The 56,588-nt window shown below is 57.4% G+C and carries 55 protein-coding genes, 2 tRNA genes and 1 pseudogene (1 of these 58 only partly in view); 29 read left to right on the plus strand and 29 right to left on the minus strand.

Annotation, left to right across the window (positions count from 1 at the left end):
• The first annotated feature begins 446 nt into the window (after nucleotides 1-446).
• The 18 genes from proB to EDC27_RS11220 all read left to right on the plus strand — a co-directional run bounded on the left by proB (nucleotide 447) and on the right by EDC27_RS11220 (nucleotide 18,229).
• Entirely contained in the window at nucleotides 447-1,664 is a 1,218-nt protein-coding gene (proB, locus tag EDC27_RS11130; protein ID WP_245994478.1) for a glutamate 5-kinase, read from the plus strand.
• Between the two features lie 35 nt (nucleotides 1,665-1,699).
• Complete coding sequence (locus tag EDC27_RS11135) at nucleotides 1,700-2,956, plus strand: glutamate-5-semialdehyde dehydrogenase (protein ID WP_123290693.1); 1,257 nt, start codon at nucleotides 1,700-1,702, stop codon at nucleotides 2,954-2,956.
• Between the two features lie 23 nt (nucleotides 2,957-2,979).
• Entirely contained in the window at nucleotides 2,980-3,690 is a 711-nt protein-coding gene (nadD, locus tag EDC27_RS11140) for a nicotinate-nucleotide adenylyltransferase (RefSeq protein WP_123290694.1), read from the plus strand.
• Nucleotides 3,691-3,700: 10 nt separating this feature from the next.
• Nucleotides 3,701-4,117, plus strand: a complete 417-nt coding sequence (gene rsfS, locus EDC27_RS11145) for a ribosome silencing factor (protein ID WP_211334877.1) — start codon at nucleotides 3,701-3,703, stop codon at nucleotides 4,115-4,117.
• Entirely contained in the window at nucleotides 4,114-5,523 is a 1,410-nt protein-coding gene (locus EDC27_RS11150) for a M48 family metallopeptidase (RefSeq protein ID WP_123290695.1), read from the plus strand. The genes rsfS and EDC27_RS11150 overlap by 4 nt, the downstream gene beginning before the upstream one ends.
• Nucleotides 5,524-6,372: 849 nt before the next feature.
• Complete coding sequence (gene serA, locus EDC27_RS11160; RefSeq protein ID WP_123290697.1) at nucleotides 6,373-7,956, plus strand: phosphoglycerate dehydrogenase; 1,584 nt, start codon at nucleotides 6,373-6,375, stop codon at nucleotides 7,954-7,956.
• 52 nt (nucleotides 7,957-8,008) lie between these two features.
• Nucleotides 8,009-8,461, plus strand: coding sequence for a DUF1844 domain-containing protein (locus EDC27_RS11165; protein WP_123290698.1), 453 nt, complete (start codon nucleotides 8,009-8,011; stop codon nucleotides 8,459-8,461).
• Nucleotides 8,462-9,109: 648 nt separating this feature from the next.
• On the plus strand, nucleotides 9,110-9,976 hold the full coding sequence (gene ispE, locus EDC27_RS11170; protein ID WP_170161770.1) for a 4-(cytidine 5'-diphospho)-2-C-methyl-D-erythritol kinase: 867 nt from the start codon (nucleotides 9,110-9,112) through the stop codon (nucleotides 9,974-9,976).
• A 14-nt stretch (nucleotides 9,977-9,990) separates the two neighbouring features.
• Nucleotides 9,991-10,065 (plus strand) — tRNA-Gln (locus EDC27_RS11175).
• A 107-nt stretch (nucleotides 10,066-10,172) separates the two neighbouring features.
• Nucleotides 10,173-11,108: a ribose-phosphate diphosphokinase gene (locus tag EDC27_RS11180; protein ID WP_123290700.1), complete on the plus strand. Its 936-nt coding sequence runs from the start codon at nucleotides 10,173-10,175 to the stop codon at nucleotides 11,106-11,108.
• A gap of 41 nt (nucleotides 11,109-11,149) precedes the next feature.
• Nucleotides 11,150-11,779, plus strand: a complete 630-nt coding sequence (locus tag EDC27_RS11185; RefSeq protein ID WP_123290701.1) for a 50S ribosomal protein L25/general stress protein Ctc — start codon at nucleotides 11,150-11,152, stop codon at nucleotides 11,777-11,779.
• Complete coding sequence (pth, locus tag EDC27_RS11190; RefSeq protein WP_245994482.1) at nucleotides 11,780-12,445, plus strand: aminoacyl-tRNA hydrolase; 666 nt, start codon at nucleotides 11,780-11,782, stop codon at nucleotides 12,443-12,445.
• 56 nt (nucleotides 12,446-12,501) lie between these two features.
• Nucleotides 12,502-14,496 carry a sodium-translocating pyrophosphatase gene (locus EDC27_RS11195; RefSeq protein WP_123290702.1) on the plus strand — a complete coding sequence of 665 codons (1,995 nt, stop codon included), beginning with the start codon at nucleotides 12,502-12,504 and terminating at the stop codon, nucleotides 14,494-14,496.
• Nucleotides 14,497-14,724: 228 nt separating this feature from the next.
• A complete protein-coding gene (locus EDC27_RS11200) occupies nucleotides 14,725-15,204 on the plus strand; it encodes a CarD family transcriptional regulator (RefSeq protein WP_123290703.1) in 480 nt (159 codons plus the stop codon).
• 135 nt (nucleotides 15,205-15,339) lie between these two features.
• Nucleotides 15,340-16,365: a PIN/TRAM domain-containing protein gene (locus EDC27_RS11205; RefSeq protein ID WP_245994484.1), complete on the plus strand. Its 1,026-nt coding sequence runs from the start codon at nucleotides 15,340-15,342 to the stop codon at nucleotides 16,363-16,365.
• A 7-nt stretch (nucleotides 16,366-16,372) separates the two neighbouring features.
• Entirely contained in the window at nucleotides 16,373-17,368 is a 996-nt protein-coding gene (locus tag EDC27_RS11210) for an RluA family pseudouridine synthase (RefSeq protein WP_123290705.1), read from the plus strand.
• A gap of 93 nt (nucleotides 17,369-17,461) precedes the next feature.
• Nucleotides 17,462-17,686 (plus strand): transcriptional coactivator p15/PC4 family protein, encoded by a 225-nt coding sequence (locus EDC27_RS11215; protein ID WP_123290706.1) that lies wholly within the window; start codon nucleotides 17,462-17,464, stop codon nucleotides 17,684-17,686.
• Between the two features lie 69 nt (nucleotides 17,687-17,755).
• Entirely contained in the window at nucleotides 17,756-18,229 is a 474-nt protein-coding gene (locus tag EDC27_RS11220; protein ID WP_123290707.1) for a hypothetical protein, read from the plus strand.
• A gap of 405 nt (nucleotides 18,230-18,634) precedes the next feature.
• On the opposite strand, the gene EDC27_RS11225 is transcribed toward EDC27_RS11220, so the two are convergent.
• The gene (locus EDC27_RS11225; RefSeq protein WP_123290708.1) at nucleotides 18,635-18,886 is read right to left on the minus strand and encodes a DUF433 domain-containing protein; all 252 of its coding nucleotides are present in this window, start codon (nucleotides 18,884-18,886) and stop codon (nucleotides 18,635-18,637) included.
• Nucleotides 18,887-19,161: 275 nt separating this feature from the next.
• Nucleotides 19,162-19,323, minus strand: a complete 162-nt coding sequence (locus EDC27_RS16055; protein WP_170161771.1) for an ATP-binding cassette domain-containing protein — start codon at nucleotides 19,321-19,323, stop codon at nucleotides 19,162-19,164.
• A gap of 512 nt (nucleotides 19,324-19,835) precedes the next feature.
• Here EDC27_RS16055 and EDC27_RS16930 point away from each other — a divergent pair.
• The 3 genes and pseudogenes from EDC27_RS16930 to EDC27_RS11245 all read left to right on the plus strand — a co-directional run.
• A pseudogene (locus EDC27_RS16930) lies at nucleotides 19,836-19,985 on the plus strand (4-aminobutyrate--2-oxoglutarate transaminase); the annotation flags it as partial.
• 57 nt (nucleotides 19,986-20,042) lie between these two features.
• Entirely contained in the window at nucleotides 20,043-21,797 is a 1,755-nt protein-coding gene (locus EDC27_RS11240; protein WP_123290710.1) for an aldehyde ferredoxin oxidoreductase family protein, read from the plus strand.
• Between the two features lie 147 nt (nucleotides 21,798-21,944).
• Complete coding sequence (locus tag EDC27_RS11245) at nucleotides 21,945-22,364, plus strand: universal stress protein (RefSeq protein WP_245994486.1); 420 nt, start codon at nucleotides 21,945-21,947, stop codon at nucleotides 22,362-22,364.
• A gap of 98 nt (nucleotides 22,365-22,462) precedes the next feature.
• On the opposite strand, the gene EDC27_RS11250 is transcribed toward EDC27_RS11245, so the two are convergent.
• Nucleotides 22,463-22,550: transfer RNA gene (locus tag EDC27_RS11250), tRNA-Leu, on the minus strand.
• A gap of 106 nt (nucleotides 22,551-22,656) precedes the next feature.
• On the opposite strand from EDC27_RS11250, the gene EDC27_RS11255 reads away from it, so the two are divergent.
• A complete protein-coding gene (locus tag EDC27_RS11255; RefSeq protein WP_123290955.1) occupies nucleotides 22,657-23,610 on the plus strand; it encodes a bifunctional riboflavin kinase/FAD synthetase in 954 nt (317 codons plus the stop codon).
• Here the strand turns inward: EDC27_RS11255 and hflX are convergent.
• The 18 genes from hflX to EDC27_RS11345 all read right to left on the minus strand — a co-directional run bounded on the left by hflX (nucleotide 23,607) and on the right by EDC27_RS11345 (nucleotide 39,393).
• The gene (gene hflX, locus EDC27_RS11260; RefSeq protein WP_245994492.1) at nucleotides 23,607-25,328 is read right to left on the minus strand and encodes a GTPase HflX; all 1,722 of its coding nucleotides are present in this window, start codon (nucleotides 25,326-25,328) and stop codon (nucleotides 23,607-23,609) included. The genes EDC27_RS11255 and hflX overlap by 4 nt on opposite strands.
• A 207-nt stretch (nucleotides 25,329-25,535) precedes the next feature.
• Entirely contained in the window at nucleotides 25,536-26,861 is a 1,326-nt protein-coding gene (locus tag EDC27_RS11265) for a phenylacetate--CoA ligase family protein (protein ID WP_123290711.1), read from the minus strand.
• A 59-nt stretch (nucleotides 26,862-26,920) separates the two neighbouring features.
• A complete protein-coding gene (dnaB, locus tag EDC27_RS11270) occupies nucleotides 26,921-28,270 on the minus strand; it encodes a replicative DNA helicase (RefSeq protein ID WP_123290712.1) in 1,350 nt (449 codons plus the stop codon).
• Between the two features lie 3 nt (nucleotides 28,271-28,273).
• On the minus strand, nucleotides 28,274-28,720 hold the full coding sequence (gene rplI / locus EDC27_RS11275) for a 50S ribosomal protein L9 (RefSeq protein WP_123290713.1): 447 nt from the start codon (nucleotides 28,718-28,720) through the stop codon (nucleotides 28,274-28,276).
• A 61-nt stretch (nucleotides 28,721-28,781) separates the two neighbouring features.
• A complete protein-coding gene (locus tag EDC27_RS11280) occupies nucleotides 28,782-29,774 on the minus strand; it encodes a DUF2232 domain-containing protein (RefSeq protein WP_123290714.1) in 993 nt (330 codons plus the stop codon).
• A gap of 43 nt (nucleotides 29,775-29,817) precedes the next feature.
• Nucleotides 29,818-30,069: a 30S ribosomal protein S18 gene (gene rpsR, locus EDC27_RS11285; RefSeq protein WP_123290715.1), complete on the minus strand. Its 252-nt coding sequence runs from the start codon at nucleotides 30,067-30,069 to the stop codon at nucleotides 29,818-29,820.
• Between the two features lie 60 nt (nucleotides 30,070-30,129).
• A complete protein-coding gene (gene rpsF / locus EDC27_RS11290; RefSeq protein WP_123290716.1) occupies nucleotides 30,130-30,570 on the minus strand; it encodes a 30S ribosomal protein S6 in 441 nt (146 codons plus the stop codon).
• 207 nt (nucleotides 30,571-30,777) lie between these two features.
• Nucleotides 30,778-31,128, minus strand: coding sequence for a septum formation initiator family protein (locus EDC27_RS11295; RefSeq protein ID WP_123290717.1), 351 nt, complete (start codon nucleotides 31,126-31,128; stop codon nucleotides 30,778-30,780).
• Nucleotides 31,129-31,131: 3 nt separating this feature from the next.
• A complete protein-coding gene (locus tag EDC27_RS11300) occupies nucleotides 31,132-32,766 on the minus strand; it encodes an ASKHA domain-containing protein (protein WP_123290718.1) in 1,635 nt (544 codons plus the stop codon).
• 67 nt (nucleotides 32,767-32,833) lie between these two features.
• Nucleotides 32,834-33,622 (minus strand): hypothetical protein, encoded by a 789-nt coding sequence (locus tag EDC27_RS11305; protein ID WP_123290719.1) that lies wholly within the window; start codon nucleotides 33,620-33,622, stop codon nucleotides 32,834-32,836.
• Nucleotides 33,623-33,642: 20 nt separating this feature from the next.
• Nucleotides 33,643-34,653: a DUF72 domain-containing protein gene (locus EDC27_RS11310; protein ID WP_123290720.1), complete on the minus strand. Its 1,011-nt coding sequence runs from the start codon at nucleotides 34,651-34,653 to the stop codon at nucleotides 33,643-33,645.
• A 518-nt stretch (nucleotides 34,654-35,171) separates the two neighbouring features.
• On the minus strand, nucleotides 35,172-35,459 hold the full coding sequence (locus EDC27_RS11315; protein ID WP_123290721.1) for a hypothetical protein: 288 nt from the start codon (nucleotides 35,457-35,459) through the stop codon (nucleotides 35,172-35,174).
• Between the two features lie 6 nt (nucleotides 35,460-35,465).
• Complete coding sequence (locus tag EDC27_RS11320) at nucleotides 35,466-35,711, minus strand: KH domain-containing protein (protein WP_123290957.1); 246 nt, start codon at nucleotides 35,709-35,711, stop codon at nucleotides 35,466-35,468.
• 493 nt (nucleotides 35,712-36,204) lie between these two features.
• Nucleotides 36,205-36,810 carry a phosphate signaling complex protein PhoU gene (gene phoU, locus EDC27_RS11325; protein ID WP_281273146.1) on the minus strand — a complete coding sequence of 202 codons (606 nt, stop codon included), beginning with the start codon at nucleotides 36,808-36,810 and terminating at the stop codon, nucleotides 36,205-36,207.
• A 162-nt stretch (nucleotides 36,811-36,972) separates the two neighbouring features.
• A complete protein-coding gene (locus EDC27_RS11330; RefSeq protein WP_123290722.1) occupies nucleotides 36,973-37,722 on the minus strand; it encodes a sensor histidine kinase in 750 nt (249 codons plus the stop codon).
• Nucleotides 37,697-38,485, minus strand: coding sequence for a hypothetical protein (locus tag EDC27_RS11335; RefSeq protein WP_148045745.1), 789 nt, complete (start codon nucleotides 38,483-38,485; stop codon nucleotides 37,697-37,699). The genes EDC27_RS11330 and EDC27_RS11335 overlap by 26 nt, the downstream gene beginning before the upstream one ends.
• 12 nt (nucleotides 38,486-38,497) lie before the next feature.
• On the minus strand, nucleotides 38,498-38,698 hold the full coding sequence (locus EDC27_RS11340; RefSeq protein ID WP_123290724.1) for a hypothetical protein: 201 nt from the start codon (nucleotides 38,696-38,698) through the stop codon (nucleotides 38,498-38,500).
• The gene (locus EDC27_RS11345) at nucleotides 38,695-39,393 is read right to left on the minus strand and encodes a response regulator (RefSeq protein ID WP_123290725.1); all 699 of its coding nucleotides are present in this window, start codon (nucleotides 39,391-39,393) and stop codon (nucleotides 38,695-38,697) included. The genes EDC27_RS11340 and EDC27_RS11345 overlap by 4 nt, the downstream gene beginning before the upstream one ends.
• A 406-nt stretch (nucleotides 39,394-39,799) precedes the next feature.
• On the opposite strand from EDC27_RS11345, the gene pstC reads away from it, so the two are divergent.
• From pstC to pstB, 4 genes are all read left to right on the plus strand, one after another.
• Entirely contained in the window at nucleotides 39,800-41,185 is a 1,386-nt protein-coding gene (pstC, locus tag EDC27_RS11350) for a phosphate ABC transporter permease subunit PstC (protein WP_123290726.1), read from the plus strand.
• Nucleotides 41,178-42,476, plus strand: coding sequence for a phosphate ABC transporter permease PstA (gene pstA, locus EDC27_RS11355; RefSeq protein ID WP_123290727.1), 1,299 nt, complete (start codon nucleotides 41,178-41,180; stop codon nucleotides 42,474-42,476). The genes pstC and pstA overlap by 8 nt, the downstream gene beginning before the upstream one ends.
• Before the next feature lie 174 nt (nucleotides 42,477-42,650).
• Nucleotides 42,651-43,700 carry a PstS family phosphate ABC transporter substrate-binding protein gene (locus EDC27_RS11360; protein ID WP_123290728.1) on the plus strand — a complete coding sequence of 350 codons (1,050 nt, stop codon included), beginning with the start codon at nucleotides 42,651-42,653 and terminating at the stop codon, nucleotides 43,698-43,700.
• Between the two features lie 87 nt (nucleotides 43,701-43,787).
• The gene (gene pstB, locus EDC27_RS11365) at nucleotides 43,788-44,702 is read left to right on the plus strand and encodes a phosphate ABC transporter ATP-binding protein PstB (RefSeq protein ID WP_342778650.1); all 915 of its coding nucleotides are present in this window, start codon (nucleotides 43,788-43,790) and stop codon (nucleotides 44,700-44,702) included.
• Here pstB and EDC27_RS11370 read toward each other — a convergent pair.
• From EDC27_RS11370 to EDC27_RS11405, 8 genes are all read right to left on the minus strand, one after another.
• Nucleotides 44,683-45,444, minus strand: a complete 762-nt coding sequence (locus tag EDC27_RS11370) for an ABC transporter ATP-binding protein (RefSeq protein WP_123290729.1) — start codon at nucleotides 45,442-45,444, stop codon at nucleotides 44,683-44,685. The two genes, pstB and EDC27_RS11370, sit on opposite strands and share 20 nt — an antisense overlap.
• Entirely contained in the window at nucleotides 45,441-46,190 is a 750-nt protein-coding gene (locus EDC27_RS11375; protein WP_123290730.1) for an ABC transporter ATP-binding protein, read from the minus strand. The genes EDC27_RS11370 and EDC27_RS11375 overlap by 4 nt, the downstream gene beginning before the upstream one ends.
• Nucleotides 46,187-47,137: a branched-chain amino acid ABC transporter permease gene (locus EDC27_RS11380; RefSeq protein ID WP_170161772.1), complete on the minus strand. Its 951-nt coding sequence runs from the start codon at nucleotides 47,135-47,137 to the stop codon at nucleotides 46,187-46,189. The genes EDC27_RS11375 and EDC27_RS11380 overlap by 4 nt, the downstream gene beginning before the upstream one ends.
• Entirely contained in the window at nucleotides 47,134-48,003 is an 870-nt protein-coding gene (locus EDC27_RS11385; RefSeq protein WP_123290732.1) for a branched-chain amino acid ABC transporter permease, read from the minus strand. Before EDC27_RS11385 ends, EDC27_RS11380 begins: the two co-directional genes overlap by 4 nt.
• 17 nt (nucleotides 48,004-48,020) lie before the next feature.
• Nucleotides 48,021-49,226 carry an ABC transporter substrate-binding protein gene (locus EDC27_RS11390; protein ID WP_123290733.1) on the minus strand — a complete coding sequence of 402 codons (1,206 nt, stop codon included), beginning with the start codon at nucleotides 49,224-49,226 and terminating at the stop codon, nucleotides 48,021-48,023.
• Between the two features lie 118 nt (nucleotides 49,227-49,344).
• Nucleotides 49,345-50,190 carry an MBL fold metallo-hydrolase gene (locus EDC27_RS11395; protein WP_170161773.1) on the minus strand — a complete coding sequence of 282 codons (846 nt, stop codon included), beginning with the start codon at nucleotides 50,188-50,190 and terminating at the stop codon, nucleotides 49,345-49,347.
• A 397-nt stretch (nucleotides 50,191-50,587) separates the two neighbouring features.
• A complete protein-coding gene (locus EDC27_RS11400) occupies nucleotides 50,588-52,228 on the minus strand; it encodes an acyl-CoA synthetase (RefSeq protein WP_123290735.1) in 1,641 nt (546 codons plus the stop codon).
• Nucleotides 52,229-52,592: 364 nt separating this feature from the next.
• Nucleotides 52,593-53,201, minus strand: a complete 609-nt coding sequence (locus EDC27_RS11405; protein ID WP_123290736.1) for a CBS domain-containing protein — start codon at nucleotides 53,199-53,201, stop codon at nucleotides 52,593-52,595.
• Between the two features lie 272 nt (nucleotides 53,202-53,473).
• Here EDC27_RS11405 and EDC27_RS11410 point away from each other — a divergent pair, with 272 nt between their 5' ends.
• The 3 genes from EDC27_RS11410 to EDC27_RS11420 form a co-directional block, all read left to right on the plus strand.
• Nucleotides 53,474-55,171 (plus strand): CTP synthase, encoded by a 1,698-nt coding sequence (locus tag EDC27_RS11410; RefSeq protein ID WP_123290737.1) that lies wholly within the window; start codon nucleotides 53,474-53,476, stop codon nucleotides 55,169-55,171.
• A 6-nt stretch (nucleotides 55,172-55,177) separates the two neighbouring features.
• Nucleotides 55,178-56,047, plus strand: a complete 870-nt coding sequence (kdsA, locus tag EDC27_RS11415; protein WP_245994497.1) for a 3-deoxy-8-phosphooctulonate synthase — start codon at nucleotides 55,178-55,180, stop codon at nucleotides 56,045-56,047.
• Between the two features lie 102 nt (nucleotides 56,048-56,149).
• Nucleotides 56,150-56,588, plus strand: the 5' portion of a protein-coding gene (locus EDC27_RS11420; protein WP_245994499.1) for a KdsC family phosphatase. 119 nt of this gene lie beyond the right edge of the window; 439 of the gene's 558 nt are visible here — the first part of the coding sequence; it begins with the start codon at nucleotides 56,150-56,152; the stop codon falls past the right edge of the window.

The raw sequence follows: 56,588 nt of genomic DNA on the forward strand, positions 1-56,588 counted from the left end.
CGCTTCGTTTCGTTGGGAGCTTTTGTTCTTGCAAAGGTCGAGGGATTGCTGAAAAAATTTCAAGGAGCCTTGGCCTAGTTTTGCTTTTCAGGAGCGCCACAGAGTGCGATGTTTTTTAGCCTCAAAGTGCCTTTGGCTTGTGGATCACCTTGGCCGTGGCCAGCGTCGATCCGACAAACCGAACAGCGCCTCCAGTGACCAACACGCTCAAGGCTCTAAGGCGCTTTCCATGTGGCCACTTTTGGTCTCGGCGTGCGCTGTTCCCGCAGGCTGGCGTGCGCTGCCGGCGCACGGTGACTCCAACGACGGGCTTGTTGGGCAAAGTTGAGTGGAAGCGAAACTCCTTTGAAAACGGCGCAAGAGCCGCGCGGCCTCGGCGGGTTAGGTCCCCAGAGGCATGGCCTGTGGCGTGGCGGGTTCGGGACATGTTTGAAGGAAATGACGTCATGGAGGAACAGTCCATCATGGTTTTGGAGGATGCCCACGAACACGAGGCGTCTCAAGGGGATGTTTTCGAGCAGGCACAGGAGGACATTCCGGATCGCGCATCGTGGTTTCGACGATGTCGTCGCGTGGTGGTCAAGGTCGGCAGTGCCGTCCTCACCATGCCTCGAGGCCTCGACCGCGTCATCATTCATCGCCTGACCGATCAGATTGTGGAATTGAAGCACCGAGGTCACGAAGTGATCATCGTGTCTTCTGGAGCGGTGGCGTCCGGCATGCGCAAGGTGGGCCTCAAGGAAAAACCCCGCACCATTCCTCAGAAACAGGCCACGGCGGCCATCGGCCAGACCTTTCTCATGAACGCCTGGGAAGAAGCCTTTGACAAGTTTGAACTGCTGACAGCCCAGATCCTCCTCACCAACGAAGACCTGGCTCATCGGCACCGGTACCTGAATGCCCGCAACACTCTGGAAACCCTTCTGGACTGGAACATCGTGCCCATAGTCAACGAAAACGACACGGTGGTGGTGGAAGAAATCAAGTTCGGGGACAACGACCAACTCTCGGCACTCATTGCCGGCTTGGTGGCCGCCGACCTGGTGGTGATCCTCACGGACACAGAAGGCCTCTATGAGTGTGACCCTCGAGCCCGGCCTGACGCGCGGCTCATTCGCGTGGTGCATGGGTTCAATCCCAAGCTGACGGCCTGTGCCACGCCGGAACCCGGCTCGGTGGGCACGGGAGGCATGTTGAGCAAGTTGCAGGCCGCCAAGAAATGCCTTGCGTCGGGCATTCCCATGGTCATCGGGCCGGGTCGGGAGAAGGACGTCCTGGTGCGCCTCTTTGACGGCGAACCTTTGGGAACCCTTTTTCTGCCTAAGCGCCGCTTGTATCACGGCAAAAAGATTTGGCTGGCCAACCTGCCCAAACCGGCAGGGGAATTGGTACTGGACCAGGGAGCGGTGAAGGCGCTGCAAAAGGCGGGAAAATCCCTGCTGCCCATCGGGATTCGAGAAGTGCGAGGCGCCTTTGGTGTGGGAGCTGCGGTGCGCTGCGTGGATGAAGAGGGCACGCTGGTGGGCGTGGGCTTGACCAATTACCGTTCGGATGAAATTGATCGCATTAAAGGGCATCATACCGAGGAGATCGAGGCTTTGCTTGGCTACAAGCATTCCGATGAGGTCATTCACCGAAACAATTTCGTGCTCAATGAACCGTAAGTGTTCGACGGTACTTCGAGAAAAAAGGAAGAGCCATGGGATACCGGGAAGAGATGACGGCGATGGGAAAGCGAGCCCGTGAAGCGGCGCACCAGATGGCCAAGGCGGGCACGACGTTAAAGCAAAGGTTCTTAGAAAAAACCGCAGAAAGGCTTGGTGCGGAACGGGATCGCCTCGCGCAGGCCAACGCGCTGGATATTGCCGCTGCCGAAGAAAAAGGGCTGCCCAAGGCCAAGGTGGATCGATTGCGCCTCACCGACAAGGTGCTCAAGGAAATGACGGACGGATTACGTCAGGTAGCCCAGCTTCCGGATCCGGTGGGCCAGGTCACCGGCCTGTGGACGCGGCCTAACGGCTTGCGCGTGGGCCGCATGCGCATTCCCCTGGGCGTGGTGGGCATCATTTACGAATCGCGTCCCAACGTGACGGTGGATGCGGCCGGATTGTGCATTAAGGCCGGCAATGCCGTGATTCTTCGAGGCGGATCCGAAGCCTTTCATTCCAATCGATGCTTAGCGAAGATTCTTCAAGAGACCCTTCGTGAAGTGGGGTTGCCGGAGGCGGCCGTGCAGGTGGTGGAGACCACCGATCGGGAGGCGGTGCTGGAGTTACTGCGGCTGGAAGAGTTCATCGATGTGATGATTCCTCGAGGGGGTGAGGAACTTATTCGTTTCGTGGCGGAAAACGCGCGCATGCCGGTCCTGAAGCATTACAAAGGGGTCTGCCACATCTATGTGGATGAAAGGGTGGATATGGACATGGCCGAAAAGGTGTGTCTCAACGCCAAGGTGCAGCGGCCCGGCGTGTGCAACGCCATGGAAACTCTTTTGGTGCATCGGGCGGCGGCCCCGGTCTTTTTGCCACGGATGGCCGAAGTGTTTCGTCGCCATGGTGTGGAACTGAGAGGATGCCCCGAAACCTGCCGGCTGGTGCCTGAATGTCGACCGGCAACGGACGAGGATTGGGGCATGGAATATCTGGACCTGATTTTGGCCGTCAAGGTGGTGGGGTCCATGGAAGAAGCCATCGACCATATCGCGCGCTACGGATCCAACCACACGGAAGCGATTCTCACAGAAGATTTTGATCGCGCCATGCGCTTTCTTCAGGAAGTGCAGTCCAGTCTGGTGCTGGTCAACGCGTCCACCCGCTTCAACGACGGATACCAGTTGGGGCTGGGCGCGGAAATCGGCATTTCCACGTCGCGGCTTCATGCCTTTGGCCCCATGGGCGTGGAGGAATTGACGACCACCAAGTTCATCGCCTTTGGCTCGGGGCAGCTGCGCGATTAGGGCTGAAGGGGCACGGGGAGGGCATGAGCCGGGATGTTTTAAGGCGCCTGGGTATTTTGGGCGGCACGTTCAATCCGGTGCATTTGGGCCATTTGCGCATGGCCGAAGAGGCCGTGGAAGCTCTAGCCTTGGACCTGTGCCTATTCCTACCGGCCTGGGTGCCTCCCCACAAACCCGACCCGCATCTTGTGGCCTTTGAACACCGATGGCGCATGCTGGAGCTGGCTACGGCCGGCCACCCGCGCTTTGGCCTCTCGGATGTGGAAAAACGCCTGCGCGGCACATCTTACACCGTGCGCACCCTTCGAACCCTTTACCTGGAGCTGCCGCCCGAAACCCAGCTCTTCCTTTTGGTGGGTACCGACGCTTTTTTTGAAATGCCCACTTGGTGGCGGTATGGTGAAATTTTTCGGTTAGCCACGGTGGTCGTGCTTGATAGGCCTAACCTCGCTACCGAAGACGTTCTGGCTTTTCTACATAAGCATGTGTCCACGGATTATGGCCACGAGGCGACTGATGGGCAGGAAGGCAGCCGTGCGGCGCGGACCGTTTACCGGTCCATCACGCGGTTTCCTGTGGTGTGCCTAAAAACCACTCGGCTCGATATTGCTTCGTCGCGCATTCGAACTCTGGTGGCCGAGGGAAAATCCATTCGGTTTCTGGTCCCCGACGCGGTGATGGATTATATTAGTGAAAAGAGCTTGTATCGGTCAACACGAGCAAAATGTCCGTGATGGAGGAAGAATGGCCAACACAGCTAGACAGTCCGAGAACACGCGAACCCGCATGGATCCTTTGTCCAAAGCGCTTTCGTGCGCCAAGGAGGCCGACACCCGCAAGGCTTTGGATATGGTCCTTTTGGATGTGTCAAAGATCACCACGGTTGCCGATTATTTTTTGATCTGCAGCGGTCGATCCAGCCGTCAGGTGCAGGGCATCGCCGAGGCGGTGCAAGCACGGCTGCGGCAACTGGGCGTACGCCCTCTAGGTGTGGAGGGGGAACGAGAAGGGCATTGGGTGCTTTTGGATTACGGGGATGTCATCGTGCACATTTTCTATCAGCCCATTCGAGAACTTTACGACCTGGAAAGTCTGTGGTCTGAGGGCGCCGTGGTGCCTTTGGATGAGCATCTGGTGGTCCCCAAAGGTGAACGAGAATGACACGATCTTGGCGCCGAGTCTTGTACGGGGTGTTGGTTTTGAGTCTGCTGTTTGCGGCGGGGCCGTCACGAACGTGGGCTCTGGAGCTGGACGAGGAAAAGGAACTGGGCCGCAAGATACTGCAGATGGTTCGCGACCATTTCCGCCTCATTGAAGACCCGGAGGTGGTCGGATACGTGCAAGCCGTGGGCCGGCGCGTGGTGCGCGCGTTAGGGCCCGTGCACTACGATTACGCCTTTTTTGTCATCGACGACGCCACGCCCAACGCCTTTGCCATTCCCGGAGGGTACGTCTTTGTCTTTCGAGGACTTTTGGAACTTATGGACTCCGAAGCGGAATTGGCAAGCATTCTGGCACACGAACTGGCGCACGTACAGTCCCGCCACATTCACAAGCAGCTGGAAAGAGGCCGGATTTTAAGCATCGCCGGCATTGTGGGAACTTTGGCGGGAGCGTTTTTGGGTCTGGAAAGCGATGCGGCCCGGGCTCTGGCCATGGGCACCATGGCCGGCGCGCAAACGCTACAGCTAAAGTACAGTCGAGAAGACGAAGAGGAGGCGGATCGCCTGGGGTTTGAATATCTCGTGTCGGCGGGCTATGAGCCTCGGGCCATGGTGACGGTCATGCAAAAGATGCGGCGCATGAATTGGCAGAGCGATTCCCGGGTGCCGTCCTATCTCATGACCCACCCTGCCATGGGAGAACGGGTGGGGTATTTGGAGCTGTTGGTGGAGCGCAAAGGGGCTCGGCCGTCGAGCGCAAAGGTTCGCGATGCCCTGGGAGATTATCCCTTTGTGCTCGCCATCTTGCTGAGTCGGCACGCCGAATTTGGGGAGGCACAGAGGCGTTTTCAAGGATGGCTTCAGGACCCGGCGCGCAAAGCGGCGGCTCTTTACGGGCTGGGTCGCATTCACTTATCCAAGGGCCGCCTGGACGAGGCGCTGAATCTTCTGCGCCAGGCCGCCGTTCTGAAGCCCATGAGCCATCTGGTGTTGACGGGTTTGGGCGAGACCTATCATCGACTTGGGCGCTTGGAAGAGGCGGAAAAAGCGCTGCGTTCGGCCCTTGCCCTGGACGATGAATCCCCCATGGCGCACTTGCGCTTGGGACTTGTGTATCAAGATCAGGAAAAATGGCAGGAAGCCCTGCGGCACCTTAAGAGAGCCGAGGCCTTGGCGCCGCTGAACCCTGAGCTGGATTATCAGCTGGGGGTCGTCTATGGGCGCATGCAGGATCTGGGGCCGGCCCATTATTATCTGGCCCGGCATGCCATGAGGCGCGGGGATGCCAAGCTTGTGGCGTTTCATATGCAAAAGGCCAAAATTTACCTGCCGGCATCGGACGATCGCCTTCGAGAATTGGAGCGATGGCTCAAAGAAAGTCGAAAAACTTCTCGCGGTTCCTGATTGTCCACGCATGCACCAGAGCACGGTGAGTCCCAATCTTTCGTTCACATTGACAGGCATGAGCGCCCACGGACGCGCCGGCACGCGTCCCTCCGTAAGGTCGTCGTGTGCCCTTCATGCCTACCTTGCAGGGGCAGCGTGTCGGTAAGGGGCGTCATGGTTTGATTTCGTAGGAGCGCCGCACGGCGCGATGGCTTTGAGCTTTTGGGAGTTCATTTGCCTGAATGCGTGATGGTCGCGGCCTGTGCTGCTCCTCCACACATTCCACCGCGCTCACCAATGAGCTTTGAGGGCATACTTTAGGATCTTTACGGAGACCTGTCGCCAAACGTTATCGTTGTCACTCTCGCGCAAGCGGGAATCCACACCTCGCTGCGTCCAATCGACCAAAGGAATGGACGTTGTGGGCAACGCCTTATCGTCACTCCTTCCGCGGAAGCGGGAGTCCATGCCCTGAAGTTCCTATCGAGAAATGGAGTTACCCCTGTGAGAGGCGTCTTTGAGTAAGGACCTCGTCCTTGCGGTCCTGGCCGTTGCCGCGGGCCAGAGGCCGTCCCTTCGATTCGTTGAGCCCTGCCCTTGCCCTCGAGCTCGGTTCTCCACGGTCCCCATTGCCCACTTCCATGGTCCGCGCGTCCCTCCGAAAGCTCTCCGATCTACGCCGTTGGGCTTCAGCGCAAATGAGGAAGGGCCTCCGTTCTCCGGTCGACCGGGTGGCGTGGTGCATGAGCAACCTCTTGACGATTTTGGAAAAGCAGTGCTACACAATCAATTTATACATGAGCGAAAAGGTTGCGAAAGCATCACACATCGGCCCGGGGTGCGGGTCTGGGGGTGCAGGAGGGACCCATGAAAATTCTTGTCAGCGACAATTTGTCCGAGTCGGGGATTGAAAAGCTTAAGGCCGTTCCCGGATTTGAAGTGGAAGTCAACACGAGCCTCACGCACGAAGAGCTCTGCAGTATCATCAAAGAATACGATGCGCTGGTCATTCGAAGCGCCACCAAGGTGACGCGTGAGGTCATCGAAGCGGCGGACAATTTGAAGGTCATCGGACGTGCCGGAATCGGGCTGGACAATGTGGACATTCCTGCAGCCACCAAGCGCGGCATCGTGGTCATGAACACCCCTGAAGGGAACGTGATCACCACGGCCGAACACACCATCGCCATGCTCATGGCCTTGACCCGCAACATTCCTCAAGCCAACAAGTCCATGAAGGAAGGCAAGTGGGAAAAGAAGAAGTTTCGCGGCAAAGAAGTCTTCAACAAGACCTTGGGTGTCGTGGGCATCGGGCGCATTGGCCGCGTCGTGGCGGATCGGGCCAAGGGATTGAAGATGAACGTCATCGCCTATGATCCCTACATCAACGAAGAGACCATTCGCAAACTGGGGGTGGAAGCCGTCAGCTTTGACGAACTCTTGAGCCGTGCCGACTACATCACCGTGCACACGCCCATGACCCAGGAAACCCGCAACCTCATCGATAAGGAAGCCTTCAAGAAGATGAAGCCCGGCGTGTTCCTCATCAACTGCGCTCGGGGTGGCATCGTCAACGAACAGGACCTCTACGACGCCATTCGGGAAGGGATTGTGGCCGGAGCGGCCTTGGACGTGTTTGTGGAAGAACCCCCCAAGAACAATCCCTTGCTGGAACTGGACAAGGTGATTGCCACACCGCACCTGGGCGCGTCCACGGATGAAGCCCAAGAAAACGTGGCCTTGGCCGTGGCCGACCAGGTCATCGATTACCTGCTGAACGGCACCATTCGCAATGCGGTGAACGCCCCGGCCATCGACGGAGAAATCTTGGCCACCATGAGGCCGTATTTGGAATTGTCCGAAAAACTGGGCAGTCTGGTGCAGCAGATCACCCAGGGAGCCCCCGAGCAGGTTTCCATCGAATACGTAGGTGATGTGTGCCAAGTCAATGATACCAAGCCACTCACCATCTCGGTCCTCAAGGGTATTTTGACGCCCATGTTGGGGGAGCAGGTCAATTTCGTTAACGCTCCGGTGCTTGCGAAGGAACGGGGCATTCGAGTCACGGAGAGTCTGCGCACGGAAGCCGAAGACTTCACCAACCTCATCAGCATCTACATGAAGACGTCCCAGGACGAAAACCTGGTGGCGGGAACCATTTTCGGCAAGAAGGACGTGCGGCTGGTGCGCATCAATGACTTTCGGCTGGAAGCCGCCATGGAAGGGCATTTGGTGCTCATTTACAACATCGACACGCCGGGCACCATCGGTGCCATTGGTACTTGCCTGGGACGGCACAACATCAACATTTCCATGATGGACGTGGGGCAGGTGTTGGAACGTGGTCAAAACATCATTCTGTTGCGCACAGACACGCCGGTGACGCCCGATGTGGTCAAGGAACTGCTGTCCTTGGAAAATGTCAATATCGTGCAGATTCTCGAGCTGTAACGTGAGAAACTTCATGAGCGACCATGATCGTGAGCCGTGTGACGGAGGGCCTATGGAGGAGCAGGAAAAGAAGGGCTTTGTCGTTCGAGATCGGCGAAAGATCGTGTTGGACGAAGTAGAAGGGCGAGGGAACGTGGAAGCCGCCGCGGCAGCCGAGCGGCAGGAGCCGAAAGAGCCCACGGGGGAGCCATCCGTGCAGGAGAAGGCCAAGGCCGACGCCGACCAGGCCGCTCGAAAGGCTCGATCCGGTGCCACGTACCCTCAGGTGACCTTTTCCACTTTTGTCTTTTCGTTGAGTTCTTCCGCGCTGGTGCATTTGGGGGAAGTACCCGACCCTTCGACCCAAAAGGTAGAAAAAGACCTTCCCCTGGCCAAGCAGATTATCGATACGCTGGCGATGCTCCAAGAAAAGACCAAGGGAAACCTGGACAAGGACGAAGAGCAGCTGCTGCAGACGGTGCTTTATGATCTGCGGCTGCGCTTTGTCAAACAAAGTCATTCGTAGTTTCAGTGGGGGTACGGAAACGTTCGTCCACAGGGGCCTCGGGAGTGGCGGCAAGGCCCCTGCGCATGTGAAGCGGTGAGGGCGCGGTTTCGACGACCGGGGTGTCAATGGCCGAGGTTTCTGTCAAAGCGGCCCAAAGCGTCGAAATAGTATGGTGCCGCGGGGTGCTTTTAGAGCGAAAGCCCACAAGGGCCTTCTCGAGCAAGCGGGGACGAGGCCCTACGAAAACCCTTCAAACCGTCACTCCCAAGCATGCGAGAGCCTAATGGGGCATCAGATACCGCCACGAACCTTTTTCCCGTAACTCCCGCGGACGTGGAACCTCGAGAACGTCTTGTTCAGGGATTTTCAGGTCTAGAGATGGCATTCCCGTGCCAGCGGAAGCCTATATCCACGGGACTGTCTACCCCCTCCACGGCTGCGCACGGACAACCCAACCCCCCTCGGGAAAGACGGAAGACGCGCAATGGCGCCAATTGGCCATGATCGGACAAGGGGGAAAGCAAACGTTCAAGAGAATGCCCCAAGGAAATTTTCCCTGAGAGCATAGGCCTCTGGCCTGCATCCAAAAAAGCAGGCCGGACGCCTGCGCTTACGGGCCACTCGGGCTCAAAGGCATTGTTGCACGTGCTGGCAAGGATGCAATCCATGAAGGTCTCGGTGACCGCTTGCGCAAAGATCAATCTGTGGCTGGAAGTGCTTCGAAAGCGCCCCGACGGTTACCATGACCTATCCACCCTCATGCTCCCCGTGGGCATTCAGGACCGGCTGGACATTGAGACCTGTTCGGAGGGTCTTGAGCTTCGGTGCGATCATCCCGAGGTGCCCACGGATGCGCGAAATTTGCTGTATCGGGCGGCCGAAGCTTTTTTTGAGCGATCGGGCTGGCGCATCGGACTGCGCCTTTATCTGGTGAAAGGCATTGCCGTTGGGGCCGGCCTGGGGGGAGGAAGCGCCGATGCGGCGGCCCTGCTGAGATTTCTCAATACCGTGGCTCCCGAACCGCTGCCCTCTTCCACCCTTCATGAACTGGCTCGGGGGCTAGGGGGCGATGTGCCCTTTTTTCTCCTGGGCCGACCGGCTTTGGCCACGGGCATTGGGGATCAATTGCAGCCCATTGTTGGTCTGCCCCAGTATCCCCTCCTGCTGATGAAACCTCCGTACGCCGTGTCCACTGCTTGGGCTTACGGGAGTTTGAAGTTGACAAGGGGAGGGAGTCGCATTAAGATCCAGACGTTGTTAGCTTGCCCCCTCAACCCGGCGTCATGTCTGGAAAATGACCTGGAAGATGTGGTGGCGAAAGCCTATTCGGACGTTGTCGCCATCAAGGAGTGGTTGTTGCACAATGGGGCCGTAGGGGCGCTCATGACCGGGAGCGGACCTACGGTTTTTGGCATCTTTGAAACCGTGGATCAGGCCCGGGCCGTCGCGACGCGGATTCCTGCAGCGTGGAGCCGGTACTGGTGGGCGGTGACCACCACCCTCAACGGGCCGCAGTCCTGCCGAGCACGGTGAACGCATCGTTTTTTTGGGGTGTCGCCAAGGGGTAAGGCACGGGTCTTTGGAACCCGCATTCGGAGGTTCGAATCCTCCCACCCCAGCCAACCCAGCTTGGCCAAGCGGGCGGCATGAGATGCGAGAAGCGCCCCGGCCATGAAGCCGAGGCGGCGGACTGAAGATTAGCGCTTTGGGGGGACGGGTCGGGGGGAGCATGGGCAATCGACTGAAAGTCTTTGCCGGGTCGTCCAACCCGAAACTGGCGGAAAGTGTGTGCCGCCATTTGGGCATGTCCTTGGGCAAGGCCTTGGTGACGCGGTTCTCCGACGGGGAGATTCGCGTGGAGATCGGGGAAAACGTGCGGGGCGTGGACGCCTACGTTGTGCAGTCCACGTGTCGGCCGGTCCACGATCATTTGATGGAACTTTTGCTCATGGTGGACGCCCTCAAAAGGGCATCGGCGGAACGCATCAATGCAGTTATTCCCTATTACGGGTATGGGCGTCGAGATCAAAAGGACAAGCCGAGGGTTCCCATCACCGCCAAGGTGGTGGCCAATTTGCTGAGTGCCGCCGGGGTGGACCGGGTCGTGTCCTGTTCCCTGCACGCGGGTCAGATCCAAGGCTTTTTCCGCCTGCCTGTAGACGACATTCCGGGGCATTGTTTTGGCATGGATGAGATCCAAAAGGAAGTAAGCCAGGACAGTGTGGTGGTGGCGCCCGACGCCGCTGGCGTGGCTCGAGCCCGCGTGCTGGCGGAAAAATTGAGGCTGCCTTTAGCCATTATTCATCGGGAACAGGTAACGGGTCAAAAGGAAGCTGTGGTTGTGGGGGATGTGCGTGGCCGATCTGTCTTCATTTACGATGACATGGTGGACACGGGGACCAAAGTGTGTGCGGCGGTGCGGGCCGTCATGGCCTTTGGGGCGCGGGAAGCGTCGGCTTTCTGTGTCCATGGCGTGCTGTCTTCGGGAGCCGTTGAGCGCATTGAAGCCTCGGAGCTTCGACGGCTCATGGTGACGGATACCATTCCCTTGCCAAGCCGAGCAGCGGTATCCCCGAAAATCACGACGGTCAGTGTAGCCCCCCTTTTGGCTCGAGTTATGGATCACATTCATCGAGGTGAATCGGTGAGCCGCCTCTTTGCCTAGCGGTTCGATTCTTCGATGTATTTTTCCTATGGAGGCGATCGATGGCGATGTTGGAGTTGTCAGCGAAAGTACGAACGCAAACGGGAAAAGGCCCTGCCAGGCGGCTGCGCCAACAGGAGTGGATTCCGGCCGTGTGCTACGGCCCCAAAACCTCTCCTCTTCCCTTGTCTGTTCCCTTGAACCAATTGCTCAAGTGTCTCAAGGCTATGGGAGAAGAAACGCGGCTTATTCCTCTGGTGGTGGATGACGGAGCGCAGCGCACAACCAAAAAGGTGCTCGTTCGCGAAGTGCAGGTCCATCCCTACAAGCGGCGTATCATTCACGTGGACTTTCACGAAGTGGCGCTGGATGAGCCCATGACGTTAGACGTGCCGGTGGAACTTGTGGGCACTCCCGTGGGCATTGCCGAGGGCGGTGTGCTCAACCAGGTGCGCTACAGTCTGTCTGTGCGATGCCTTCCCACGGAAATTCCCGAAAAGATCACGCTGGACGTGAGCCATTTGCGCATTGGGGAATCGCTGCACATTTCTGATATTCGTGGTAACTATCCCTTTGAGATCTTGGACGACGACAGCTATACTGTGGTGACCGTGGCAACACCAGAATCGGAAGAAGCGCCTGAGGTTTCGGAATCGCCAACTGAAGATGGAGAGGGGGTGACAGAGGCATAGGTGGTCGAAGGAAGTTTCTGCCCGAAGGCAGAGAGCCAGAGGCCTTTCGCTTCGGCACAGATTCACGTGGTGGTCGGGCTGGGCAACCCCGGGCGGCGCTATGAAGGCACCAGGCACAATGTGGGTTTTGCCGTGGTGGATGCCTTGGCGGCGGCATGGGGGGTGAGCCTTCAGGAGCGAAAGTTTGCAGCGCAGTGGGGCGAAGGCGTGGTGAAGGGGCGCAGAGTCCTTTTCATCAAGCCGACAACGTACATGAATCGAAGCGGAGAAGCCGTCGAGGCCATGCTTCATTACTTCAAGATTCCGCACACTCACATGCTGGTCATTCATGATGATTTGGACCTGCCTTTGGGGCGCTTGAAGATCGTGCGAAAAGGGAGTGCGGGCGGCCATCGAGGCGTGGCGTCCATCGTGGAGCGGGTGGGCGACGGCGATTTTCCTCGTCTGAAAATGGGCATCGGCCGGCCTCGGCACGGAGAACCGGTGGAAGAGTTTGTGCTGAGTGCCCCATACGAGGACGAGCGGGACCGGTTCGAAGGCATGATTACCCTCGGCGCGCAGGCGGGTCAAGTCGTGGTGGAACAGGGCGTGGACGCGGCCATGAATCTTTACAATCGAAGGAGTGCGGCCACTACGATGCTTGTTCGGGCGGAAACGCAGCGGTGAACTTTTTTTTGGCTTGTCAAGTTAAAATTTGCACAAGTTGAAGGAGGATGGAAGCGATGGTCACTTACACGATGTACGCACCGATCCTTGGCGTCGCTGGCTTCTTACTTGCCTTCATGATTTTTACCTGGATCAAGAAGCAGCCCAGCGGCACGGACAGGATGATAGAACTGGAAGAGATGATTCATGCCGGGGCCATGGCGTTTCTTAAGACCGAGTATTCGGTGCTGGTGATTTTTATCGCTGTGGTGGCGGGCCTTTTGTATTTCGGCCTCAATCCTCAGACTGCGTACTGCTTCTTGGGCGGTGCGGCCTGTTCGGTTATTGCGGGTTTTACGGGTATGACGGCGGCCACGCGGGCCAATTCGCGCACGTCCTGGGCGGCCAATCAATGGGGCCAGTCCAAGGCTTTGACGGTGTCGTATTTTGGTGGCGCGGTCATGGGGCTTTCGGTGGCAAGCCTTGGGCTGTTGGGCGTGGGCGTTGCCTATTATCTGTTTGCGCAAGACCCGGCGACGGCCAGCTACATCAACGGCTTTGCCATGGGTGCCAGCTCCATCGCCCTGTTCGCTCGTATGGGCGGCGGCATCTACACCAAGGCAGCTGACGTGGGCGCCGACCTGGTGGGCAAGGTGGAAGCCGGAATTCCGGAAGACGACCCGCGCAACCCGGGTGTCATCGCCGACAATGTAGGGGACAACGTGGGAGACATTGCCGGCATGGGCGCGGACATTTTTGAGTCCTATGTGGGCGCGATCATTGCCACCATCGCCATTGCGGCGACCATGCCTGAGGACATGCTTCAGGGAGCGGACCGGCTGGCTTACATGGCCATGCCTCTTCTGGTGGTCATGGGAGGCTTGATCGCCTCGTTTCTGGGTGTTTTCAGCCTCAAGGCCATGAGCGGCATGAATCCACAGAGTGCGCTGCGCTACACAACGTTTGTGGCGGCCGTTGTTTTTGTGGGTATTACCTACTACATCACCAAGTCTTTGGGAATGCCCATGGGTGTTTTTTACGCCGTGGTGAGCGGTCTTGTGGTGGGCATCATCATTGGTCTTCTGGCGGAGTACTACACGTCCATGGCGCCGGTGCGCAAGATTGCCGGCCAATCTGAAACCGGTGCGGCCACGGTGATTATTGCCGGTCTGGCCGTGGGCATGGAAAGTGTGGCTCTGCCTGTGATAGGCATCTGTGCGGCCACCTACATAGCCTATGTGATGGGCGGTATTTACGGCATCGGTATTTCGGCGGTGGGCATGCTGGCCACCGTGGGCGCCACCATGACCGTGGACGCGTATGGTCCCATTGCGGACAACGCAGGCGGCATTTCCGAAATGGCGGAACTGGGCCCGGAAACGCGCGCCATCACGGACAGCCTGGATGCTCTGGGCAACACCACGGCAGCCATCGGCAAGGGTTTTGCCATCGGTGCAGCGGCCCTGACCGCAGTGTCCTTGTTCCAGGCCTTTTCGCAGGCGGCCAAGCTTTCCACCATTGACATCACGAATCCATACGTGACCATAGGCGCCCTCATCGGGGGCATCGTGCCCTTTCTCGTGGCCGCGTTGACCATGACGGCCGTAGGCGATGCGGCCTTTGATATGGTGGAAGAAATTCGCCGTCAGTTCCGTGAAATTCCGGGCCTGATGGAAGGCAAGGGCAAACCCGATCCGGCTCGCTGTGTGGCCATCGCGACCAAGGGCGCCATTCGGCGCATGATGCTTCCTGGCCTCGTGGGTGTGACCGTTCCGGTTGTGGTGGGGTTCCTTCTCGGTGCGGAAGCCTTGGGCGGCACGCTCCTGGGCTGCACCGTCTCCGGCGTCATGCTGGCCCTGTTCATGGCCAACGGCGGCGGTGCTTGGGATAACGCCAAAAAGTACATTGAGGCGGGCCATTTCGGCGGCAAGGGTTCCGACAACCACAAAGCCGCTGTCGTGGGCGACACCGTAGGCGACCCGTTCAAGGACACCTCCGGTCCCACCATGAACATTCTCATTAAGCTTGTGTCGGTCATCTCTCTGGTCATCGCTCCCCTGCTCATTCGCTAAAAGCGTTGCCTTAGTATGACCGAAAAGGGCCCCCGCCCAGGCGGGGGCTCGCTGGCACGCCTCCTATTTCGGTCCAGCCGCTGTCCCCCATCTCGATTTGCCCTTTCCATGACCCCTTTAAGGTGTTATTATTTTAAAACTTATGGTTTCGTGGCCCACCGCGTGGGACCCTTTGGTCATACCGTTCCTTCACGGTATGAAGCGTTGTGAAGGAACAGGGAGGTCAGGATGTTTAAAGTTGGGGATCTTGCCGTATACCCGGCGCATGGCGTCGGCAAAATTGAAGCCATTGAGACCAAATCCATCGGCGGTCATTCCCAAGACTTCTACATCATGCGCATCCTGGAAAACGATATGAAGATCATGATTCCGGTCCAGAATGCGCAGATGGTGGGGCTGCGTCGGCTTATTCAAAGGGAAGAGGTCAACAGGGTCTACGACATTTTGCGTCGCCGCGAAATCTCGGTTAATTCCAGCACATGGAACCGACGATACCGAGAATACATGGAAAAAATTAAAACAGGCTCCATTTACGAACTGGCGGAAGTGCTGCGAGACCTCACCGTGCTGCAAAGCGACAAGGAACTGAGCTTTGGAGAACGCAAGATGCTGGAGACTGCTCGCGCGCTTTTGGTCACCGAAGTGGCCATGGCCATAGGGGCTCAGGAAAGCCAGATCGCCTGTGAGATTGACGAGATTTTGCGGTAGCTTGTTAGGCCGTTTGGGCCGCTGAGTGCACCGTTCAGGGCGCTGGGCGCGAAATGTTTCTCCAGGTTTTTTCTTGAGGGTCATTCGATCCCGTCATTAGGACACGACATTTTGTAAGGAAAGGGGGTGAGATGTGTGGCTTGGGCCAGTCTGATCACCAAGATTGTGCTGATTGGGGTGTGCAGTGTTGGAGGCTATCTCATTGCGGGCCAGATTGAGAGGCTGGCAGCCTACCGATGGGCTCCGTGGGTGGGTGTGGGTGTAGGGTTTTGTTTTGCGTTCTTTGCCATCTGGTTGGTCAAGACGGTTCGGCGCCTGCCCATTAAGGTCTTGGTGGGAGGCACGCTGGGCTTGGTGATAGGTTTGTTGATTGTGAAATTATTGAGTTTTGCTTTTATTGGCATTGAAAATGCCACCATTCGTGTGGCCAGTTCGGTGGTTCTGGTGTGCATCTTTGGCTATGTGGGCATGGTGGTGGGCAGCATCAAGATCGAAGAGTTGGGTTGGCCCAGCTGGCAGCTTTTTCAAAGATCTGTAGGGCGAGGGGTATCGCTTAAGATTTTGGATACGAGCGCCATCATCGACGGGCGCATCATCGACATTCTTCAAGCCGGCTTTTTAGAAGGAACCTTGGTCATTCCCGAATTTGTGCTTCAAGAACTGCAACACATTGCCGACAGCCCTGACCCGTCCCGAAAGCTTCGCGGTCGAAGGGGCTTGGATATGCTGAAGAGGCTTCAGGAAGAAGAATTGGCGGAGATTCGCATCGAACGGCACCATTTCCCTCACCTCAACGAAGTGGACGCCAAGCTGGCGGCGCTGGCCGTGCGCTTGAACGCTTCCATCGTGACCAATGACTACAATTTATCTAAAGTGGCTGAAGTGCAGGGCATCAAGGTGCTCAACATCAACCGCTTGGCCAGCGCACTGCGGCCTGTGGTGCTTCCCGGGGAGGTTTTGCGCCTGCAGATTCTCAAGGAAGGGAAGGAGGAAGGTCAGGGCATTGCCTATTTGGAAGACGGCACCATGGTGGTGGTGGAAAATGCCGCCAAGCTTCTGGGCCAGGAAGTGGAGGCCTCTGTGACGAGCATTTTGCAGACCACCGGCGGTCGAATGATCTTTACCACGTTGAAGCCGTCAGAATCGGGACGGCGCCATTAGTGGCTTTATGTCCCATGGAAGAAACAACATAAGGGCGATTTTTCACGTTCAGGCGCCGGACAAAGGACGGCGCCTGGACGTTTTTTTGAGCGCTCAGGACCCGCAACGGTCCCGGTCTCAGTATAAAAAGTGGATCGAGTCGGGCCGTGTTCTGGTTAACGGGCAGAGGGTCAAGTGCGCTTATGTGCTGCAAAAAGGCGACGAGGTCTGCGTGCAGGTCGTGGACGAGGCGGTTTCCACGGAGATCATTCCGGAGCCCATGCCCCTGGAGGTGCTTTTTGAAGACGAGGACATGATCGTTGTCAACAAGCCGGCGGGGCTGGTGGTTCACCCAGGAGCGGGCCACGCCACAGGAACCCTTGTCCATGGGCTTCTTGCGCACTGCTCGCGGTTGGCGAGCCAAGGGGCGCCGTTGCGCCCGGGCATTGTGCATCGATTGGACCAGGAGACGTCCGGCGTGGTGGTGGTAGCCAAAAGTGATGCCGCCTATCTGAATCTCATCGACCAGTTCAAAGGCCATGCGGTTCGCAAGACCTATTTGGCGTTTGTGTACGGCACCTTGCCCCAATGCTCGGGAGAAATCCGTACCCTTATCGGCCGGCATCCCACTAACCGAAAAAAGATGGCCGTGGTGGATCGGCTCGGCAAAGAAGCTGTCACGTTCTGGCAGGTGCGCCAAAGCTGGCAGGACGCCATCTCGCTGCTGGAAGTGCGCATTGTGACAGGGCGCACCCACCAGATTCGAGTGCACTGCCAAGACATGGGCCATCCTGTCGTCGGGGATGGAACCTACGGAGGTGGCCCGCGCCGCGCACGTCAAATCCCAAATCCAGCCGTGCAGGCCGCCGTGACCTTACACGCTCCTCGCACCATGTTGCATGCGTGGCGAATGGCCCTTGCCCATCCTCGCCATGGAACCCCCATGGCGTTTGAGGCGCCGGTGCCGGCCGATTTTCGAGGGCTTTGGACGGCGTTGCAAGAAGCAGTGGCGTCGCCATCTTAGTGGTGAGGGATGAGGGAAAAGTCGTTGACAAGGTGGTGAGAAAAGGATCTTTTAGGGCTGAAGAAAGCCCAAGAACAAGGAGATAGTCTGTTCATGGCAGAAAATCGACTCATTCACGCCTTTCAAAAGAACGCCTTGGAAGAAATTCGCGTCGCGCTCAATGTATTTCGAGGCAAGGAATACATCGATATTCGCATCTACTACAAAGGCGACGACGGTGAATATCGTCCGTCCAAAAAAGGTGTCACCCTTTCCCCGGAACTTCTTCCTGATCTTCAGGACGCCGTGAAGAAATTGGAGGAAGCCCTCGAGGCCTAAATGCCCGCGGACTCCAGCCCACGTCGCAGCCATTTTGTCTGGTGCACTAAAGAGGAGCGGTTCGTTCCGATGCTGCGATGTCTCACGTGCCGGCTGGGCTGCGATGTGTTGTCTTCCGAGGCCGTCGGTTGGCATGCCGCGCGATGGATGGCGGAAGGAAAAATCAAGGAGACCTACACCATGAAGCCTAAGGCTCGACCCCCGGCGCCCCAGGAACAAAGCCCGTCACGTTTCTTCATCGTGGACAATGGCGCGGTGAGGGATCTGGAACCCCAGGAATTCAGCCGAGCTCCGGTCTACGAAACGGTGGGAACCTATGCCGTGGAGCGCCGCTTCGTGAAACCGAAGGACAAGGCGGACCTCGTCTATGAAGGGAAAAAACCCCCCAAGCAGACCGTGCCCGTGCTTGTTGCGCACGACGGCACCGCCACCGTGCTCGCTTCCTGGTCCGATTTGGAATCCAACCCGGAGAGCCTCATGGACGTCAAGGAAGTGCGGGTCGCTCGAGCCGTCAAACAGGTCTTTGTCCTCAAGCCGCTTTAACGGCTCCTATCAAAATACCCCTATGGGTTTATTCTTAACCGCGACATTTGACCAAGGCTCTTTTTTCATGGGTTCGTGGGCCGTCCGCCATTCGAATCCGGCCGGGTGGCACGACAACGAAACGGCAGGAATGCCCGCTGCTTTCGTTTCGATGAACGTGAGCACAGTCTGTGGCATAACCTAGCGGGTGAGAGCCGAATATCGAATGAAGATCACACCGGAAGACTCGGCAGCGCTGGTGCACACCGTTTGGACGAAGTCCTTGTCTTCGGTCAACGGAATGCCAGATTTGCTGAGCGCGCGTTCGATGACCGCGCTGTCCGTGCTCCGGGCATGGAATTCCGGACGGCCAGCACGTCGTATCGTGCTGCCCGCAACGCACGGACGATGGCAAAATCGCATGGGTTAGCCTGCGGCCGTGATGTCCGACGGCTCCAAAAGGATGGTTTCCATGTGCGCGAGCACGTCTGCGGCGAGGACCGCAGCGGCCCGAATGTCCTCGGGTGTAAACCCAGGGTAGGCATCGCAAAGATCTGCTTCGCTCGCCCCCTCACCATGTTTGCAAAAGATCCGCTCGACGGGGATCCGTGTCTCTCGAATCACAGGCTTGCCGAGCATGATTTCCGAATTCATTTCCATTCGATGGGTGATGGTCATTCCTGTCTTCTTCGATCAAGACCTTGACTTCTGGACACGTTTTTCGTCTCCAGAGTGCTGGAAGCGCTGCATCAAGAGGGGGGCATCAGCTCATTGCTTTTTGGATGACAGAGCGCGGAAGGTGTGGGCAAGGTTCAAAAGCGCCGAGCCGAGATACCGAGAACCCATGGATTCTCATCACGATGAAACTGTTTTTCCCTGCGCCTACTGTGTCTCTGCCGTGAAAAACCATATCCGCCGGTCCATGACCAAGGCAGGCGAGTCTGAAAAAATCCTCAGAACCCCAGATAGGCTTCACGCACTTTTGGGTCCATTTCCAGGTCGCGGCTCGTTCCGTGCTGCACGATGCGGCCGCCTTCTAAAACGTAGCCATAGTGCGCGATGCGAAGCATCTGATGAACGTTTTGTTCCACGATAAGGACGGTCAAGTCTATCAAGGCGGAGAGGTCGGTCTGTAATGACCCCTAGGAATCAAGACCAAAATTTGCGTTATTGTGACCGCGCTGCTCTTGGCTTGTCTGTCCGGATTATGAATAGGCAGGCCCCTGTGGCTGCCCCTGATTGGGGCCGGCACGGAGGCCATCGGGGCCGGTACAGGGGCCTGCCCCTACCCGAGGCATCTATACCGATTGCCAGGAAATCCGGCCGTTCGACGGTGCATTCATTCAAATGGGCCATAGATCGTCGGGTTCCGATGTGTTCGCGAGTGGATTTTCGCGGTAATTCGACCAGCGTTAGCAGTTGTCCAATTGACATCGTGCTCGCATGCCTCATCCACGATGGTTTTGTGACCTTTGAGAATCTCCAGCACGATCTCCTTTTGACGACTGACCGTCCATCTTTGCCTTCGAACTAGCTTAACCACGCTTTCTTGCATTATACACCCTCTTTCGCTGACCAAATCCAACGCTTATGGCTGGTCCAGTCCAGTGCGGGGTCATTATAGGTGAGCTTGTGTTACGAAAAGAAACTGGTTTTGCTTTCCTGCGGCAATTCCGGTAACGTTATTTGAATTGTGATGCCTTTGGTCATCACCGACGAACAGTTGCAGCGAGGCTTGGCCATTCTGGAGGAATCCCTGAGGGAACTGACACAGTAGGTGAAGGTCGCGCGTTCTGAAAGACCCAAAACGGCAAGAAGAGGAGGGGAAGGGCGTATGCAGGGCTTTTTCGGCCGATATCTAGTGGTGGATGTGGCGGCGCGCCGGTCGAATGTGGTGCCGCTGGACCGCGAGAGTCTTCGCCACACTCTTGGAGGCAAAGGGCTGGCTACGCAATTGCTCCTGGAAAAAAATCCTGCGGGCGTGGATCCCTTGTCGGCGGAAAATCACCTCATTTTTGCGCTGGGCCCTGCAAGCGACACGGCCATTTACGGATCGTGCCGGCACGGTATTTTTGCCAAATCTCCTTTGACGGGATTTTACGGGGAATCCTATTCGGGAGGCCGTGCCGCCATACCCATGAGCCGCACGGGCTATGACGCCATCGTGCTTCAAGGGGCATCATCGACGCCCGTGTGGCTTGAAATTACGGACTCTACGGTGCAGTTTCACGACGCTTCGGATCTCTGGGGCAAGGACACCTTCGCGACAGAAGATGCCGTGTTGGAGCGTTGCGGCGTGGATGGTGCCGCCGCGGTCGTCATCGGACCTGCGGGAGAAAACCTGGTTCGCTACGCCGTCGTGGAGAACGATTACTGGCGATCCGCGGGGCGATGCGGCATGGGTGCTGTGCTGGGGTCCAAGAAAGTTAAGGCCGTGGTGTTCCATGGATCCAAATCGCGGCCAGTGGCGGATCCGGAGGGCATCAAGACCTACGCTCGCCGAACCGTTCAGGACCTCAAGGACCACAAAGCCACCCAGGCTTACCGCACCCATGGGACGCCCATGATGGTGGCCCTGTTGAACACCGTGGGAGCCTTTCCCACCCGGTATTGGGCCAAGGGGACCTTCGAGTCCTGGAAAAAAATCAGCGCCGAAATCCTTGTGGACCGATGGGGCGCGCGGCCCAAGGCGTGCCGCACCTGCTTCATGGGGTGCGGAAAGTATGTGGAAATTCAGGAAGGCCGGCACAAAGGCCTCAAAATCGAAGGCCCCGAGTACGAAACCATCTACGCCTTCGGGGGGTTGTGTGCCATCGACGCTCTGGATGAAATCGCTCACCTCAATGACCTGTGCGACCGCCTCGGCATGGACACCATCACGGCGGGGAACATGGCGGCCTTTGCCATCGAGGCGTCACGGCGTGGCAAGATTGAGGAGCGGCTCGAGTACGGTGACGTGGACGCCATCGCTCGGCTTTTGGAAAACATCGCCAAGCGCCAGGGCTTGGGCGATCTTCTGGCCGAGGGCGTTCGGCCGGCAGCCGCGGCTTTAGGCCTGGAAGACCTGGCCGTGCATGTCAAAGGCATGGAACCTGCCGGCTATGACCCGCGAGCGCTCAAGGGCATGGGGCTGGCCTATGCGGTGAGCGACCGAGGAGCGTGCCATTTGCGGGCCACCTTTTACAAGGCCGAATTGGCCGGCATGATCGATCCTCAGCAGATTGAAGGCAAGGCCCAATTGTTCCTGGATTTTGAAGACCGCTGCACCCTCTTTGACTGCCTCATTTTGTGCCGGTTTTATCGAGATTTCTACCAGTGGGAGGAACTTTCCAAAATCATCGCCCTGACCACCGGAGAAGAAATGGAAAAAGCGGACCTGCAACGCCTCGCCTCACGGGTGGTGGACAGCACACGGCGCTTTAATCTTCGAGAAGGCCTCACGGCGACCGACGACCGCCTGCCGAAAAGGCTTCTTCAAGAACCTTTGGAAGATGGGCGCCGCCTGACGGAAGAGGAGTTGAACCGCATGGTACAAGATTATTACCGCCTTCGAGGTTGGAGCCCTGAAGGCGTGCCTTCGGCACTTTGATCGAGAGTGCCCACCTTACGGTCAACGGGTCCGTTATGCCCATCGTCGTCAAGGGCAACAGTGTTTTTTCGGTGCGAGTAAGGACACCGCCAGCAAATGCCCGCCTAAAAGGCCGAAATGCAAGGAACCAACCAGGGTGAGGGATGCATGATGAGCGTACAAGGTCGTGAAGGTTCTAAAATTGTGGTGGGTTATGACGGGACGCGCACGGCCAAGGAAGCCGTGAACGTGGCCTTGTTCCATGCGCGGCACTTTCATGCAGAGGTCCATGTGGTTTGGTCCCTGGAAGGGGGACATGGCACCACCGCCGAGCAGGTCGATGAGGCGAGAGACGGGCTGCAGTATGTGGAAAATCTTTTTCGAGAAGCCCAGATTCCCTGCCAGACCCATTTGCTCATTCGAGGGCTTTCGGCCGGAGAAGACCTGGTGCGTTTTGCCGAAGAGCAGAAATGTCTTGAAATCATTGTGGGTGTGCGGCGCCGATCCCAGGTTGGCAAGCTTATCTTCGGATCCACGGCGCGCTACGTCATTTTGAATGCATCCTGCCCCGTGGTGAGCGTGAGGTAGTCCTATCCCGACGCCGTGGCAAGGCCAAGGTGCCCTGGGGCGGAGGTCACAAGCAAAAAGGCCGAGGTCCTGAAGGATCCCGGCCGTTTCTTTTGTGCTGGTGCCGAAGCGGGGACTCGAACCCCGACAGGCCTATTGCCCACTAGATCCTGAATCTAGCGCGTCTACCAATTCCGCCACTTCGGCTCTATATTACAAAAAGGCATTGCCTTGGAAGCGACGTTAAACTATGGTAAAAGCCTTGAGCTGTCAAGCGCATTTTGTGGTGAAACCGGAGGTTCCCAAACAAGCGATGAAGGTGATTCGAAGCGTGCAAGACATCCAAAAGCCTTTGAACAATCCTGTGATGACCATCGGCAATTTCGACGGGGTCCATCGCGGCCACCAGGTTTTGTTCCGACGCGTCGTGGATTGGGCGAAAAAGCTGGGCGGACAATCGGTGGTGATGACCTTCGATCCGCACCCTCTGCAAGTGCTGGCGCCGTCCCGAGGACCGGATTTCATCACGTCCCATAGAAAGAAACTGGAACTCATCGAGGCCGAAGGGATCGACGTGACCGTCGTGATTCCATTCAGCAAGGGCTTCGCGCAAATCTCCGCCCACGACTTCGTCAAGGATCTTCTGGTGGACCGCATCGGAATCAAGGGGATTGTCGTCGGGTACGATTACCGGTTCGGCAGAAACCGGGAGGGAGACATTCGATTGCTGCGGGACTTGGGCGGCCGATATGGTTTCCAGGTGGAGATGGTTTCCGGGATTGAGCTGGAGGGCACCCTGGTGAGCAGCACGGCCATTCGCCAGTTCATCCGCGACGGCGAAATTCGGGAAGCGGAGCGGCTTCTGGGGCGGCCTTACGAAATCATCGGGCGTGTGGTCAAAGGGCACGAGCGGGGTCGGCTGCTTGGGTTCCCTACGGCCAATGTGGACGTCCATCAGCACGTGCTGCCCAAGCCCGGCGTCTATGCCGTGGAAGCGGACATTGACGGCGAAACCTATATGGGCGCGGCCAATTTCGGTTGGAATCCCACCTTTGGTGATCCGACGCCTTCCCTGGAAGTGCATGTGCTGGATTTCGACGGCGACCTGTACGGCAAGGAAATTGCCGTCCGTTTTGTGGAGCGCATTCGTGACGAACGCCGCTTTCCCGGGCCGGAAGCGCTTGTGGCGCAGATTCAAAGGGATGTGGAAACCGTGCGAAGCCTTCTGGCCGCCAAGAACCCCATGGCCCTTGCCGCCTCCGGCTAAAGGTCTTTGCCGGCCCAGGACACGCGAAGGCGGGTGCTGAGCCGGTTGGCTTTCACATCCATTACGGTCACGGTTTCCGAGGGCGATTCGGAAACCGTGAGGTGCTCAGAAGCTTCGGCATCTTCAGGCAGAAAGAAGTTTTCCACCTTGTTTTGAAGCACTTCCAGCAAAGGCCAAAGTGTGGTGCGGTCGATGGCCGATACCGCCACGGCTTCATAACGCTGCAGCGCGCGAGCCAGCGTGTCCGAATCCACTTTGTCCATCTTGTTGAACACCAACACCGTGGGCTTGCGATCCAGGCCCAGCTTTTCCAAAATTTCGGCCACCGAAGCCATGTGGTCTTCGTAGTGCGGGTTGCTCAGGTCCACCACGTGCAGAAGCAGATCGGCGTCGTTGAGTTCTTCCAGTGTGGCGGCAAAGGCATCCAGAAGGTTTTGAGGCAGGTTGCGAATAAACCCCACGGTATCCGTCACGATAACTTCCATGTCCCGTGGAAAACGCAGCCGTCGCGTCGTGGGATCCAGCGTGGCAAACAGCTGATCTTCCGCCCAGACACGACTGTGGGTGAGGGTGTTGAGCAGGGTGGATTTTCCCGCGTTGGTGTAGCCCACGATGGACAAAATGGGCAGGGTTTGCCTCAGGCGCTTGGCCCTTCGCTGAGACCGGTTTTTGCGCACCTGCTGTAGCTGCTTTTCCAAATGCGCGATGCGGTCTTTAATGCGCCGGCGGTTGATTTCCAACTTCGTTTCCCCGGGCCCTCGCACGCCGATGCCACCTCTCAGGCGTGACAAGGCGTCGTCTTTGACGCCCAGCCGAGGCAGAAGATACTTGAGCTGGGCGATTTCCACCTGCAGCTTGCCTTCTCGGCTGTGGGCTCGCTGGGCAAAGATGTCCAGAATGAGTTGCGTGCGGTCGATGACGCGCAGTTCCGTGGTATCCGTAATGGAGCGAATCTGGGATGGATTGAGATCCTGATCGAAGATCAAAAGATCCACACCGCACTGGAGAGCCCGAACGATGATTTCGCTGAGTTTGCCTTTGCCGATAAGGTATTTGGGGTTGGCTTGCCGCTGCCGCTGAACGATGCTGTCGGCTACACTAATGCCGGCACTGCAAGCCAATTCTTTCAGTTCCGCCAAAGAGGCTTCCGCCACCTCCCTTTCCTCGGTGGTGACGCTCACCAGAATCGCCCGATCCTTGGCCTTTTCCGCGGCCACCGACCGCCGTTCCCGTTCCAGTTCCTCTTCCAGGGACTGAACAAATTCCAGAAAATGCAACGTTGGTTCGGCGCAGGGCGTGGGCGGCAGAATCCGCCATGCCACCTGCGTCTGGCGCGAAGCCGGCAGAATGTGGGCCACTTCCAAATCCTTGGCGCCTCCGTGCAGGTCCACGCGAATGACGGCGATACAGTCCAAGCGCAGAAAGACCAGGTCCATGAGGTCGTCTTGGGTTAGGGGTTCTTCCCGCAGGTGCGTATGAACGAATCGAAGTCCTCGAAGGCGCCATCGTCCTGCGCGGGACTTGGGAAGGTCCGGAATGTAAAGGGATCGGGAATCTCCCACCAGCACCATTTCCACGGCGCCGTCTCGGCCTATCATGACGCCGATCTGACGACCGCTGTCAAAAGACAGGCGCGCCAGATCGCGAGCCAGATCTGGAGAGACGACGTCGCGGGGCAGGGATCTGCGGCGGGTGAGGTTTTCCAGGCGCTTGCGCACCTGTTTCTTCAGGCCTGTAAGGTCTCCGTAAACTTTCGAGATGGTCCACCCTCCACCCGCAGCATCGCCTCGGCCTTCAAGCCGCCGAGGACTTGCTGCAGAAAACGCCGTGCTGGGTCCAAAGAATCAGCCGTCAAAAATATTATAAACGGGAAACTGAAGAGAAAAAACTTTTGAGCAACGTGCCGGATTTGGCTTCAACCTATTTCATGCCCCGTAAGGGTTTCGCCGATCCAGGAGGCGCACGGCTTTGCCGTCATTTTGAGGCAACCCGTGGGGTTCCACAAGGCGCACCTCGGGAGTGACCAGCAGTTCGCTTCTGAGTTCCTTGGTGATTTTCTTTTGCAACCTATGCAGATGGCGCATGTCTTCCACAAAGATCTTGTCGGTCACTTCCACTTCTACGGTCATAACGTCCACGTTGTTCTCACGGTCCAAGAGGATGCGATAATTGTTGCCCACTTCGGGAATGCCCATGAGAACCTGTTCAACCTGGATGGGAAAGATGTTGACGCCCTTGAGGATGAACATGTCGTCAGAGCGCCCTTGAATGCGGTCCAGGCGTCTGTGCACACGGCCGCAGGGGCAGGCATCGGGAAGGATGCGGGTCAGGTCTTTGGTGCGATAGCGAATGAGAGGCATGCCTTCTCGAGTGAGGGTTGTGAGCACTAGTTCGCCCAACTCCCCTTCTGTAACGGGTTCCAAGGTCTCGGGATCCAGCACTTCCACTAAGTACGCATCTTCCCAGATGTGAAGCCCGTTTTGGTGAACGCACTCAAATGCCACGCCGGGGCCGTTCATTTCCGAAAGGCCGTAGCTGTTGTAGACCTTAACGCCGTAAAAGTCTTCCACGCGTCGGCGCACTTCCTGGGAATAGGGTTCAGCACCCAAATACGCGATGCGAAGCTGCAAATCCCTCTTGGGATCGACGCCCATTTGCGTCATGACATCCATGAGGCGCAGGGCGTAGCTGGGAATGATGTGCATGACCGTGGTGGAAAAATCGCGCATAAGATGAATCTGGCGTTTGCTGTTGCCCGCTCCTGAGGGAATGGTAAGCAACCCCAGGCGCTCGGCCCCATAATGAAATCCAAGACCGCCGGTGAAAAGGCCGTATCCGGACAAGTTTTGAAAGACGTCTCCCGGCCGTGCGCCGGTCATATAGAGGCACCGGGCCATGAGTTCGGCCCAGGTGTTCACGTCCTTATGGGTGTAGAAGACGGCTGTGGCTTGTCCCGTGGTGCCGGAAGAAACATGCAACCGCACCAGTTGGTCCTTGGGAACGCACAAAAACCCGTAAGGATAGGCTCGCCGAAGATCCTCCTTGGTGGTGATCGGCAAATGGCGCACATCGGCCAAAGTGCGCACATGCCGCCATGGCTCGGGGCCCAGTAGCTCACGGTAAAACGGGGCACGAACCGCGCGACGCAGCGTGGCCCGAAGGCGTTTGCGTTGGAGGTCTTCCAGAGCCTCGCGAGACAGGGTCTCGACTTTGGGGTTCCAGTACTCTCCGGTCGTGGAGTGTGTCTGCATGGCCATCATCTTTCCAGGTTCAAGCGTTCAAAGAGCCGCCGCGTACGAAAAATGCACCCCTAAACGGGCAAATCCTCCGCGGCCAGGTCTTCAAAACGGGTATAACTGTTGATAAAGGCCAGTTTGATGCGGCCTGTGGGGCCGTTGCGCTGTTTACCCACGTGAATTTCCGCCGTGCCTTTGTCCTTGCTGTCCGGATTGTAGACTTCATCACGATAGATGAAGACGATCACGTCCGCATCCTGTTCGATGGCCCCGGATTCCCTCAAGTCCGCCAGCTGTGGTCTCTTGTCATGGCGTTCTTCCACCTTGCGGTTCAGCTGGGACAAGGCCACCACGGGCACGCTCAGTTCTTTGGCAAGAGCCTTGAGGGACCGAGAGATATCGGAAATTTCTAGCTCACGCCTTTCCGTTTGCTCTCGGCTGCGCATCAACTGCAGGTAGTCCACCACCACCAACCCGATGTTGTGTTCCGACTTGAGGCGTCGCGCTTTGGCGCGAAGCTCCAAAGTGGAAATGGCCGGCGTGTCGTCCACGAAGATGGGGGCTTCCATGAAGGTGCTGGCGGCGGAAAGAAGCTTGACGATGTCGTTTTGGCTGAGAAAGCCTGTCCGCACCTTTTGGGAATCCACCCGAGCTTCCGCGCACAGCAATCGCATGGCCAGCTGTTCCTTACTCATTTCCAAGGAAAAGAAGGCGCACGGCACCCCGCTTTTCACTGCGGCGTTGCGTACAATGTTCAAGGCAAAAGCCGTTTTACCCATGCTGGGTCGTGCCGCGAGGATGATGAGATCCGAGGGCTGAAGTCCTGAGGTGATCTTGTCCAGATCATGAAAGTGCGTGGGCACGCCCGTCACCATGTTTCTGCGTTCCTGCAGAGCCTCGATGGTGCCGATGCTTTGTTTGACCACATCCTTGATGACGGCGTACGAACTGCGAATGCGGCGTTCCGTGATGGCAAAGATGGCGGCTTCAGCGCGGTCCAGGACTTCTTCGGCATTTTTCCCGTGGCCATAACACCAGGACATGATTTCCCCGGAGACCTGAATCAGGCGCCGCAGAATAGCCTTTTCACTGATGATCTTGGCATAGGTGGCCACATTGGCCGCGGAAGGCACCAGTTCCGTCAGTGAGGCCAGATAAGCGGCCCCACCGACGGCATCCAGATCACCCTTTTGTTGTAGATAGTCGGCAACGGTGACCAGATCGACGGGTTCGTTGCGCTCAAACAGGTCTTGAATGGCCCGGAAGATGACGCGGTGCGCGTCCCGATAAAACTCGTCCCCTCGTAGGATCTCCAAAGCGGCCGCCAGGCCGGCGCTGTCCACCAGAAGCCCTCCAATCAAGGACTGCTCAGCTTCGAGGTGGTGCGGAGGGATTTTCTTGAGCTCGTCGGCGAGCCCGTCCATGCATCATTCTTCCTTGTTCACCAGAACGGTGATGTTGGCGGTGATGTCCGCGTCCACCTTGATGGGCACAGTGCATTCCCCCAACTGCTTGATGGGCTGATCCAGCAAAATGAAACGCTTGTCCAGTTCAAAGCCCTGCTGTTGCAGCGCCTTTTGAATGTCGGTCACGCTCACGGATCCGTAAAGCTTGTCTTCTTCTATGACTTTGCGCTGAAAGGTCAGGGTGGTCTCATTGAGTTTTTCCGCCAGCGAAAGCATCTGGCGTCGCACCCTTTCCTTCTTTTGAGCCAAAACACGCTTGTGATGTTCCAGTTCGCGAATTTTCGCGCTAGAGGCTTCAATGGCCAGGCCCTTGGGCAGCAGGTAGTTGCGGCCGTAGCCCGGAGCCACCTTGACGATGTCTCCGATCTGTCCCAGGTTCGGAATGTTTTCCGTAAGAATCACCTTCATTGTTGACTCCTTTATGCCATGCCCCGCCATGGTTTGCGTGTCACGCTGATGAAAACCTCCATTAGGGCGAGGACAAAACGTCGGCTTTTTTTTTCAGGCGTCTAAAATCAATCCACGTATCAAAAAAACCCATGAGCGCCACGGCCAAGCCTACAAACTGCTGAAAAAAGATCAAGGCATAACTGAAGGCCTGCAACAGGCGAGGGACGTGCCATTTTTGAAAATAGAAGGCGGTGATGGCAACGCCTTGCAAGAGGTACACCGCCCCCAGAGCGATGAGCACGTTGGCCCCCAGCAGCTTGAGGCTGAAAGAGGAGACCAGCAACAGAAATCCTGCCGCGATGGGCGCCCACACCAACCCTTCCGGAGCGCTCCATAGAGACCATGCAGGCCAATGTGGCATCAATACGCCCCGAAGCAGGAGCATGCGCCGAGCCACCGACAAGGTCAACCAAGCCCCGATGATGGTGCTGGCCACAGCCACACCCGGAAACAAGCGGGCGAGAATGGGGATCCAAGCTTGCCATGGCGTCAGCAAGTCCGCGTCCTGCGTGCCTTCGGAGGCCGTCTGGGACCACACCGAGGCCAGAATGGCGCGTAGTTGCTCTTCCAGATGGTGCCACAGGCCGCCCTCAGCATGGCCATGCATCCACCAGAAAACCACGGCTCCAAAGGCGCACACCTTCACGACGGCATCGGCCACGGTTCGTGTCATGGACCAGCCCTTGCGCATACCGGATCCCAACAAGGTTCCCAGTAGCAGCAATTCTATGAAATAGACCAAGCTCTGAGGGGTTTTCAAAAGCAAGGAAAGTGTTCCGCCCACCACGGCGGATCCTCCGGGCACAAAATACCCCAAAGGAGTACCCCATCGGTAAATGCTGATCAGAGACGGCACGGGCACGATCACCGTGGCCATGATGCCGGTCACGGGAAGCAAGATCAAGAGCAGAAACACGGCCACACTGAGCCCGATGCCGGCGGCGAATTCCCGCATCACCGTTCGAGTGGAATCGGGTTCTGTGCCGTGCCCTTGGGGCATGGAGGCGCTCATCTGCGGCGTTCCTTACCGTCCCATGAGTTGCTCTGCCGCCCTTTTAGATGGAATGGTCCACCGTGTAGGGCAAAAGAGCCATCTGGCGAGCGCGCTTGATGGCCAGAGTCAATTCCCGCTGGTGCTTGGCGCAGTTGTCCGAGATGCGCCGTGGAATGATCTTGCCCCGCTCGGTGAGAAAATAGCGAAGCATCTTAGCGTCTTTATAGTCGATGCGTAGACTGCTGTCCGCACAGAACCGGCACACACGACGGCGCCGAAAAATCCTTCTTTTGCGTTTCCTCTTTACGGCCACGTTACACTCCCTCTTTCAAAAAAATTTTTCATAATCCAAAACCGTTCCATAAAAAGGCGCCTACTCTTTGTCGTCCTCGCCCTCTTCTTCTTCCTCTTCCTCCCCACGCTCGGCATCAAACTGAGGCGGCAATTCCGCTTCTTCTTCATCGTCTGATGGAGGCATCGGTCCAGGGCGTTGTTGATCTTTTTCCTTTTCCGGGTCAAACGCATCGTCCAGCTTGACGGTGATAAACTTGAGCACCCGTTCATCGATGCGCATGGTGCGTTCCAGCTCGGCGATGAGGTCTGGCCCTGAGGCAAATTCCATAAGGACGTAGTAGCCATAGGATTTTTTCCTGACCGGATAGGCCAGTTTCTTTTTCCCCCAGGGAGTATAGGTGAGCACGGTGCCGCCGCCCGATTCGACGACGCCTTGGAATTTCTGGGCCACGCCCTGGTAGGCGTCTTCAGGAAGATCGGGGTCCACGATGAAAAACGATTCGTACTTGCGTAACTGCATGGACAAAATCCTCCTTTCGGGTTCTTAGCCCCGCCTCTCGGGGCGGAGCAAGGAGTAGGATGATTTGGAACTGCTTCGAGTACCATAGGGCATGAAAAGGCGTCAAGGCCTTTGCGCCCCATGCACAGTCCGGCCGAAGCGCCAATCCTTTGCCCACCGTTGGAAAAAAGCGTATGGCTCGGGAACGCATGAGCCTTCGAAGCGGACTCACCGGGTGGCCTTGTCCGGTGCGGAAGTCTTCTGAGCTTTGGGAAGGAAGCGAATGAGGATTTCGCCATCCCGTATGAGGTCCAGGTTCTGTCGCAGGAACCGTTCGGCGTAATGGGGATCTTCTTTGAAACGCTGGGTTTTCAGGTAGAGTTGTTGGGTTTCCTTGCGCAGCGCCGTAAGCTGTTCTTGCATTTCCACCACCTGACGGCGTTTAACCTGGTAGCCCTTAAGACCTTTTGGCGAAAGGAAAACGGTTCGAAACAGCCACAGATCGAGGGCCGCAAGAAACGCGACCAGAACGATCGTTCCCCATCGTCCCACTGCGTCATGCCAATCCCATCGTCCCATCGCTTACCCCATGGCTCGAGGATGAATGGTCACGGAAGGAAAAAGCTTTGGGTCGGTGTGCGGCAGAAAGGTCGCTCCGCGAAATTCGTTCATGAGCTCCAGGTTCACATTGAGTTCCACGTAGGTGATGCGTTGGCGCACGTCGTTCATGTCGCCGAGGAGTCGACGATCCAACAAGGTCATGGCAGCTCCTCGTCCTGCCGTGTTGCCCATGCCTTGGAAGGTTTTCAGTGGCAGGTCCGGCAGCATGCCGATGCGAATGGCCATGACCGGATCGATGTGACTGCCAAAGGTGCCGGCCACGAAAAACCGGTGAATATCCTGCACACGGAGCCCCACTTTACGCGTGATGATGTTCAAGATGGTGTACATGGCCGCTTTGGACTTGAGAAGAATGCCGATGTCGATTTCGGAGACCAGCAGGTCACGGCCATCGGCCGTTTCGTCAGCCCAGGCCACCACATAGGCGGGTCCGTTTTCCGAGACGACAATGCGCGGATCGATGATCTGGGTGTTGATCTTTCCTTGAATGGTCAAAAGGCCCGCCATGAACATTTCGGCCACGAGATCGATGAGGCCCGAGCCGCAGAGGCCCTTGGGCTTTTCATCGCCCAAAACATGGTAAGTGAGTTCCAGGCTGTCGGGGTCGATGCGCACCCGGTCGATGGCTCCCGGCTGCGCCATCATGCCCCGTTCCACCACGCCGCCTTCCAGGGCGGGACCGGCAGCCCCGGCGCAGGCCACAAGCCAATCCTTATTGCCCAGAACCACCTCGGCATTGGTGCCCACGTCCACAAGCAGGCAGATCTCTTCGGTGCGGTGCATGCCGGTGGCTAAAATACCGGCAATGACATCACCTCCGAAATAAGATCCCACGTTGGGAAACACCACCACCAATCCTCGAGGATGCATGGCCACTCTGAGGTCCGTTCCGTGCAGTATGGGAAAGGTGTTGGCCACGGGAATATAGGGTTCCTTGCACAAGCGCGACGGGTCCAACCCCAAAAAGAAATGGGTCATGGTGGTGTTGCCGGCCACGGTGAGCGCATAAATTTGGGAAACTCGAAACCCGTGTTTATCGGCCAGAAACGAAAGGGTCTCGTTCAGAGTGGATCGCAGAAGGTCTTGCAGCAAAAGGAGCCGATTCGGCGTGGACGCATAGATGATGCGCGTGAGAATGTCTTCCCCATAGGAAATTTGTGGATTGGGAACCGAAAGGCGGTCCAGAAGTTGTCCCGTGATGAGATCCACCAGATAAAAAGCGATCTGAGTGGTGCCCAAATCCACAGCTACACCGAAGACGGGGCTCTGGTCAGTTCCCGAAAACAGCTCCGTCAGTTCCCATCCGTCCCCCGTGAAGCTCAAAACGGCGGTGGCTTTAAAGTTTCCTTGCCGAAACCGGTTCGCATAGGCGCCCAATTCTCCAGGTGGCACGCGAAGGGGGTCATAGCCTTGCTGCCGAAGAGCGCGCCGAAGGCGGTCCAGGTCGGCCGTGTTGTCTGCCAGGGAAGGCGCCGAAGCCGTCACGGCGCGGCGCACCACCAGGGGATCAAAGTGAAGCCAGTCAGCAAAGATTTCCTCGTGCGGTTTCGGGGCGCTCATGAGCTCTTTTTCGCTTTCTTCATCGCAGTGCCACATCTTCCCGACATCCTTGCGAAGCCTAAGCTTCTTTCACAAAGGCTCCTAGCAAAGTCCCGTGCCGTGTTCAATGAGGATTTTCCGTCCACGCAATGGGCCGAAAGGCCATGACGTTGACGACCCATTCCACAAAACCGCAGACCAACAGGTCCGAAAGATTCAATTGCAGAACCTGATCCAAACGTTCCAAAGCATCCATGACCTGATGGCTCGGTTCCAGGTTGAACCGAATGGCATGGGCGTTTTGAAAGTGGTCCGGTCGGCACCAGTGAGGTGGCGACAGGCTGAAATGGATGCGGCAGGCTAGAGGGCGATAGCGATATAGGCTGCATAAGCCGGCTTCGAGAAAGGGACAGGGCACCTTGAGGGCGTTGTAGCGGTGCAGTCGCTGCGCCAGGCTGCGCTCCAGGCACGCTTGGGCAAGATCCTGAGCGTTCCATCGACGAATTTCTTCCCACAATTCCAATCGTTCCAGGCAGCGGCGAAACATGCGATCCAGAACGCCGGCTCGAAGGGCTCCGTGGGAAAGATAGAGAATTTCGACGCCGGTGAGTCCCGAAGGCAGTTGCGTGCAGCAGTGACTGCATCCCGGAGCGCACGTGATGGACCAACCCGCTCGATGCAGTTGGCTCTGCGCGAATCGAAGGGATTGGTCATAGACCAGGAAGGCCTTTTCAAGGTGTGTGAGAAAAGCGGAAGGAAGGCGTCGCTGCTTTTCCCACATGGCCGGATCCACGGCATCCCGAGCCTGCAGTAGGAGCGAGGCCACGCGATGGTCGTAATGCCTCAGGGTTTCCTGTGCCGATGCGGGCAGGCAGCACAATTCCAGTGGATTTTCGGTGCGAGAGGGTTTCACCGTGTTTCGACCTTGTCAGATCAAAGCACCGATCGTTCCATAAGGGTCATGACCAATTGCCGTGCCAGCAACGGTGCGTTGCCTCCCGCCCGGTTGTTGATGATGATGCACACGGTCTGATCGGCCTTCAAGCCGCGTGCCACAAGGTCGGCCGTTTCCTGAAATAGGCTGGGCTGAATCATGTCCTCCACCAGGTGATCGAAAGGGTGCGCTCGGGCATACGCTTCTTCGTAGCGCATGCCTCGCGGCGTGAGCAACCGCACAACCAGCCAACGGGAGGCATTGAAGAAGCGCTGTCCGCTCCGCTGCCACTGCTGCCGAAGGGAGGGCAGCCAGGTCCAATGGGACATCACCTGGCCGACGCCGTAGTGTCCAAGAACGCGAAAGATCGGTGGGCTGAGGTAGCTTTCGGTTCTCAATTCCACATGATAACGAGTGTCCTTGGGTGCAGCGTCAAAAAACGCAGCCAGTCGATTGGCCAGATCCTCGGGATGAAGCCGATCGTCTTTTCGGTGATATTCCTGTTCAAAAATCAGGGCCGCCAGTCGATCCCCTAGCAGATGAACTGCCGGTTCATAAAAGGCGTCGCGAAAAAGGTCGGGATCCAGAAAGCTCGGATTGCTCACAGCCGCGGAGCCGGTCCACAGCCGCCATGCGCACACTTTTTGCGGCACTTTAAGGAGCACTCGAGCGTCCGGGGGCAGGTGTTCCGCGTACCGCTCCAAGGTTCGATAACTGTGCGTGGGCTTTCCATCGGGATTCAGGAGCAGGCTGTAAAAGGTAAAATCTATTTCCAAGGCGGAAAAATGCTCGAAATATTCTCGGACGCTGTCCACGGGTAGCACCGTGGATGTGAAGCTTTTTGAGCCCACCTTTTGAACCCTTTGTGTCATGCGGCCTTCGTAGCGGGAGGCTGTATAAATTTGGCCGATCCAGCCACTGTAACGATCGCTGGCGGTGCCCAAAAGCACGTGAGGATGAAGATGGCGAAAGACAAAATTGCAAGCCGCCTTGGCGTTATCGGCATGCATGGAACTCTGTCCCGGGGCCGAAGTGAAAGCGTCAAAATACCTATCGCCCTTTCGTGGGCCTAAGCGCCGCCGGCACACTCGAAATACGACGTGTTCAAGCGACAAGCGTCGCGCAGCCCCCTCCAGCCGGTAAAGTGCCCATGGGCGTCCTTTTCTTGGGAACACGAGCGTCCCACCCGCCTGAGATGCGGATGGAAGCCCCAATGCTTTGAGGAAAGGAGCCCTGGGAACCTCTTGTGGAACGAGCAACTCACATTTCGACACGAAGCTACAGGGCTGTTCACAGCACTCGCCCACAAAGCCAATGTCCTACGAACGCTGGATTTAGGCTGGCATCACGGTCGACCCGGATGCCCACGATTTCAGGAGAGGACCCTTGCACTTTTGCGTTTCAACCGGCAGCTCCCAGTGGGACCATGCCTCCCCCTCTGGGCTTCACCTTGTAGTGGCCGCGTCGCAGAGCCTGATGCGGTGTCGCGGCGTGCGCCACTCCACCGGCTGTCCTTCCGAGAAAGCCTTCACGCCGAGGTGGTATCCTTGTCGGTGCCGGTGGCGCTGCGTTTTCTTTCTGACCAACGTTTGAGAAATCGACCCAGAGAACTCTCCGCCGGTGCAGCGCTTTCCGGCTTCGCCCTCAAGGTTCCCTCAGCCTGCAGCGCCGCCTGAAGGCACGGGCGCACGTACGGGCATGCCAAGCAGTGCCTTTGGGGTTCAATGAAGCCCTCTTCATTGCGCGGACAGACACGAGCCGCGTCCCCGAAGCACGGCGGCTTTTCACGATCCGGTTCGACCGGCGTGGACTCCATGATGGCCTATTCCAGAATCTCCAACACGGCCCTTTTGCGCAATTTGGTCGCCGCGGCATTCATGATGGTGCGAATGGCGTGGGCATTTCGGCCTTCTTTACCGATGATCTTTCCCAGATCCTCTTTGGCTGCCCTCAATTCGATGACCGAGAGCTGATGGCCGTTGATTTCCCGCACTTGAACTTTGTCGGGATATTCCGCCAAAGCGCGAGCGATGTATTCCACCAGGTTCTTGATTTCACTGTCGCCCATGAATGTTTCCCCCGCTTCCGTGGACATGGAGTGTGGAATGTGCAGCACACCTCAGGAAAAGAAGACTCACAACGTTTGTGCAAAAAACTTTCGTTCAGCGGCGCGAACCTTGCACCGCTCCACCAGTTGCTGCTCTAGGGGTTTTTGCGAAGGCTAGTCGTGACGGCACCATGGATTTCTAACACCGGTCGCACTGTAGAGAATCGATGGCACCATGTCAAGGGAAGATCGGAAAAGAGGTGCGGTGCCACGATGAATCCCGGGTCGCGCTCGGTACCCTCCATGCCGGCTTGCCCCCACACACGGACGCTTACATGAGCATAGCCCTATTTGCCCATTGGGAATTGATTGGGTCATTCCCGCGAAAGCGGGGATCCAATCCTTGGAGTCTGTTCTGGACTCCCGCTTTCGCGGGAGTGACGGTTGTGTCTGTTCTCATGGTATGGACTGGGGGGCGCCAAGGTGGTCATATTATTTGTTCTAAATACCCCTGCTAGGGTTCGCAGCGGTGTTTGATATTCACGCCTTCTACGATGAAAATCACGCTTTCGGCGATATTGGTGGTCTGGTCTGCGACCCGTTCCAAGCACCGCGCCGTGATGATGGTTTGCACGCCCCGTTCAATACTGCAGCTTTTGGTGACCATGAGATCGATCATGCGGCGCAGGACCTTGTCGTTGAGTTCGTCGGCTTCGTCGTCCATCTGCCACACATCGAAGGCCTGGTTAACGTTCTGCTGGGCGAAGGCGCTGATGGCCACCCGCAGCATGTCCATGGCCGTGTCCGCCAGAGCGTCCAGTTCAGGAATGAAGCCCAAAGGCGGCCTCTTCGCCAGAAATTTAACACGCTGCGCGATGTTGACCGCCTGATCGGCTATGCGTTCAAGATCTATACTCATGCGCAAGGCCCCGATAATAAAGCGAAGATCCTTGGCCACCGGCTGTTCCAACGCCAGCAGGGATAGGCACAGATAATCCACTTTTATTTCCAACTGATTCACGATCTGGTCTTTGTCGATCACCTGAGAGGCCAGCTTTTCATCTCGCGTCTTGAAGGCCTGAAGGGCTTTTTGCATGGCAGTTTCCGTCAGGGTGGCCATTTAAAGAATGGTCATGCACAGTTCTTCCATCTGGCGAACAAAGTGTGATTTGATGAGCTCAACTCCAAAATGTGGTCTTTACGGCTTTCCATGCCTCTTTTTCCTCAGGCTGCGAGGCCCGATGCAAGGTGAAGAAAAAGGTCGTGCCGTGGTCCTCTCCCCTCACCGGGCTTTCCACCCAGATTCGCCCACCCATGTTCTCCACAATGTGGCGGCAATGGAAAGCCCAAGCCCTGTGCTTCCCGAAGCACTCTCCTTTTGGCGATCCACGCGATAGCAACGCTCAAAGGCGCGAGCTTGATGTTCCAAGGGAATGCCAGGCCCTTCATCTTCCACGGAGAAAGGGACCGTGTCCGCCTGCACCTGGGCTCGAATTCGTATGGGCGTCAATGGATGACTGTATCGAATGGCGTTGTCCAACAGGTTTTGAAACACCTGCGCCAGGGCGTCGCGTTCGGCCCGCACCCACAGGGGGTGCTGAGGAAAATGAACGGGCATGTCCATGCGGCATTTGCGGGCTTCCGGATAGCATGTTTCCACGGCGGCGGCGGCGCTGACGGCACCCGCGACTTCTTGAGGCACCTGCGGGAGCTGGCTTTCCAGTCGAGTGAGCGTCAGCAAGTCGTTGACCATTCGGGTCATGTGGTTGGCTTTGCGCAGAATGGTCTCCACGAACATTTTGGCTTCTGAATCGTGCACACAGGGGCTTTCCAGCAGCGTTTCCGCATACCCTTTGACGGCAGTCAAGGGGGTGCGCAGTTCGTGGGATACATTGGCCACGAAATCGCGGCGAACCCTGGCCAGCCGTTTGATTTCTGTGATGTCGTGAAGGACCACCACGGCGCCTTGGGGCATCATGGGCGTGTGCAAGGACACCACATGGACGTCAAAGTGGCGTTCGGGATCCAGCATGATTTCCACATGGACCGCATCGCGTCCGGCCAGAGCTTGATCGCACGCCTTTTGCTAGTCGGGGTTTAGGAACACTTCCAGGGGTTTCAGGCCAAAAGGAGATTTGGGGCTTCGCTGGATCTTGCAAAGCCGCACGATTGGAATGCGCCCGTCGGCATCCAGCAGGAAAAGGAAAACCCCCTTCTTTCATGCCTTCCAAGATGGCGTGCAGTTGAGCGCGCTGATCTTCCAAGGCCCTTATTTGCCCTTGAATGCGCGCCGCGGTTTCCTGGAGGAGCGCCTCGCCCAAAGCGTCCAGCACCGGGTAACCCGAGGGACGCAGCCGTGGAACTTCTCGACGCCCCACAGTGCGCCCCATGTCCAATAGCGGCGCGAGGGGTTTCTCCATGAGTCGAGAGAAGGCCAAGGCCAGAAGGCCTGTGCCGATGAAGGACAATCCCAAAATCCACCACAGACGCCTGCGCTGGTGGTCCAAGGTTCCCCTGATTTGAGAAACCGGCATGGCGATGCGCAGAATGCCCGACGGCAGACTGGGAATCTCAGACACGAGCATGGCCCCATACATCAGATCTTTGCGTAGGGCGTCGCTGTGGCGCAGGCTGAACCCAAAACTATTCTGTCGAGCGGTCACCACTTCGGGGCGGGTCCAATGGTCTTCCATGAACCCCAGTTTGTCGTAAGGCACGTTGCTGTCCGCCACTACGCGGCCGCCTTGAGCGATGTAGGTAAGGCGTAGCCCCAGAAGGAGCCCATCTGCGTGCACCAGCCATCCAGATCACTCAGAGATGGAAACGGTGTATGATTTTTCAGAAACCAAATGAAAATGGACAATTCCTGATGCAGTCTTTTTTTGGGACTCGTCCACAAGCACCTGATGTAGTTGGCGGTGAAAGTACGTGCTTGGTGCCAGAACACACACCAGCAGGACGATCCAAAAAGCGAGCAGCAGTCGAGTGCGCACGCTCAAAGCTTTCATGAGCCGCTCCCGTCTCGAAAACGGTAGCCCACTCCTCGCACAGTTTCCACCAGACCGGCGTAACCTTGTAGCTTTTGACGAAGCCGTCGAATATGGGTATCCACCGTTCGAGCATAGCCTTCAAATTGGTATCCCCAAACGCAATCCAAGAGGCGGTCTCGGGACATCACGCGGCCCTTGTGGGTCATCAACTCCAGCAGAAGTTTGAATTCGGTGGCCGTGAGGCTGACCTCTCTGTCGTCGATCCAAACGCGATGGGCGTGGGCATCCACTCGAAGCCCGTCCGCGGTCAGCGCCTCCTGTGGTGGTGACGGTGAGGGGGCGCTGCGGCGCATGACCGCCTGCACGCGAAGGACGAGTTCTTTGGGACTGAACGGCTTGACCATGTAGTCGTCCCCTCCCAGTTCCAAACCCAAAATGCGGTCCGCTTCCTCGCCTCGAGCCGTCAGCATGATGATGGGAATGAAAGCTGTGCTTTCGTGGCGTTTAAGGGCCTTGCACACGTCGAGTCCGTCCATGCCGGGAAGCATGAGATCCAAGACGATCAGGTTCGGTTTCTCACGTCTGGCCGTCTCGAGGCCCGAAACACCGTCTTCGGCTTTGAGGACCTCGTAGTCGGCGGCTTTGAGGTGCCAGGCCACCAGATTCAAAATGTCCTTGTCATCTTCGACTACCAAGATTTTTTTCCGTGCCACAGACACCTCCACAACCCAAGCGACGCCGCAAGGCCATGACCATGGTCCAACAACCGCTCACAAAAGGCCGCTCCATGAGCCGACGCGGCGAAGCGGTGCGCGAAGCGAACCCAGCGAACCCTCGATCATTCTCTTCTAAGAGGCCGCTTAGCTGTTCCTGGAATCGCGCAGGTATGTACGGCGCATTGTGTCACGAATCCGTGATGATTTTGTGACATTCCCGTGACAGGTTCGGCTTTTTCGGGAAACCGCCGGTTATTTTTCCGGGCTCAGGCCTTCATCAGCACTGTAACACGATTGTCACATTTCGGTAACCTTCTCTTCACACGCACGCCTTAGGGTGCTGTCGACGCGAAAGGCGCTGGGATTCAGCGCGAAACGTTCCATGATCGGGAAAGCACGTCAAATGAACAGCCTTCTCCTTTTCACTATCCTTGCGCTCAGCGCAGGGGCCTATCACTTGGGCAAACGCCGAGTGCTTCGCCTCATCGGCGGCAAAGCCCACGCCAGGCATCTTGCTTCCAGACCCCACTACTACGGGGTTTACGTGGCCTTGTGGTGTGCGCTGCCGGCCCTTTTGATCTTTCTTTTATGGCTCTTTTTGGAACCGGTGGTGTTGGAACAGTGGGTGGTGCGCCATTTGCCGCAATCCCTTCAAAGCCCTCCTTCGAATCGATTGAGTCTAGTGCTCAACGATGTGAAAAATCTGGCCAAGGGCGGCATCGTGAGCGGTTATGCGGACCCTGCCGTGCAGACTGCAGCCGAACACTATCGAAGGCTTCTCGGTCTGTCCAGAACCGCCCTGTGGGTGGCCGTGTTGGCCCTGGCCGCCCTGGGTATGCAGATGGGGTATGGGAAAATCAGGATTTCCCTTCGAGCGCGCACGCACGTGGAAAAGATCGTTCGCCTCTTTCTGCTCATGGCTTCCACCCTTGCCGTTTTGACCACCATAGGCATTGTCTTTTCCGTGCTTTTTGAAGCCATGCGGTTCTTTCGATTGGTTCCCTGGTGGGAATTTCTTTTCGGTCTGAAGTGGAGCCCCCAGATGGCCATTCGGGCCGACCAGGTGGGAGCTTCGGGCGCGTTTGGCATGATTCCCGTCTTTACGGGTACGTTGCTCATTGCCGCCATTGCCATGAGTGTGGCTGTTCCTTTGGGGCTTTTTTCGGCCGTTTATCTCAGCGAGTACGCTCCGAGAAAGCTTCGCGCCGTGGTCAAACCCCTTTTGGAAATTTTGGCCGGGATTCCCACGGTGGTCTATGGTTTTTTCGCCGCTTTGACGGTGGGGCCTCTGATCCGCCGCCTGGGAGAAACGCTGGGCTTTTCGGTGGCGTCGGAAAGTGCGCTGGCAGCCGGGTTGGTCATGGGGCTTATGATCGTGCCCTTTGTGTCTTCCTTGTCCGACGATGTCATCAATGCGGTGCCCAACGACCTTCGAGACGGCTCGCTGGCCTTGGGCGCCACGCGTTCGGAAACCATCAAGCAGGTGGTCTTGCCGGCGGCCTTGCCCGGCATTGTGGGCGGGCTGTTGCTGGGGGTTTCCCGAGCCATTGGCGAGACCATGATTGTGGTCATGGCGGCGGGCCTGGCCGCCAACCTCACCGTTAACCCGCTTTCGGCCGTCACCACCGTCACGGTGCAGATCGTCACATTGCTTGTGGGCGATCAGGAGTTCGACAGTCCCAAGACGCTGGCGGCTTTTGCCCTGGGCCTGGTGTTATTTGTGGTGACCTTGATTCTCAACATCATTGCCCTCTACGTGGTGCGAAAATACCGGGAGCATTATGAATAATCGAAACGCCTCTTCTTTGTCCGCAACAGATCGGTCCCGCACGGTGCATGTGGTGCAGACGGGATTGCGCAAGCGATATCGAGCCGAAAAGAGGTTTCAAAGGCTGGGCATGGCGGCGGTGATCTGCGCTTTGGCCTTTCTGGCATTCCTGTTTGTGGACATCTTTTCCAAGGGCTACAAGGCTTTTCAGCGTACGGTTTTCCTTTTGGACGTGTATGTAGACCCCGATGTGGTCCATGTGGGCAATTTGGACCGGGCCGATTACCAAAGCCTCGTGAAAAGAAGCCTGGGAAACCTTTTTCCGGACGTCAAGGGGAGGCAGGAAAAAAGGGAATTGTTCCGGTTGGTCAGTGGGGGCGCTGGTGAGGTGGTTCGATCCAAAGTGCTGGAGGACACCTCGGTTATCGGCCAGACCATCGCCGTATGGGTCCCGGCCGACGACGATGTGGACATGGCGATCAAGGGCGGTGTGGATCGGCGTCTTGCGCCATCCGAAGGGCGTTTGAGCGAACGCGCTCTTCAGTGGCTCGATGCACTGGCAACGCGGGGGCGACTCGCAAAGCATTGGAACACCGCCTTTTTCACCTCGGGGGATTCCCGAGAACCGGAACTGGCTGGAATTCTCGGAGCGACTGTCGGATCCTTTTACACCTTGCTGGTTACACTGGCCCTTTCCTTTCCCTTAGGTGTGGCGGCGGCTGTTTACCTGGAAGAGTTCGCTCCCAAGAACCGCTGGACCGACATTATCGAGGTCAACATCAACAATCTGGCGGCCGTGCCTTCCATCGTTTTTGGCCTGCTTGGCTTGGCGGTCTTTTTGTCCTTTTTCGGCCTGCCTCGCTCTTCGCCTCTTGTGGGGGGACTGGTTTTGACCCTTATGACCTTGCCCACCATCATCATTGCCGGCCGAGCTTCCCTGCAAGCCGTGCCGCCATCCATTCGCGATGCGGCATTGAGTGTGGGAGCCTCGCCCATGCAGGCTGTGTTTCATCACGTGCTGCCTCTGGCTCTGCCGGGCATGCTCACAGGAACCATCATCGGCATGGCCAGGGCATTGGGGGAAACGGCTCCGCTGCTTATGGTGGGCATGGTCGCTTTCATTGTGGATATTCCTCGAGGATTTACCGATCCGGCCACCGTTCTGCCTGTCCAGGTTTATCTGTGGGCGGACAGTGCGGAACGCGCTTTTGTGGAAAAAACTTCGGCGGCCATCATGGTGTTGCTGGCGTTCCTCATCGCCATGAACGCCACGGCGGTCTACCTGCGCAACCGATTTGAACGGCGTTGGTGAAGAAAGGAGGTGCACAAAAGAAGCCTAATTGGGGCCCGCGGCGTGACGAAAAGAGCGTCTATGCGATGGCTTTTTCTTGAGGCCTGTGAGCGAAGGAAGAGCCATGGGCAAGACGGCGCTCCGACGGTCGGAAAATTTTAGCGAAAAAAGTCATTAAATGACAAGGAGCAGACCATGAAGCCTCTCGGTTTGGTTGTGTTGTGTTTATCCATGGTTGGGGTTTTTCAGGCGCCCCTGAGGGCTCAAGCGCGCGACTACATTTATATTGCGGGATCTTCCACCGTGTATCCTTTTTCCACGGTGGTGGCCGAACAGTTCGGCAAAGCCCTCGGCTTCAAGACCCCCAAGGTGGAATCCACCGGAACCGGCGGCGGCTTTAAACTCTTTTGTGCCGGAGTAGGTGTGGAACATTCTGACATTAGCAACGCGTCGCGAGCCATCAAGAAATCCGAACTGGAAACCTGTGTGAACAACGGCGTTCGTGAGGTGGTGGAGGTCAGGATCGGTTACGACGGCATTGTCTTGGCCAACAGCAAAAAAGCTTCCCCGATGCAGTTGAGGCTAAAAGACATCTTCCTGGCCTTGGCGGCGCAGATTCCGGATCCCAAGGGAGGATCCGCTCTGGTGAAAAACCCGTACAAGACTTGGAAGGACGTCAACCCCAGCTTGCCGGACCAGAAAATCGAAGTCCTGGGACCTCCGCCCACCTCCGGAACCCGGGACGCCTTTTTAGAATTGGCCATGGAAAAAGGGGCTCTGGAACTGGAAACCCTCAAAGCGCTTAAGCAAACAGATAAAAAGGCCTTCAAGAAGGTGGCCCATAGCCTTCGCGAAGACGGCGCCTGGATCGATGCCGGGGAAAACGACAACCTCATTGTGCAAAAATTGTGGGCCAACCCTAGAGCGATGGGCGTTTTTGGATTCAGCTACCTTGACCAAAACACGGATAAGCTGCAAGGGGCTCATGTGGAGGGCGTGGCGCCCACCTTTGAATCCATTTCGGCGCAGCAGTATCCCTTGTCCAGGCCTCTTTTCTTCTACGTGAAGAAGGCTCATGTGGGTAGCATTCCTGGAATTCTAGAATTTGTACAAGAATTTACCGATGAAAAAGCCTGGGGCCCGGAAGGCTACTTGGCGGACAAAGGCCTAATTCCGCTCCCCGAAGCGGAACGGTCCGCCATGCGCGAAGCGGCGCGCGCCATGAAACCCATGGCGGTGCAATGATTCCTTCGTGGACTTAAAACCGTCCGGTGCGTGCAGGGGCCGAACTTTTTCAGCCCTTGCACGCCCTGCCGAATGGTGGTGTGATAGATGATGGAAATGGGAACGGATGCCTTGGGGAATGTCAAAAACGTAAAGATTTGCAATGACCCGACGCAGGGAGATGGCGCGGTGGGGCACGAGGACGTCAAAATCAAAGGGCAGCCTGCAAAGCCTTTTCCGCCCGTGCTCAAGAATGCCCAGGTGGAAGACCCTCGCATGGTGTGTCGCCACGTGAGCGTCTTTTATGGGGACAAGCAGGCCATTCGGGACGTGTCCATAGACATTGGGCGCAATGAGGTGCTGGCCATGATCGGCCCGTCGGGATGCGGCAAATCCACCTTTCTTCGATGCCTCAACCGCATGAACGATACCATTGAAGGGTGTCGGGTCACGGGCACCATCACCTTGGACGGGCAGGATATCTATGACCCTGCACTGGACGTTGTGCTGCTACGGGTTCAGGTGGGTATGGTCTTTCAAAAACCCAACCCCTTTCCCAAGTCCATTTACGACAATGTGGCTTATGGTCCGAAAATTCATGGGCTGGCGCAAAGCCGCGAAGAACTGGACCACATCGTGGAAACCTCGCTTCGCAAGGCCGGCTTGTGGGAAGAAGTCAAGGATCGATTGCATCAGTCGGGAACCGGGCTGTCCGGAGGGCAGCAGCAGAGATTGTGCATCGCTCGGGCCATCGCAGTGAATCCCGAAGTGATTCTCATGGATGAGCCGTGTTCCGCCTTGGATCCCATTGCCACAGGGCGCATTGAAGATCTCATTCATGAATTGCGGGAACAGTATAGCATCGTCATCGTGACCCATTCCATGCAGCAGGCAGCTCGCGTGTCTCAGCGAACGGCCTTTTTTCACATGGGCGATCTCATCGAAGTGGGGCCCACAGACCGCATCTTTACGCGACCGCGCCACAAACTGACCGAAGACTACATCACGGGGCGCTTTGGCTAGAGTCCCTGGTGTCACCGAAAAGAATTTGAATAACATGGTGGTGGTGCAGAATTTCCGGCCCCGGACCCGTCAAGGTGATGGAACCGTCTTCGATGAGATAAGCCACGTGGGCGACCCGCAAAATGCGGCGCACATGTTGGCCGGCAATGAGAAGGGTCAGGCCGCTTTTTCGCAGTTCCTGAAAAGCGCTGCAGAACCGGCGGACGATCTTGGGGCTCAGGCCGAGAAAGGGATCGTCCAGCAGCAAAAGGCGCGCTCCGGCCATGAGGCCGCGGCCGAGGACGACCATGCGCTTTTCTCCGCCGCTTAAAGCTCCGGCCCTCTGCCGCTTCTTGGCTTCCAACTCGGGAAACAGGCAAAACACCAGCCGAAGCCTTTCGTCAATGCGGTGTCGGTGCAGATAGCCGCCCACCTCCAGGTTTTCCAGCACGGACATTTCCGGAAACACGCTCATGCCCTCCGGCACATAAACCACCCCCATGCGAACGATGTCGGCCACGTCCAGGGCATCGATGCGCACGCCGTTGTAGACAATCTCTGCATGGACTGGTCGAATGATACCGGCGACGGCCTTCAAAATGGTGGTTTTTCCGGCGCCATTGGGCCCGATCATGGCGACGATTTGCTTCGGCCATACGCTGAAGGAAACGTCTTGAAGCACGGGCGTGGCGCCGATGGAGGCGCACAGGTTTCGCACCTGAAGAAGGGGACCGCCGTCGTTTTGAAGCGCCAAGGGGGTCATGCCTCGCCCGCCGTTTCACGCTCTCCCAAATACGCCGACAGCACTTCGGGGTGATGCAGCACATCCTGAGGGGAGCCTTCCACGATTTTTTCTCCCTGGTCCAGCGCCACCAGCCGATCGGAGACGCGGGCCGTAAGGTTCAAAAAATGGTCCACCAACACAATGGTCATGCCGCGCTCACGCAACGACAGCACCAATTGAGCGGCCTGGTTGACGGCATAAGGGCTCAGTCCCGCGGCAATTTCATCCAAGAGCAGCAGGGAAGGCCGGGTCGCCAGGGCTCGAGCCACCTCCAGGCGCCGTTGTTCAGACAAGGTGAGTTCTTTGCCAAGGGTGTGTCTTTTTTCTTTGAGCCCCACCAACTGAAGCCATGCGCCCGCCTCCTCCGTGTTTACGGCGGCGAGCGGGGGCCGTGAAGAAGGTTTGCCGAACCACATGGCGATGAGCACGTTTTCTTCCGCGGTCATTTCGGGAAAAGGGCGCGCGATTTGAAAAGTGCGGGCGATGCCGGCTCGGCACACTCGATGGGGCGCCCAGCCGGTGATCGGCCGTCCCATGAAGATGACGTCACCCGAGGAGGCCTGCACCAGGCCGGAGATGACGTTGAAAAGAGTTGTCTTGCCCGCGCCGTTGGGCCCGATGAGGCTGACGATTTCGCCTTCATGCACGGCAAAGCTCACATCCTTCAACACGGTGCGCGTGCCGAACCGGACCACCAGATGATGAATTTCGAGAACGCGTTTCATTTTTTCCAGGACCCCAAGCCCTGAGGAAAAAAGAGCACGGCGGCGACGATCGCCAGGCCGTAGAGGGCCGCATGTCCCGCGGGCAGCACCGGGTGCAAGACCAGTTGGTCCAAGGGGTAGAGAAAGAGGGCTGCGAGGGCCGGACCATACCAGCGAAAACGCCCGCCGAGAATGGAAAGCACCAGGGGCATGGCCGAAAGATGAGCACTGAAGACCAGAGGGGGTTCCACAAAGCCGTGCAGGTGCGCGTACAGGCCGCCGCACAATCCGGTGATGACCGCACTCAGCGTCATGGCGCTCCAGCGCAGCGCCTGCACGGGAATGCCGAGAACCCCTGCCGCCTGCTCATCTTCTCGAATGGCGCGCAGGGCCCAGCCCCAGCGTGAGTGCATGGCCTTGTGGTGCACCCAGGTGCCGAGAAGGAGCACGCCCAGCAGAGCGTAGTACTGCGCGAGAAGGTTGGAGGCGAAGTCCAGAGTCAGCCCGGCCACGCGAAGAACGGGCAGAGGCGCGACGCCCACCAGGCCCAAAGACCCAAAGGTGACGGATTCCCAATTGTCGGCAATGACTTTGGGAATGTCTACGGCAGCTAAAGTCACGAGAGCAAAGGTGGCCCCGCGAAGGCTTCGAAACACGGCGGCGCAGAGCGCTCCGTAGACCCCGGCGCTAAGGGCCGCCGCCGTGAGGGTCCAGCCGATGTGAGCGAAGCCGTAATGGTCCATGAGAGCGGCGCCGTAGGCGCCCAAGCCGAAATAGGCGGCATGCCCCAAAGAAATAAGGCCGCTTAGGGCCGTCACGTTCCAAGCCATGGCCATAACGGCATAAAGAAAAGCCATGGTCAAGACTCGGCAGACTAGATCCGCGTGAGGCGTTACGGCCGGCCATGCCGCCAATCCCAGGATAACGGTCCAAAAAATGAGCGAGGAAACAAAGGGCTTTTTTTTCACAGTTCCGGGGCTGACCTTTTTCCCACCAGCAGTCCGTGAGGTTTCCACAGCAACAGAACGATGAGAATCAGCGCACTGACCAGTTCCCGCCAGCTCGTCCCCAACACCAGCGCGGCACCGGATTCCAAAGCGGCCAGAGCACATGCACCCACCCAAAGGCTTCGCACGTGCCCGACGCCGGCAAATATGGTGATCACAATGGCCACGAGCGTCGCTTCCGTGCCTCCGGCCGGATGCAAATAGGCCAGGCGACCAAAGAGCGGTCCGGCGAGACCGATGAGCAGGCCGCCGATGGCAAAAGCCACCTTTCTCATGCGGTGCACATGAATGCCCGCGAGCCTGGCCGCCTCCCGTTCCTGAATGGTGGCCCGCAGCGCCTTGCCGAGAAAGGTTCGGTGCAGCATGAGAAACACGGCGGCCGTGGCCGTGCAAGACAGAAGAAAGCTCCACAGGTGCGTGGAACTCACCTGCGCGCCTTGAAAGGCGATCCACACCGGTTCATCAAAGGAGGGGATCAGGCGGTAGTCCGCACCGAAAAGGAACAGCATGAGGTTTTGGGCGATGAGGGCCAGGCCAAAGGTCATGACCAGAGAATTCAGTTCAAAGGGTTCTCCCACTCTGTTGAGGAGTTGATGAATGCCCACGAGAAGCAGGCTGAGGCCCAGCATGCACACGGGAAGGGTCATCCAAAAGGCCCAGCCGCAACCTTTCATTAAGGCATAGGCCAGATAACCGCTCAGAACGATCAGTTCTCCATGGGCCAGATTGAAGGCGTGGGTGACCCCAAAAATCAGGGAAAACCCCAGAGCGGTCAGCGTGTAAAAAAAACCCAAGGACAAGACGCCGATCAGGAATTGGGCCCACATAATCTATATCCGCCGTGCTAGTGCGCCGGAACCGTCATGGGAATCCAAGAACCGTGGGCGCGCTGCGCCGGAAAAATCGGCACAAGTCGCCCATTTTGAATCTGAACCACCACCTGCCGATAGTGAAGGGGATCGCCATTGGCGTCAAACTGCACGCGCCCCATGGGCACCGTGATATCAAGGCTTCTTAAGGCTTGCGCGATGTGGGGGCCATCCAAAGGGGCGCCGCGGGCCGCGACGGCGCCCATAGCTTCAAGCAGCACTCGAGCCGAAGTGTAGCCGTGCATCACCGTGGATGTGGGCTCGCGCCCGTAGGTGGCTCGAAATTTTTCCGTAAATCGCCGAGACTCCTCTTCCGTTCCGGGAAACGGACAATCCGGCTGCCAGGCACTCAGGCCCACAAGGTTTTCCGCCGCCATGCCCATTTGCTGAATAAATTCCGGATAGGCCACTCCCCATGGCCCGATGTAGGCTGTCAGAGGCACGTTTTGTTCTCGTATCTGACGCACCAGAATCAGGTGATCCGAAAAAAAACCGGCACTGATGAGAACGTCCACCTGAAGAGAGCGCATTTTGAGAAGAAGGGGTGAAAAATCAGGAATGCCGGGGCGAAACTTTTCCACCAGGACCAGCTCCATGCCCCCATCGCGAAGGCACTGAAAAAGTGTTTGAGAAAATTCCGTCGCCCCGGGAGTCGCTGCATGCACAATGGCCGCTTTCTTGCCGACCAGGACCTGAGGAAGAAACCGGCACAAGGGTTCCGTGACCCCGTTCAGGTGTGAGATGCGGAAGAAGAAGGGATTTTTTCCTCGCAGGGTCAGGTCCCTTTGCAGGCTTGCCGAGGCCACATAGGGCACGTGGGCTTTGGAAGCCAGCTGACTGATGGGGCCGACCAGCGAATCCACATAGCCGCCGGTCAAGGCCGTCACCTTTTCTCGATAGATCAGGTCCTGCACCTGATTGATGGCCGTTTCCAAATGGCTCTGATCGTCCCTGGACAGCAGCTGCACTCGGCGACCGCCGATCCCGCCTCGCGCATTGACTTCTTTCACGGCGGTTTCAATGCCGCAGAGGATTTCCTGACCGTGATTGGCCAACTTTCCCGTGAGCGGGTTCACGGCGCCAAGGCGCACCCCATCCCCCGGCGACCCTTGGGCATGAACGGCCGAGATCCCCGCGATCCATGGGAAAAGGCACAGCCCCAACAGCCATGCTTGCCACATCGTTCCCCTTCCTTCCTTGCTGCGTCATGCAGCCTTTGCGGAATGTTTCTTGCGCGAGCCCACCCACTCACCATAGGCCATGGGGCCGGAAGGGGCAAGATGGTCTGTGTCGACCGCCTCAATCCGCCACGTCCAGCACGTAGCCGACCGGGGCAAAGGCAAAACGGGTTCCGAATTCGGCCGACAACCTGGCAATGGGCCCTTGGCCGGTACAGTGGCTGACCGCAAGAATCTGGATGTCAAACCGCTTGAGGGCTTCCATGGTCTTCTCGAGCTGGTCCACGGGCGAAAAACCTAGGTGCGTTCCCCCGAGGACAGCGTAAACGCGATGTTCCCCCGTCTGGCGGGTCAGATGGTCCAAGATGTTGATCAAGCCGGCATGGGCGCAACCCAGAATGACCACAAGGCCTTTGGAAGTTTTCAGGGCCATGGAATAGTCGTCGCGAAAGGGGTCGGGAGTCCAGTCGCCGTTAGATCGCACCACAAACTTGGGATCTCCCGTTTCAAAATCGGTGCGCCGAGGCACTTCCCCCGTCACAAACACATCGGGAGCAATTTCCGCAAAGGTTTCCAACCATTGAAACTGCGCGCCCCGCGTCGTCAAGTACGCCTCCTTCCACGGCAACCCGATGGAAACGGGCTTTTCCACGGGGCCTACGGGCATGTAGCGGAACCGTTCCAGCAGCACATCCGGGTGCGCCACCACAGGGCACGGACCTCGGACTCCGAGGAAGGCCAACATGCCGCCCGTGTGGTCGAAGTGGCCGTGGCTGAGCACCAGCTTGTCCACCTTGGAAAGATCTTTTTTGAGTCGAAGGGAATTTTGTATTAAACCAAAACCTTGGCCCGTATCAAAGAGCAGGGTCGCCTTTGGCGTTTCCACGTAGGCGGCAAAGCCGTGCTCCCCGACGAGCGCGGGCACGGGAACGGTGTTTTCACACAGTACGGTGACTCGAAATGCCATGGCTTTTTCCTTTCCTGCGGCAAACACCCGCCGTTGCTGCTTGTCCAACAATGCCTCCAGGGTTGTTGCCCACCCCTCATGCACCGTCATTCCCGCTCACTTCAGTCACCTCCGCGCAGGCAGAAATCCAACACATGCGTCCGTTCTGGGATCGCGCTTTGGCAGGAGCGACAGTCTTCTCTGCCCTGGCGCAAGCTTTTGGAAGGTTCTCGCGCAGGCCATGATGGCTTTCCCCTGTGGGAGCGCATCACGGCGCGCTCAAGCCCCACGCTGCATCTCCTGGCGGCGTTGTCGATCCTGCCCTTGGCCTTTTTCGTGACGCTAGAGTGTAACCCAAATGGATGAGGCGGCACAGAGCCCATGCCGCCTCATAGAAGTGTCGTTGCCCGTTGAGCCTTTATTTCCTCAGCATGCGTCGAAGCAGCTTTCCGGTGGGCGTTCTCGGCAAGCTGTCCACGTATTCAACGAGGCGCGGCAGCTTGTAGACGGCAATGTGTTGCTTGAGGAATTCCTTGAGTTCTTCAAAGAAGGCGTCGCCGCCTTCATGGCCAGGTTTAAGGACGATGAAGGCCTTGGTGACCTGGCCTTTTTCTGGATCCGGCACCCCAACGACACCGCAGTCGGCCACGGCCGGATGTTTTAGAATCGCCTCTTCCACTTCCGCAGGGCCGATGCGATAGCCGGAGCTCTTGATCATGTCGTCTTCGCGGGACACGAAAAAGATGTTGCCGTCTTCCCGCATGTACACGGCATCGCCCATTTGGTTCCAGCCGTTCTTGACACCCTTTTGCTGGGACTTGAGCAACCGTTCGCCGTCCACGTAAGGCTTCCAGTACAGGGTGCCCGACGGGCCCTTGATGATCATGCTGCCCACTTCGTTAGGCTTGCAATCCTTCCATTCCGCGTCCACGACGCGCACCAGCACTCCGGGCAAGGGCTTGCCGATGGAATTGGGCACGGGTTCCGGATTGAGCGTGTTGGAGGTGAGCAGGTGCAGCATTTCTGTGCCGCCCAGGCCTTCCCAAATGGGTTGGCCCGTCAGTTTTGTCCAGCCTTCCAGGGTTTCGGCCCCCAGAGCGTCCCCGCCGGAGGTGCACAGGCGCACACTGCTGAAATCGTACTTCTTGAAATCGGGGAATTTCATCAGGGCTCGATAGGCCGTAGGCAGCCCGGTGAGCACGGTGATCTTGTGTTTTTGAATGAGATCCATCATGTCGGCAGGCGCGAATTTGGGCAGAAGCGAGATGCACGCGCCGCCTTCAAAGGGAATGAGCGTGAAGGTGCCAAAGCCGGCCGCAAAGGACACCGGAGCCGCTCCGCCCAAAACATCTCCGGGCTTCAAATTGTACACGTACTTGTTGACCAGCCGGGATTCAATGATCACGGGGCGAATGAAATGCACACAGCCCTTGGGCATCCCCGTGGTGCCGGAGGTGTACAGGATAACTCCGATGTCGTCGGCCTTGAGCATAGTCGGTTTCAGATCGGGGGATCCTTGTTCCAGCATCTCTTCATAGACCAGGTTGCCCTGAGCCTTGACTTCATCGGGATTGCCGCCGATGACGATAACCTTGGTGCCGTATTCAAAGTCCGGCTTCGCTTCTTCCACAGGGCCCATGAGCGGCGCGTTGACCACGAAGTATTTCATTTCCGCATTGTTGACCACAAAGGCCACTTCTTCCTTGGACCACAGAGGCGAGGTGGGAATAGGAATGGCCCCGATTTTTTCAATGGCAAAGATGGTGACAAGGGCTTGAGGGGAGTTGACCAGACGAATGCCGATGCGGTCTTGAGGTTCAACGCCGGCGGCCTTCAGAGCATTGCCGAACTTGTTGACCATCTGCTGAAGCTGGGCATACGTGAACTGCTTGTCCATAAACTTGATGGCAAGATTGTCTCCCCGCCCTTCTCGAACATGCCTGTCCAGCAGATAGTCGGCGAGATTGAGTTCCATCGGCGTGTCGGCAAATTCTTCCGGCACAATGTATTCGGGCCACATGTCTTTTGGGGGGAGATAGTTTTCCGGTATCTTGGCCATGCTCGTTCCTCCTTGACCTGCTCGTTGGACATGGATGCCCGCGGCGCCTCATCGCCCGGCATCACATCACGGTTCCCGCACTTTTCAATGGGTCCTTCTCATCACCTCCTTTGCCGAACCGAGGATTTCATCAGGCCTACCCAAACCCTTGCACCTGCACGCCGCGCAGGCGCTGAATTTCATAGAAGAGGTGACACAAAAGAGGCGGTAAAACCCTCGACAAGAGGTGCGTGAGGAGGAAATGAGGCGTTATAGGAATGTCAGCGTGAGAAGGCCGTGCCCATCGCTGCAGGCTTTGGGCTCATGAGGGATGCATCACCAAGCGGGTTTTACCGGTCGTGCGTTTTTTGCGGCGGGGGAATGCTCACACTTCCGCCGAAACCACTTCGATGCCTTCCTCCTTTAAGGATCCGATAATCGGTTCCATGGAACACTTTTTGAGGCGAAACGAATACACGGCCTCCTGAGCATCCGTTGGCCGCACATGACAAACACTGATGATTTCAGCTCCTTGCTTCTGCAGCAACCGCGTGACACTGTCCAAGGACTGTTTAGGGCCCACAAGCTTCACATCTAGCCGACTGGAACTTTGCATGAGGCCCAACATGGAAATGAAGGCTGAGAGCATATCCACCACCGTGATGACGCCCACAATTTTGGAATCGTCCACCACGGGCAGGCCACCGATGCGGTTTTCCAGGGCCAGTCGCGCGGCGGTTTCTAATGAATCGTCAGGACGGACCGTGATAGGCTGTCGCACCATGACATCTTCCACGCGGAGGTCTTCTAGCATGGAAGCGATGAGCACACTGCGCAGATCGGCGTCTGTCACCCAGCCATCCAACGTGCCGTCCGATTGCACCACGGGCAGGTGTCGAATGGAATGGCGCTTCATCAACTTCAAGGCATCCTGAACAGATGCCTCTTTGGCGGTGGTCACCACACGCGTGGTCATCCAATGGCGTACGATCATGGCCGGAACCTGCCGATCGAAGCAATCATGAGGTGCTGATCAATGCTTTGTGCGCTGCAGTGGCGGGCATGCCCCAACCCCGGGCCCCTTCGCGCCAAAGCCTAAGAAAAGTGCCTATGAATTGCAAGAGAAAAATCGTACAACTTGGCCACAAGGGCTGCCAAGCCCGTGCGTTGACTTGAGCCGACCTTCCGCTATATTGGATCTGTTTAGGGGCAGGGGCTTTCAAGGGTGAAGGTTTGGGCCAACGGCTGTGAGAAAGGACCGGTGTTTTGAGAGAACCCAAATACATCTTCATTACCGGAGGGGTTCTATCCTCCTTGGGCAAGGGTCTGGCGGCGGCCTCCATCGGAGCCCTGATGGAAAGCCGTGGCCTTCGAGTGACACTGCAGAAGCTGGATCCCTACATCAATGTGGATCCGGGTACCATGAATCCCTTTCAGCACGGCGAAGTCTACGTCACGGACGACGGGGCGGAAACCGACTTGGATCTGGGCCACTACGAACGCTTCACCCATGCGCGCATGAGTAAGCGCAACAACTACACGTCCGGCAGCATCTACTACAGCGTGATCACCAAAGAGCGACGCGGGGACTATCTTGGAGGTACGGTGCAGGTCATTCCCCATGTGACCGATGAGATCAAGACCTGCATTCGTCAAGTGGCCGATGCCGTCGATCTGGTCATCGTGGAAATTGGCGGAACCGTCGGGGACATCGAAAGCCTGCCCTTTCTGGAAGCCATTCGCCAATTTCGCATTGATGTGGGCCGGGAAAACGCCCTCTACATTCATGTGACGCTGGTGCCCTATGTGAAGGCCGCGGGGGAGGTGAAAACCAAGCCCACGCAGCACAGCGTCAAGGAACTGCGAGGCATCGGTATTCAGCCGGATATTTTGCTGTGCCGCACGGAATTTCCCCTGTCCAAGGAAATCAAAGCAAAAATCGGCCACTTTTGCAACGTGGAGCCGGACGCCGTCATTACGGCCAGGGACGTGGAATGCATCTACGAAGTGCCTTTGTGTTTTCATGACGAAGGGCTGGATGAAAAGATTCTTAAGATGCTCAATATCTGGACCCGCGCCCCTCAGCTGGATGACTGGCGCGAGCTCGTTCGGCGCATGAAAAATCCGTCTCGCCGCGTGACCATCGCCGTAGTGGGCAAGTACATTGATCTGCGCGAGTCTTACAAGAGCCTCAACGAGGCTTTGGCTCACGCAGGAGCGGACAACGACGCCCGTGTGAAGCTCCATTACGTCGATTCGGAAGACGTGGAACGTACGGGCGGGGAAGCGTTGCTGCAGCAGGCGGACGGCATTCTTGTGCCCGGAGGGTTTGGGTCTCGGGGCATCGAGGGCAAAATCAAGGCCATTCGCTATGCTCGAGAAAACAAGGTTCCCTTTTTCGGCATATGCCTTGGCATGCAGATGGCCGTGGTGGAATTTGCCAGACACGTGGCGGGTCTTGAAGGGGCGCACAGCATGGAAATCGACAAGCACACGCCCCATCCCGTGATCTTTCTCATGCGGGAATGGTTCGATTACAAGAATAACCGGCGAGTGCACCGGGATGAAGACTCGGACTTGGGAGGCACCATGCGCCTTGGAGCCTATCCGTGCCTGCTGGAGCCGGGCAGTTTTGCCTACGCCGCGTACCAGAAAGTGGAGATTTCGGAAAGGCATCGGCACCGCTACGAATTCAACAACGAGTACCGGGACATTTTGGGCCGTGCCGGGATGCGCTTTACGGGGTTGTCTCCAGACCGCAACCTGGTGGAAATCATTGAACTTGCCGATCATCCGTGGTTTTTGGGCTGTCAATTCCACCCGGAATTTAAGTCCAGGCCCATGGACCCGCATCCGCTCTTCAAAGCCTTTGTAGAAAAGGCGCTGGAGTATTCCGAAAAGAGGCGCCATGAGGCGGGTGCAACGGATGAGGTGCCGGTGAATGAGCAGCGAGAAAGAGAGTGATCCCTGGTGAGCGAGACGGCGTCTTCCATCTGGATTCGAGGGCAGCCCTTTGGCAAGGATCGATTTTTCGTCATTGCAGGACCTTGTGTGCTGGAAAGCGAAGACTTGGCCCTGCGTGTGGCATCGTCCGTGGCCCGCATGTGTCGGGAACTGGACATTCCCTACATCTTCAAGAGTTCCTACGACAAGGCGAACCGCACCTCCGTGGAATCGTACCGCGGCCCTGGGCTGGAAAAAGGGCTCAAGATTCTGGAGCGCGTGCGATCCCAGGTGGGTGTGCCCGTGATCACCGATGTGCACGCCGTCCAAGAGGCCGCGGCGGCGGCTCGAGTGGTAGATGTTTTACAAATTCCCGCTTTTTTGGCTCGGCAGACGGACCTAGTGGTGGCTGCTGCCAAAACGGGAAAGCCCATCAATCTCAAAAAGGCCCAATTCCTGGCTCCTTGGGACATGTTTCATGTGGTTCGAAAGGCGGAAAGCGTGGGGAATCGGCGCATTTTCATTACCGAACGAGGCACCTGCTTTGGCTACAACGCTCTGGTGGTGGATATGCGTTCGGTAAGCCTGCTCAGCCGGTCCCCGTACCCCTTGGTGTTTGACGCCACACACAGTGTGCAGATTCCCGGAGGCCAGGGCACGGCTTCCGGTGGCGAACGCCAGTATGTGGAAAGCCTGGCTCGAGCGGCCGTGGCGGCGGGAGCGGACGGACTTTTTATGGAAGTTCATGAGGATCCGGATCGGGCGCTCTGTGATGGCCCCAATTCCGTACCCTTGAACGAGGTCTTTGCCATTCTCACGGCGTTGAAGGACCTCTACGAGACCACTCGAAAGCATCCCATTCGATTACAAAACGAGCCCGTTTTAAGGACGGCATGAACGGTGGGCCAAGGCGGCACAGCGCATCCCTATAGACGGCGCCAAGGCGTTCAGAGATGGGATGCCGCGGGATGGCCACGTTTTTCCATGGAGCGGCAGACGATGACCATGACCATAGGGGTGAATGAAGCGACTAAGGAAAGAATCCGTGCCGTACGCATGGTGATTTTTGATGTGGACGGCGTCCTCACCGACGGTGGCATCACAATCCATGACGATGGCTCCGAATCTAAAACCTTTGACGTCAAAGACGGCCACGGGATGAAACTGTTGCAGCGTGCAGGCCTTCAAATTGCGCTCCTTTCTGGGCGATTCAGCGCTTGCGTGGAACACCGGGCCAAGGGGTTGGGTATTGAGCATGTCTACCAGGGCTTTCATCGCAAGCTGGAGGCTTACGAGGCCATCAAGGCGTCCACCGGTCTGAAAGACCATCAGATAGCCTATGTGGGAGACGACTTGATCGACATTCCGGTGATGCGCCGCGTGGGCTTTGCTGTGTGTGTTCGGGATGCCGTGGAGCACGTCAAGCCGTTTGCCCATT

This window comes from Desulfosoma caldarium (genome assembly GCF_003751385.1).
In the GTDB taxonomy this organism is placed as follows: Bacteria; Desulfobacterota; Syntrophobacteria; order Syntrophobacterales; family DSM-9756; genus Desulfosoma; species Desulfosoma caldarium.

What these genes read in the sequence shown, in the direction of transcription:
- proB (WP_245994478.1), top strand. Translation starts at nt 447, where the DNA reads ATGGAGGAACAGTCCATCATGGTTTTGGAGGATGCCCACGAACACGAG.
- EDC27_RS11135 (WP_123290693.1), top strand. Translation starts at nt 1,700, where the DNA reads ATGGGATACCGGGAAGAGATGACGGCGATGGGAAAGCGAGCCCGTGAA.
- nadD (WP_123290694.1), top strand. Translation starts at nt 2,980, where the DNA reads ATGAGCCGGGATGTTTTAAGGCGCCTGGGTATTTTGGGCGGCACGTTC.
- rsfS (WP_211334877.1), top strand. Translation starts at nt 3,701, where the DNA reads ATGGCCAACACAGCTAGACAGTCCGAGAACACGCGAACCCGCATGGAT.
- EDC27_RS11150 (WP_123290695.1), top strand. Translation starts at nt 4,114, where the DNA reads ATGACACGATCTTGGCGCCGAGTCTTGTACGGGGTGTTGGTTTTGAGT.
- serA (WP_123290697.1), top strand. Translation starts at nt 6,373, where the DNA reads ATGAAAATTCTTGTCAGCGACAATTTGTCCGAGTCGGGGATTGAAAAG.
- EDC27_RS11165 (WP_123290698.1), top strand. Translation starts at nt 8,009, where the DNA reads ATGGAGGAGCAGGAAAAGAAGGGCTTTGTCGTTCGAGATCGGCGAAAG.
- ispE (WP_170161770.1), top strand. Translation starts at nt 9,110, where the DNA reads ATGAAGGTCTCGGTGACCGCTTGCGCAAAGATCAATCTGTGGCTGGAA.
- EDC27_RS11180 (WP_123290700.1), top strand. Translation starts at nt 10,173, where the DNA reads ATGGGCAATCGACTGAAAGTCTTTGCCGGGTCGTCCAACCCGAAACTG.
- EDC27_RS11185 (WP_123290701.1), top strand. Translation starts at nt 11,150, where the DNA reads ATGGCGATGTTGGAGTTGTCAGCGAAAGTACGAACGCAAACGGGAAAA.
- EDC27_RS11195 (WP_123290702.1), top strand. Translation starts at nt 12,502, where the DNA reads ATGGTCACTTACACGATGTACGCACCGATCCTTGGCGTCGCTGGCTTC.
- EDC27_RS11200 (WP_123290703.1), top strand. Translation starts at nt 14,725, where the DNA reads ATGTTTAAAGTTGGGGATCTTGCCGTATACCCGGCGCATGGCGTCGGC.
- EDC27_RS11210 (WP_123290705.1), top strand. Translation starts at nt 16,373, where the DNA reads ATGTCCCATGGAAGAAACAACATAAGGGCGATTTTTCACGTTCAGGCG.
- EDC27_RS11215 (WP_123290706.1), top strand. Translation starts at nt 17,462, where the DNA reads ATGGCAGAAAATCGACTCATTCACGCCTTTCAAAAGAACGCCTTGGAA.
- EDC27_RS11220 (WP_123290707.1), top strand. Translation starts at nt 17,756, where the DNA reads ATGCTGCGATGTCTCACGTGCCGGCTGGGCTGCGATGTGTTGTCTTCC.
- EDC27_RS11225 (WP_123290708.1), bottom strand. Translation starts at nt 18,886, where the DNA reads ATGACCATCACCCATCGAATGGAAATGAATTCGGAAATCATGCTCGGC.
- EDC27_RS11240 (WP_123290710.1), top strand. Translation starts at nt 20,043, where the DNA reads ATGCAGGGCTTTTTCGGCCGATATCTAGTGGTGGATGTGGCGGCGCGC.
- EDC27_RS11245 (WP_245994486.1), top strand. Translation starts at nt 21,945, where the DNA reads ATGATGAGCGTACAAGGTCGTGAAGGTTCTAAAATTGTGGTGGGTTAT.
- EDC27_RS11255 (WP_123290955.1), top strand. Translation starts at nt 22,657, where the DNA reads ATGAAGGTGATTCGAAGCGTGCAAGACATCCAAAAGCCTTTGAACAAT.
- EDC27_RS11265 (WP_123290711.1), bottom strand. Translation starts at nt 26,861, where the DNA reads ATGCAGACACACTCCACGACCGGAGAGTACTGGAACCCCAAAGTCGAG.
- dnaB (WP_123290712.1), bottom strand. Translation starts at nt 28,270, where the DNA reads ATGGACGGGCTCGCCGACGAGCTCAAGAAAATCCCTCCGCACCACCTC.
- rplI (WP_123290713.1), bottom strand. Translation starts at nt 28,720, where the DNA reads ATGAAGGTGATTCTTACGGAAAACATTCCGAACCTGGGACAGATCGGA.
- EDC27_RS11280 (WP_123290714.1), bottom strand. Translation starts at nt 29,774, where the DNA reads ATGAGCGCCTCCATGCCCCAAGGGCACGGCACAGAACCCGATTCCACT.
- rpsF (WP_123290716.1), bottom strand. Translation starts at nt 30,570, where the DNA reads ATGCAGTTACGCAAGTACGAATCGTTTTTCATCGTGGACCCCGATCTT.
- EDC27_RS11295 (WP_123290717.1), bottom strand. Translation starts at nt 31,128, where the DNA reads ATGGGACGATGGGATTGGCATGACGCAGTGGGACGATGGGGAACGATC.
- EDC27_RS11300 (WP_123290718.1), bottom strand. Translation starts at nt 32,766, where the DNA reads ATGTGGCACTGCGATGAAGAAAGCGAAAAAGAGCTCATGAGCGCCCCG.
- EDC27_RS11310 (WP_123290720.1), bottom strand. Translation starts at nt 34,653, where the DNA reads ATGCATGCCGATAACGCCAAGGCGGCTTGCAATTTTGTCTTTCGCCAT.
- EDC27_RS11315 (WP_123290721.1), bottom strand. Translation starts at nt 35,459, where the DNA reads ATGGAGTCCACGCCGGTCGAACCGGATCGTGAAAAGCCGCCGTGCTTC.
- EDC27_RS11320 (WP_123290957.1), bottom strand. Translation starts at nt 35,711, where the DNA reads ATGGGCGACAGTGAAATCAAGAACCTGGTGGAATACATCGCTCGCGCT.
- phoU (WP_281273146.1), bottom strand. Translation starts at nt 36,810, where the DNA reads ATGGCCACCCTGACGGAAACTGCCATGCAAAAAGCCCTTCAGGCCTTC.
- EDC27_RS11330 (WP_123290722.1), bottom strand. Translation starts at nt 37,722, where the DNA reads ATGCTGGATCCCGAACGCCACTTTGACGTCCATGTGGTGTCCTTGCAC.
- EDC27_RS11340 (WP_123290724.1), bottom strand. Translation starts at nt 38,698, where the DNA reads ATGAAAGCTTTGAGCGTGCGCACTCGACTGCTGCTCGCTTTTTGGATC.
- pstC (WP_123290726.1), top strand. Translation starts at nt 39,800, where the DNA reads ATGAACAGCCTTCTCCTTTTCACTATCCTTGCGCTCAGCGCAGGGGCC.
- pstA (WP_123290727.1), top strand. Translation starts at nt 41,178, where the DNA reads ATGAATAATCGAAACGCCTCTTCTTTGTCCGCAACAGATCGGTCCCGC.
- EDC27_RS11360 (WP_123290728.1), top strand. Translation starts at nt 42,651, where the DNA reads ATGAAGCCTCTCGGTTTGGTTGTGTTGTGTTTATCCATGGTTGGGGTT.
- pstB (WP_342778650.1), top strand. Translation starts at nt 43,788, where the DNA reads ATGATGGAAATGGGAACGGATGCCTTGGGGAATGTCAAAAACGTAAAG.
- EDC27_RS11370 (WP_123290729.1), bottom strand. Translation starts at nt 45,444, where the DNA reads ATGACCCCCTTGGCGCTTCAAAACGACGGCGGTCCCCTTCTTCAGGTG.
- EDC27_RS11375 (WP_123290730.1), bottom strand. Translation starts at nt 46,190, where the DNA reads ATGAAACGCGTTCTCGAAATTCATCATCTGGTGGTCCGGTTCGGCACG.
- EDC27_RS11385 (WP_123290732.1), bottom strand. Translation starts at nt 48,003, where the DNA reads ATGTGGGCCCAATTCCTGATCGGCGTCTTGTCCTTGGGTTTTTTTTAC.
- EDC27_RS11390 (WP_123290733.1), bottom strand. Translation starts at nt 49,226, where the DNA reads ATGTGGCAAGCATGGCTGTTGGGGCTGTGCCTTTTCCCATGGATCGCG.
- EDC27_RS11395 (WP_170161773.1), bottom strand. Translation starts at nt 50,190, where the DNA reads ATGGCATTTCGAGTCACCGTACTGTGTGAAAACACCGTTCCCGTGCCC.
- EDC27_RS11400 (WP_123290735.1), bottom strand. Translation starts at nt 52,228, where the DNA reads ATGGCCAAGATACCGGAAAACTATCTCCCCCCAAAAGACATGTGGCCC.
- EDC27_RS11405 (WP_123290736.1), bottom strand. Translation starts at nt 53,201, where the DNA reads ATGATCGTACGCCATTGGATGACCACGCGTGTGGTGACCACCGCCAAA.